This is a genomic window from Nonomuraea sp. B12E4 (genome assembly GCF_039871825.1).
GTDB lineage: Bacteria > Actinomycetota > Actinomycetes > Streptosporangiales > Streptosporangiaceae > Nonomuraea.
Genome location: NZ_JBDPME010000001.1, coordinates 737,961 through 792,812, shown reverse-complemented (window position 1 = coordinate 792,812; position 54,852 = coordinate 737,961). Strand labels below are relative to the sequence as shown.

Below are 54,852 nucleotides of genomic sequence, written 5' to 3'. Positions count from 1 at the left end.
GGCCGTTCTTCTTGGGCGCGGGCGCCTGACTCGGCGTCTCGAGCACAGAGGTTGACATTTCAGGACAGTCCTTCTGCGATGGGGCCGAGCGCGAGCGCCGGGAGGAAGGTCAGCGCTACCAGGATGATCGTCACGCCGACGACCATGCCGACGAACTGCGGCCGGTGCGTCGGCAGCGTGCCGATCGACTCGGGCACCGGTGCCTGCCGGGCCAGCGATCCGGCCAGCGCCAGCACCAGGATGATCGGCAGGAACCGGCCGAACACCATGCACAGCCCGAGCGCCACGTCGTACCACGGGGTGTTGACCGTGATACCGGCGAAGGCGGAGCCGTTGTTGTTGGAGGCGCTGGTGAAGGCGTACAGCACCTCGGACAGGCCGTGCGGGCCGCCGTTGAGCATGCTCGCCCGCTGCTCCGAGGAGCCCATCGCGAACGCCGTGCCGACCAGCACCAGGATCGGGGTGATCAGGAAGTACGACGACGCCAGCTTGATCTCTCGCGGCCCGATCTTCTTGCCCAGGTATTCGGGGGTGCGGCCGACCATCAGCCCGGCCACGAACACCGTGATCACGGCGAGGATGAGCATGCCGTACAGGCCCGCGCCGACGCCGCCGGGGGCGACCTCACCGAGCATCATGTTGAACATCGTCATCATGCCGCCGAACGGCGTGTAGGAGTCGTGGAAGGAGTCCACTGCGCCGGTGCTGGTCAGAGTGGTGCTGGCGGCGAAGGTGGCGGAGTTGGATATGCCGAAGCGCACCTCCTTGCCCTCCATGGCCGCGCCCACCGCGTGCGGCACGGTGGCGTTCCCGCCCAGCTCGAAGACGTTGGTCAGCAGGATGCTGGCCAGCGCGAGGATGCCCATCACCGCGAGGATCGCGTAGCCCTGGCGGATCTGGCCGACCATCCGGCCGAAGGTGCGCGGCAGCGCGAACGGGATCACCAGGATCAGGAAGTTCTCGAACCAGTTGGTCCAACTGGTGGTGTTCTCGAAGGGGTGGGCGGAGTTGGCGTTGTAGAAACCGCCGCCGTTGGTCCCCAGCTCCTTGATCGCCTCCTGCGAGGCCACCGGCCCGCCGGTGATCGACTGGGTGCCGCCGGTCAGCGTGGCGACCTCGTGCACGCCGGAGAAGTTCTGAATCAGCCCCCCCGCGACCAGCACCAGCGCGCCGACGAACGCGATCGGCAGCAGGATGCGGACGCAGCCGCGGACCAGGTCCACCCAGAAGTTGCCGAGCGTGTCGGCCTTCTTGCGGGCGAACCCGCGCACCAGCGCGATGGCCACCGCCATGCCGACCGATGCCGAGACGAAGTTCTGCACCGCCAGGGCGGCCATCTGGGTCAGGTGGCCCATGGTGGACTCGCCGGAGTACGCCTGCCAGTTGGTGTTGGTGACGAAACTGATCGCGGTGTTCCATGCGATGTGGTCGGTCACCGGGGCCATGCCCACGCTCAGCGGCAGCTTGTCCTGCAGCCGCTGGATGCCGTACACGACCAGGATCGAGACCACCGAGAACGCCAGCAGGCTGCGGGCGTAGACGCCCCAGCTCTGCTCGGCGTCGGGCCGCACCCCGAGAAGGCGGTAGGTGACGCGCTCGACGACGTTGTGCCGGGCGGAGGTGTAGACGCGGTACATGTAGTCGCCGAGCGGCTTGTGCACCAACGCCAGAGCAAGAATCAGGGACGCGATGAAGAGCATCCCCGCGGCAGTGGTACTCATCAGAACCGCTCCGGGAACAGCAGGGCCACGACCATGAAAATCACTAAGGCCACCGCGACCACCAGGCCAGTGGCGTTGATAGCGCTCACGAGCGCTCCACCGCCCTGACAACAAGCCCGAAGACCGCGAAGACCGCGATCGTCAGGGCGACGAAGATGACGTCAGCCATCCCCACTCCTCAGCTTCGGAACACATTGCCGGCCGCCCGGTCGAGCGGCACCAGACAAGGAAAGCCCCGAAATGACCTGGATTTTCCGTTCTTGACGGGTTACCTACGGCCGGCGGGTGATTCTTGACGTGATCCGTACACCGCGTGGCGGATTGGTAATCCGATCGCCGCGTACTGGTCATCCAACGTGGACGCGCGGCCTGCGTTCCGGATCCGGCTCGGCCTGGCGCAGCACCTCCCTGCTCAGCGGCGGCACGTCGCCGCCGCCGAAGACCAGGTACCGCAGCATCGCCACGACCGGGTTGCCCTCGGCCCAGTGGAAGTAGATGTGCGGCACGGAGCCGGTCCGGTCGCGCAGGTAGAGCAGGAGGGCGGCCAGCGAGTTCGGCACGGCCGAGCTCTCGATGGCCAGGATCCGGTGGCCATAGCGTTCCTCGCCCCTGACGTGCAGCTTCGTCTCGAACTCGGAGGCGTCCGGCACCGACACCTCCACGAACATGACCGGCTCGGAGGTGCGCAGCCGGTGGTTGACCCACTGCTCGCGCAGCTTGTCGGTGTACTCGGCCTGGTCCCGCGCGTGCGGCTCGTTGGCGATCAGGTGGAGGTCGCCGCACGTCTCGTTGACGAACCGCTCGGCCAGCGGGTCGAGGCGTACCTCGGTGACCCGCAGTTCGGTGGAGCGGGTGGCGCGGGAGATCAGCGAGGTGACGACGATCGCCGCGATGAAGAACGAGGCGATCTTGACGCCGTCCGGCCGCTCGATCACGTTGTCCACCAGCGTGTACGCCAGCACGGCCGTGATGACGGCGAACCCGGCGAACGCCCCGTGCCGGCCCTTCTTCCTGGCCGACAACGTCACCGCGACGGCGGCGGAGAGCATGAGCACCAGGACGCCGGTGGCGTACGCGCCGCCCTGGGCCTCCACGTCGGCGTCGAAGATGACCGTGATGGCGAACGCGATGGCCGAGAACACCAGCACCAGCGGCCGCACCGCGCCGGTCCACTCCGGCGCCATGCCGTACCGGGGCAGGTAGCGCGGCACCAGGTTGATCAGCCCGGCCATCGCCGAGGCGCCGGCGAACCACAGGATCGCGATCGTCGAGACGTCGTACGCGGTGCCGAACCAGTCCCCCAGGTACCCGTGCGCGAGATACGCCAGCGCCCGCCCGCTCGCGCTGCCGCCCTCCTCGAACTCCTCGTGCGGGATCAGCACGGTGGTGGCGAAGCTGGAGAAGACCAGGAACCCGCTCATGATGAGCGCGGCGGTGGTGAGCAGCCGCCGGGTGCCCTTGATCCGCCCCTGGATGTCGCCCCGGACCACCGGCATCACCGCGACACCCGTCTCGAACCCGGACATGCCCAGCGCCAGCTTCGGCATGACCAGCAGCGACAGGCCGACCATGGCGAGCGGGCCGCCGAAGTCCGGGCTCAGCGCGCGCTGCCAGTCCACGACCACCTGCGGCGCGCCGATGACGTGCGCGACGGCGGTCGCCACGACCACCGCGTTCATGCCCAGGTAGACGAGGACCAGCAGGACGGCGATGCCGATGGCCTCGGTGAAGCCCATCAGGAACACGCCGCCGAGCAGCGCCAGCAGCACCAGCGTGACCAGGACCCGCTGCCCGTGCAGGAAGCCGGGCACGAACGGGTTCTCCAGGATGTGCGCGGTCGCGTCCGCCGCCGACAGTGTCATCGTGATCACGAAGTCGGTGGCCGCGAAGCCGAGCAGGGCCAGCACGAACAGCTTGCCCCACCACTGCGGCGCCAGCTTCTCCAGCATCGCGATCGAGCCCTGTCCGTAGGGGCTCTCCGCGGCCACCCGCCGGTAGACCGGCAGCGCCCCCAGCAGCGTGAGCCCCACCAGGAACACGGTGGCCAGCGGGGCGAGCAGCCCGGCCGCCAGGGCCGCGATGCCGGGCTGGTAGCCGAGGGTGGAGAAGTAGTCCACCCCGGTCAGGCACATCACCCGCCACCACGAGTGCTTGACGTGGGGACCGTGCTCGATCTGCTCGCGGTCGGTCTGCAGCCCCTGCAGCAGCCAGGAACGCACCGTCCCCGCCGTAGCGGCCGGCCGTTTCGCCAGCACCATCCGGTGATCCCCCCGTCAAAAACGCATCAAGACGCATCGCACCTTACTGAGGGTCTGGTGGTGTTTGGCATGGTTAGGGCATCAAGAAGGCGTATATATGCGTATGGCGGGTTACCGGCCTTCCGGGGACCGCGGCGTGCCCTCTGCGGGGCTTGGGCGATCCCGGCCTCGCCGGGCCGGTGGCGGCTGGGGTCCGGCCGGGAGAATTCGCCAAATCATCCGATGTCTTGACTTGACCTGAAGTCCGGGGAACCCTACGGTTCGGCCGTATGGAACACGGTGATCCTTCCCCGGACCGCCAGGTCGAGGTGACCTGCACGGTGAACGGTACGGCCCGGCGGCTCCGCGTGGACCCGCGGACGACACTGCTCGACACCCTGCGCGAACGGCTGGAGCTGACCGGCACGAAGAAGGGCTGCGACCGCGGCCAGTGCGGGGCCTGCACCGTGCACGTGGACGGCCGGCGGGTGCTGTCCTGCCTGACCATGGTGGCCACGCTGGACGGCCGGGAGGTCACCACGGTCGAGGGCCTGGCCGAGGGCGACCGGCTGCATCCGGTGCAGCGGGCCTTCATCGACCACGACGGGTTCCAGTGCGGTTTCTGCACGTCGGGACAGATCATGTCGGCGGTGGCCGTGCTGCGTGAGGGGCACGCGATGACCGACGCGGAGATCCGCGAGGCCATGTCGGGCAACATCTGCCGCTGCGGCGCCTACCCGAACATCGTCGAGGCCGTGAAGCAGGCGAGGTCCTGATGCGCGCCTTCGGCTTCGCCGCCCCAAGCGACCTCTCCGACGCCGTCGGCCTGGCCGGGGACGAGTCGGCGTTCCTGGCCGGCGGCACCACGCTGGTCGACCTGATGAAGCTCGAGGTGCTCGCCCCCGAGCAGGTCATCGACATCAACCGCCTCCCGCTGCGCGGGATCCAGGCCGGACCCGACGGCCTGCGGATCGGCGCCCTGGAGCGGATGGAGGACGTGGCCCGCCATCCCGCCGTCGCCGGGCCGTACCCGGTCATCGCGCAGGCGCTGCTCCTCAGCGCCTCGCCGCAGCTCCGCAACATGGCCAGCATCGGCGGCAACCTCCTGCAGCGGACCCGCTGCGGCTATTTCCGCGACGTGGCCACGCCCTGCAACAAGCGCTCGCCCGGCACCGGCTGCCCGGCGCAGAGCGGCGACAACCGGGGCCACGCCATCCTGGGCACGAGCTCCTCGTGCGCCGCCACGCACGCCAGCGACCTCGCGGTGACGCTGGTCGCGCTGGAGGCGTCCGTACGGCTGCGCGGCGCCGACGGCGAGCGCACGATGCCGCTGGCGGACTTCTATCTCCCGCCCGGCGACACCCCGCACCTGGAGAACCGGCTCCGGCCCGGCGAACTGGTCACCGAGGTGATCGTGCCGCCGCTGCCGTGGGCCGGGACCTCCGTCTACGTCAAGGTCCGCGACCGCCAGTCGTACGAGTTCGCGCTGGCCTCGGCCGCCGTCGCGGTGGATCTCCACGACGGCCTGGTGCGCGACGCCCGGGTCGCGGTCGGCGGCGTGGGGACCGTGCCCTGGCGGCTGCCCGCCGTCGAGGCGGCCCTGCGCGCGGGACGGAGCCACGAGGACGCGGCGGCGCTGGCCGCGGCGGGCGCGCGCCCGCTGGCCGGCAACGCTTTCAAGGTGACACTGGTGCAGCGCGCGGTCCTGCGCGCCCTGAAGGAACTGGCGGGCCCGCGATGAGGTCGGTGAACAGGGAAGACGGGCCGGTCAAGGTCACCGGCGCGGCACGCTACGCGGCCGACCACCACCCGGCGGGACTCGTCTACGGCTACGTGCTCACCAGCACGGTCGCCCGCGGCACCATCGCCGGCATGGACACCGGCCCGGCGGAGCGGGCGCCCGGGGTGGTCGCGGTCTACACCCCGTTCAACTCGCTCGAGCTCCGCCCCGACGTCAGGGATGACACCGCCGAACCCTTCGCGCCGCTGCAGGACACCCGCGTGCGCTACTACGGCCAGGTCATCGGGCTGGTCGTGGCGGAGACGTTCGAGCAGGCCAGGGACGCCGCGGCGCTGGTGACCACGCGCTACGACGCCGAGCGCCCCCGGGCCTCCTTCGCCGCCGGGCTGCCGGCCGCCGTCCCGCCGCCCGGCGGCACGCCCGAGACGGACGTGCTGGCCCCCGGCGTCGCCTCGATCGACGAGGCGCTGGCGGCGAGCGACGTCACCGTCACCGCGACCTACACCACCCCGGCCGAGACCCACGTCGCGATGGAGCCCCACGCCACCGTGGCGTCCTGGAGCGGCGACCGGCTCACGATCTACACCGCGTCCCAGGGGGTGCGGCTGGCCGTGGAGCGGCTGACGGAGTCGCTCGGCATCGACGCCGCGCAGATCCACGTGATCAACCCGTACGTGGGCGGCGGATTCGGCAACAAGTGGGGCACCTGGGCGCACACTCCGCTGACCGCGGCGGCGGCCCGCGCCCTCGACCGGCCGGTCAAGACCGTCCTCACCCGCGAGCAGGTGTTCACCGTGATCGGGCACCGGCCGATCACCAGCCAGACCGTCTCGCTCGGCGCCGCCGTGGACGGCACGCTCCTCGCCGTCAAGAACGACGGCATCTCCAGCAAGTCCGCCGCGAACGCCTTCTACGAGCCGGTCGCCGATCTCTCCCTGGCCCTCTACGGCTCGGCCAACCTGCACGTGAGCAGGAAGATCGTCACGATGGACGTCCCGGCCACGACCATCATGCGCGCGCCCGCCGAGTCCAACGGCTCCTTCGCGCTGGAGAGCGCCATGGACGAGCTGGCCGACGCGCTCGGCATGGACCCCCTCGACCTGCGCCTGAAGAACGACTCCCCGATCCACCCGGTCAGCGGGCTGCCCTGGTCCAGCAAGCACCTGGAGGAGTGCTACCGGCTGGGCGCCGAGCGGTTCGGCTGGTCTCGCCGGAACCCGCGGCCCGGTGCCGTCCTCGACGGGGACTGGCTGGTCGGCCTGGGCATGGCGACGGCCACCTTCGGCGCCTCGCGGAGCCAGGCCTCGATCGAGGTACGGCTGCGCGACGACGGCCGGGCGGTGGTGTCGGGCGCCGCGGCCGACCTCGGCACCGGGCAGTCCACCGTGTTCGCCCTCCTCGCCGCCGACGTCCTGGGCATCCCGGTGGACCGGATCACGCCCGTGCTCGGCGACTCGGCCACGCCGCCGGCGGCCAACGCGGGCGGCTCCGGCTCGACCTCCGCCAACGGGCCCGCCGTCCGGCTCGCCGCCCAGGCCGCCAAGGAGGCCGTGGTCAAGCTGGCGGCCGAGCACGAGAAGTCGCCGTTCCGGGGCGAGGCGGTCACGTACGCGGACGGGGAGGTCCGGGGCGGCGACGACGCGATGCCGTTCGGCGAGCTGCTGGCCCTGCTGGGGGTGCCCGAGGTCGAGGTCACCGCGACCTCGCCCCGCCATCCCCGGCGCGAGCACGCGTTCAGGTCGTTCGGCGCGCACTTCTGCGAGGTGCGGGTCAACCGGTGGACCGGCGAGCCGCGCGTCTCACGGTGGCTGTGCGTGGTGGACGCGGGCACGATCGTCAACGTCAAGACGGCCCGCAGCCAGATCGCCGGCGGCGTCATCATGGGGATCGGGCAGGCGCTGCTGGAGGACCTGCGGATCGAGCCGGAGACGGGCCGGTTCGGGAACGCCACGATGGCCGACTATCTGGTCCCCGTCAACACCGACATTCCGCCGATTGACGTGGATTTCCTGAATTATCCGGACACGCTGCTGAGCGAGCTCGGTGCCCGCGGCATCGGCGAGCTCAGCATCGTCGGAGCGGCGGGGGCCGTGGCGAACGCCATCCACAACGCCACCGGCAGGCGCGTCCGCGACCTCCCGATCACCCTGGACAAACTCCTCTGACCGCGCCGCGGCCCCGCGGCCCCGGGACGGGTCCGCCCTGATCAGCCTTCCGGGATGCGTACCAGCAGCATCGTGCCGCCGCCCGCCGGGCTGGAGATGTCGAGCGTGCCGCCGAGCGCCTCGACCCGGTCCGTGAGGCCGATGAGCCCCGTCCCGCGGCTCGGATCGGCGCCGCCCACCCCGTCGTCGCGGATGGACAGCCGCAGCGCCCCCTTCTCCTCCGTGACGCAGACCCGCACGAAGGTGGCGTGCGCGTGCTTGGCGATGTTCGTCAGGGCCTCGGACACCACGTAATAGGTGGTCACCTCGACCCGCTCGGCCAGCCGGCGGCCGACGTGCAGATCGAGCTCGACCGGCAGGGGCGAGCGGCGGGCCAGCGCCTTCAGCGCGGGCTCCAGGCCGCCGCTGGACAGGATGGCCGGATGCAGGCCGCGGGACACCTCCTGCAACTCCTCGACCACGCTCTTGAGGGTCCGCACGGCACGCGCCAACTGCGTCTTGGACTCCGTGCACTCGGGCGGCAGCCCGACCTGGGCGGCGCGCAGTTCGAGCCCGAGGGAGATCAGGCGCTGCTGCGTGCCGTCGTGCAGGTCGCGCTCGATGCGGCGACGGGTGTCGTCGGCGGCCGCCACGACCCGGGCGCGGGACTCGGCGAGCTGCGCGTGCGCCTGGGCGTTCCCGATCGCCGTGCCGAGCAGCTCGGTGAACTCCAGCATCCGCTTCTCCACGCCCTCGGGCAGCACCTCCGCGTCGGAGGAGACGGCGATCATCACGCCCCACATGCGCCCCTCGACGACGATGGGACAGCCGACGGCGCAGGCCACGTCCCGCTCGCGGGCCCACTCGGCGATCTCGCCGGTGACGGCGTCGTATCCGGTCATGCGGGCGGGCTGCCCGGTCTCCCATACCAGCGCGCCCACGCTCGGCTCGTGGACCGGCCACCGCGACCCCACGGGCATGCGGAACCCGGCTCCCCGCGCGCTCCAGGACCCGACGTAGACCATCGTGAGGTCCGGGTCGTAGCGCACGATCGCCGTGGTCTCCACCTTCAGGATGCGGCCCATCTCGCTCGCGACCGCGCTGAACAGCTCTGACGGCGAGACCCCGCGGGCGACCAGCGTGGCCACCCGCCGCAGGGCGCCCTGCTCCTCGATCATCTGCCGCAGCTCGTCGCGGCTCCGGCCCAGCGCGTGCGAGATGGCCGCGCGGTCGGCGGACGCGCGCAGCAGGCTCACGAGGGAGGGCCGCAGCCGCTCGATCGAGGGCCTCAGGCCCGCCTCGGCCGTGACGGGGACGACCAGCGTCCCGAACCGCGATCCGCCCTCCTCGATCGGGACGGCCACGCAGCCCTCCGGGGCGCGCACCGCACCGAGCTCGATCGTGAGGTCAGCCGTGCCCAGCGACTCGCTCAGCAGGCGCGAGGCGGCCGACAGGGCCGGGCGCAGGTCCTTCGCGCCGAGCACGAGCCGGGTCATCCGGGCGGAGAGGTCGGCGGCGCGGCGGCGCTCGTCGATCTCGCTGACCAGCGGGCGCACCAGCGCCGCGAGCAGGCAGACCATGAGCGCCACGACGAGGAAGACCACCAGCTCCAACCACTCCCTGGGGCTCAGGAGGCTGAAGGACACCACAGGGTCCAGAAAGAAGTAGGAGAAGGCGACGCCGCTGGCCGCCACGGTCGCCACGCCCAGCCACAGGCCCCACACCAGCGACACCAGCAGGATCCCGGGCACGTAGACCTCGGCCACGCCGCGCGCCGGCGTCAGCTCCATCAGGGCACCGGCCAGCAGGGTCTCCGCCGCGACGCACAGCAGGCCGACCGCGACCCCCAGGGCGAACGGCGGACGTCTCGGGCGAAGCAACGACGGCAGCAACCCCTCGCTCATAATAGGTAACTATACGCTCATATTCGCAGGTGGCAGCCTGGGTAGCAGTTCAGGTGGCGACTCCGCGGAAGCCTCGTCGGCGCCGCCGGCCCCGGCGCGGGGCATCAGAACGATCTTTCAGGACGGGACATGACCGGAAGCCCGACACGAGTGGCGCTGGCGGACGACGACGTCCTGCTCCGTGAGGGCCTCGCCACACTGCTCGAACGCAACGGGTTCGAGATCGCCGGCCAGGCCGGTAACGTCCCGGAGCTGCTCACCGTGATCCGCGACCGGAACCCGGACCTGGTCGTCATCGACATCCGGATGCCCCCGAGCCACACGACGGAGGGCCTCGACGCGGCCCACGAGATCCGCGCCGGGTGGCCGGACACGGGGATCCTGCTGCTGTCCGCGCACGTCGAGGCCGAACGGGCGATGGAGCTGCTGGCCACCGGGCACCGGGTGGGCTACCTGCTCAAGAACCGGGTGATCGACGTGGCGGACTTCGTGGGCACGCTGCGGCACATCGCGGAGGGGGGCACGGTCGTGGATCCCAGCCTGGTCCGGGAGCTCATCGCCGCCCGCCGCCGGGACGACCCCCTGGAGCAACTGACGCCGCGTGAGCGGGAGGTGCTCGCCCTGATGGCGGAGGGACGCTCGAACGCCGGCATCGCCCGCCAGCTCTGGATCACCGAGGGCACGGTGGAGAAGCACGTACGCAGCATCATGACCAGGCTGCGGCTACCCGAGACAGAGGACGTCCACCGTCGCATCCTCGCGGTGCTGACCTTCCTCGATTCCCGCTAACCGCGGTCGCGAGTCGCCCTCTTGGTGAGGATGTCCCGGATCGCCTCGGCGGACAGATCGGACTTCGACAGGAACCCGATGGAGGGGTACCGCACGAGGATGTCCGCGAAGTCGCTCTCCGGGTAGGCCGAGATGAGGATGACCTCCGATGTCCCTTTCGCCCTGCCGACCAGCCGCCGGGCCACATCGAGCCCGCACTCCTCGCCGAGCTGGACGTCGACCAGGGTGACGTCGGGCCGGCACTCGTCGAAGCGTACCAGCGCCTCGGCGCCGGTCGAGGGGATGCCGACCACGGCCATCCCCTGGCGCTCCAGCAGCCGCCGGGCCGCCCGGAGGAAGTGATCGTTGTCATCGACGATGAGGCAATGCAGTGGCACGGTTCCAGGATCTCAACAGCGGTCCCGCCATCACATTGAAGCTAGCTGGAATCCGGGCGACCCGACTGCCTGCTATCCCAAGTTGGGGGCTGGCATCGAAGACATCGGATACCCGCGCCGCGATCCTTGAGGGGATAAAGCAGCTCAGCAGGGAAGAGCAACCATCCGATGAGAGCAACATACCTGGTCAACGCGATCCCGATGGACATGGCACGGGCTATCGTACGACATGTCGTCGGCGGCTGGGTCCACCGGAGGATCGCACTGAATCACGCAGACGTGTTCCGCTGGCCCGGCTCGTTCGTCCGCCGGTTCCGCAGGTTCACCCGACGCGAGCGGCCGTCCCCGGACCACAGGGCCACCTGGATCCTGCCGGACGACCTGTCCTCGGTGCCGGCCGGACGGCGGCTGATCCACGCCCAGCTCGCCGAGTGGCATTTCCAGGGCGAGACCGACGTCGCGGAGCTCCTCGTGGACGAGCTGGTCACCAACGCGTTGCGGCACGCCTGGGGGCAGCCGGTGCTCAGCCTGTGCATCTCGGAGGGCGTGCTCCACTGCGCGGTGGAGGACGAGACGTCGGTGCTCCCGCACGCCCAGGCGCCCGGCGGCTGCGAGGAGGGCGGCCGCGGGCTGCAGATGGTCGACATGCTCTCCCAGCGCTGGGGCGTCGAGCTCACGCGTGCGGGGAAGGCTGTCTGGTTCGAGATCCGCGCGGATTGACGCCCCCGGGATCGCCCGCCGGAAGCCCCGCTCGGACGGCCCGATAGGCGAATCCCGGGCGTCAGCGGCCTCGCGGTGCCCGGCGCGCTGCGAACGGCGTCGTGGGGCGGCCAGAGAGCGCTAAGCCCGGAACCCGTGGTGCCTGTGTGGCCGGCGGGGTCCGGCCGGAGAAGGGGGCCGGATCCGGCCGGCGCGCGGGGTTCTCGACCGCATCGGCGCTGGTTAGACTCCGATCCGGGGCCCAGCCGTCCCGACCGCACCGCGCCCGGCCTGCACATCATGGCGGGTATGACGCCGACCCCCGAGTCGCCGCTCGAAGGGCCGCCCGGCAACCTCTACCAGGTCATCTCGGGCACCTCGATGTCGGCGCCGCACGTCACGGGCTCGGCCGCGCTGCTGTTCGCGCTGCACCCGGACTGGACGCCGGGACAGGTCAAGTCGGCCCTGGAGACCACGGCCAAGACCACGGTCACCAAGCAGGACCGGACCACCCCGGCCGACCCGTTCGACATGGGCGGCGGGCGCATCGACCTGACCAAGGCCGGTGACCCGGGCCTGACCCTGGACGAGAGCGCGGCCAACTTCCTCGCCTCGGCCACCGACCCGCGGGGCCGCATCGACCTCAACCTGCCCTCGATCAACGCCCCGACCATGCCGGGCATCATCACCGCCAAGCGTACGGTCACCAACACCACCGGCAGGCGGCTCACCTTCACCGCCACCGGCAAGACCGTCAGCGGCGCGAACATCACCGTGCTGCCCCCGCTGCTGTCCGTCGCGCCGGGCAAGAGCGCCACGTTCAGCGTGGTCATCACCGCTCCCGAACTGCCCGGCGGGCAGTACTTCGGCCAGGTGGACCTCAAGCAGGTCGGCGGCTCCCGCGCGCTGCACCTGCCGGTCGCGTTCTTCCGCCAGGAAGGCGTGGTGCCGGTGGACCAGACGTGCGCGCCGTCCACCATCCCGAGGAACACCGGCGAGTCCACCTGTACGGTCACCGTACGCAACGAGACGCTGGAGGACACGGAGGTGACCGTGCTCAGCACCCTGGACGGCCGCCTGCGCCTCAACAGCGTCACGGGAGCCACCAAGGTCGGCGGCCAGATCGCGACCGCCAAGGCCACGCTGCCCGGTGGCCGGCCCGCCAGCCCGACGATCGCCCCGGGCACCGGACCCTCCGGCTACCTCCCGCTGGACCTCTTCGGCGTCACCCCCATCCCGATCGGCGACGAGCAGGGGCTGAACTTCACCCTGCCCCCGTTCGTCTTCGCGGGCGCCAACCACACCAGGCTCGGCGTCACCTCCAACGGCTACAGCATCGCGGGCGGTGTCGCCGCCGACGACATCCAGGCCGTCCCGCAGACGCTGCCCGACCCGGCACAGCCGAACGGCGTGCTCGCCTCCTACTGGACCAACCTCGACGGCACCGGCGCGCCGGGCATCCTGGCCACGATCCTGACCGACGGCGTCAACGACTGGGTGGTGGTGGAGTGGCGGCTGAACGTAGCCGGCACCAACACCCTCAAGGTGTTCCAGCAGTGGATCGGGATCAACGGCGTCGAGGACATCACCTACGTCTACGACCCGGCCAACCCGCCCGGCGCCCCGCCGGCGGGCGCGGCGCTGACCGTCGGTGCCGAGAACCAGGACGGCACGGGGGGCGCCCAGATCAGCGGGCCGCCCACCGAGGACCTGGTGGTCCGCAGCACCCCCGCGGCTCCACGGGCACCATGCCGGTCTCGTGGGTCCCGGCGGCGCGGGCGGCAGGCCCGGGAGCGAGCCGGAACCGCGGGCGCTGGAAACCGCCGATGGCAGCGCGATTCCAGCTTGCGGAATTCGACTGACGAGGGATTGCGCATAGTGGAAGCCCTACATAGGTTCCCCTTAACCAGGCGGTAACACGAGCCCCAGGTTAGGAAGGAGGCGGCCGTGGCGTCCCTCGCCCGCGTGTCTGCCGGACGCGGCCCGGATCTCGGCCTCAAGGTGGCGGGCATCGCGGTGGCGCTGCTGCTGGTGGAGCTGTTCACGCGCAGCGGGCTGCTGCCGGAGCGGTGGTTCCCGCCGGCCGGCGAGATCTACGCCGAGTTCTTCCGGCTGGCCGGCGGACGGCCGCTGTGGGTGGAGATCGGCCGGACCCTGCTCGGCTGGGCCACCGGGCTCGGCCTGGGCGCGGTGCTCGCCGTGCCCGTCGGCATGGTGCTCGGTTCCAGCCGCACGGCCTTCCGGCTGGCCCGCGTCGTCATCGAGTTCTGCCGCCCGGTGCCACCGGTGGCGCTGATCCCGCTGACCGTCCTGGTCTACGGCACGGGCCTGACGACGAAGGTCTTCCTCGTCGCCTTCGCCGTCTTCTGGCCGATGCTGTTCCAGACCATCTACGGCGTCCAGGACGTGGACCCGGTGGCCACCGACACCGCCCGCGCTTACGGGCTGGGGACGTTCGCCCGGTTCCGCACGGTGGTGCTCCCCAGCGCCACCCCCTACATCGCGACCGGCCTGCGCATCTCGTCGTCCATCGCGCTCATCCTGACGATCACCGAGGAACTGGTCGTCGGCACGCCGGGCCTCGGCCGGGCCATCATCGTCGCCCAGTCCGCGGGCGGCACCACCCGCATGTACGCGCTGATCATCGCGACCGGCCTGCTCGGCTGGGTCCTCAACGCGGCGTTCGGCGCCCTGGAACGACGGGTGCTGTCCTGGCATCCCGCGCAACGGCAGGAGGTGGCCCGATGACGCGTACCGCGATCGACGCGGCGGCCGGCGGGCGGACCCGCCCGGCGTCCCGCGCGAACCGCCGGGTGGGACGCGCGCTGCGGCTGCTCGGGCTGTCGCTCGTCGTCCCGGCCGTCCTGCTGGCGGGCGTCTGGTGGTGGACGGGCCAGGCGGGCAACTTCTACTTCCCGCCGGCCTCCGAGGTCGCCCGGTATTTCGCCGATCTGTGGCTCTTCGATCGGGTGAGCGGGGACGTGCTGCCCAGCCTCGGCCGGATGTTCGCCGGATACGCGATCGCGGTGGTCGCCGGGGTGGTGCTCGGCACGGCGCTCGGGCTGTTCCGGCCGCTGCGCACCGCGGCCGACCCGGTGGTCCAGTTCCTGCGGGCGCTGCCGCCGCCGGCGCTGATCCCGTTCGCGCTGCTGCTGTTCGGCGCCGGCGACTGGTCGAAGGTCTTCATCATCGCGCTGGGCACGGTGTGGCCCATCCTGCTCAACACCATCGACGGCGTCCGCGGCGTCGAGGCGCAGCAACTGGAGGCGGCGCGCTCGTTCCAGATCCCGGCCTGGGCCCGGCTGACGCGGATCGTCCTCCCCGCGGCCACCCCGCGGATCTTCGCGGGCATGCGGACCAGCCTGTCCATCGCGATCATCCTGATGGTGGTCTCGGAGATGGTCGCCAGCGACAACGGGATCGGCTACTTCGTGCTGGAGTCGCAGCGGTCCTTCGCCATCCCGGAGATGTGGACCGGGATCGTGCTGCTCGGTGTGCTCGGCTTCGTCCTCAACTGGCTCTTCGTGGTAATGGAGGCTCGCGTCTTGTTCTGGCACCGCGGTCTGAAGGGGAACTCCGATGCTTGAGGTCGCCCAGCTCAGCAAGGTCTACGGGCCGGACCCGACCGCCCGGCCCGCCGTCGCCGACCTGACCTTCGACGTCGCCGCGCGCGAGTTCGTCTGCATCCTGGGGTCGTCCGGGTGCGGGAAGACCACGATGCTGCGCTGCCTGGCGGGGCTGGAGCCGGCCACCTCCGGCCAGGTGCGGCTGCGGGACGAGGTGGTGGCCGGGCCGCCCAGGGAGATGGCCTTCGTCTTCCAGGACTACAGCAGGTCGCTGTACCCGTGGATGACGGTGGAGCGCAACGTCGCCTTCCCGCTGCGCTACAAGGGGGTCTCGAAGCAGGAGGCGCGGGCCACCACCCACGAGGCGCTGGAGGCCGTCGGCCTCGGCGGGCGTGGCCGGTCCTACCCGTGGCAGCTCTCCGGCGGCATGCAGCAGCGCGTGGCCATCGCCCGGGCGCTGGCCTACCGGCCGCAGATCCTGCTGATGGACGAGCCGTTCGCCTCGGTCGACGCGCAGACCCGGGCGGGCCTGGAGGACCTGCTGCTCGACGTCTGGCGCCAGTACGAGATCACCGTGCTGTTCGTCACGCACGACATCGACGAGGCGGTCTATCTGGCCGACCGCGTCCTGGTCCTGCGGGCGCCCGCGCACGTGGCGCTCACCGTCAAGGTGGACCTCCCCCGGCCGCGCGACCAGCTCACCACCAAGGGCCATCCGGACTTCGGCCGGCTGCGCAGCGAGCTGCTCGGCGCGCTCAGCCCGGCGGGGACACCGCAATGACGAGGCCCGGCGGGATCGCGGCGGCGATGACGCGCCGGCGGACCGACGCGATCACGAGGACCGGCCGGCTGCCCGGGATCGGCGCCCTGCTGGTGGCCTTGTTCCTGGTCACGGCGTGCAGCGACTATCCCGGTGACCTGTCCGGCGGCGGAGCCGGGACCGCCGGTGGCGGCGCCGGACTGACCCAGATCAAGGTGTCCGACACGGCCGGCATGCCCGCGGCCTTCCTGACCTACGGGGTGCAGCGCGGCTTCTTCAAGGAGGAGGGCCTGGACGTCCAGATGCAGACCTCGGCGGGCGGCGCCGCGGTGATCCCGGCGCTGCTCAACGGCGGGCTGGACGTGGCCGGCTCCAACGTCGTCTCCGCGGTGATCGCGATGAACCGGGGCCTGCCGCTCACCATGGTCGGCTCGGGCACCAGCACGGCCGACGACCCGGAGCAGGACTTCTCCGGGATCGCCGTCCCGGCGAACAGCGCGATCACCGGCGCGGCGGGGGTGAACGGCAAGCGGATCGCCGTCAACACGCTGCGCAACATCAACGACGTCGTGATCGACGCCGCCATCCGCAAGGCGGGGGCCACGCCGGCCGGCGTCAAGTACGTCGAGATGGGCTTCCCCGAGATGCTGCCCGCCCTGGAGCGCGGCGACGTGGACGCGGCGATGCTGATCGAGCCGTTCCTGACCATGGCGCGGTCGGCCGGGATGCGGGTGGTCGCAGACCCGTACTCCGACGCCCGGCGCGGCCTGCAGATCGGCACCTACCTCATGGCGGCCCAGAAGGCGCGGCAGAACCCGCGGCTGGTGTCCTCCTTCCAGGCGGGCGTGCGCCGGACGGCGGAGTCGATCCGGCGGGACCCGGCCACGTTCCGCACGGCGCTGCCGAAGATCGCGGGGCTCAAGCCCGACCTGGCCGGGAAGATCCACCTGCCGCAGTGGAAGGGGACCACCGACCGTGCCTCGGTGGACCTCATCGCGGCCTCCATGAGGCGCCTGGGCCTCACCGACCGTGCCTTCGACCACGACAGGTACGTCCTCAAATAGCGGGCCGGCGCCCGCTCTAGGTCATCAGGAGCAGGCCGCGGGCGCTCAGGCCGTCGAGCACGTGCCGGGGCAGCGCGGGACACTGCGACACGTACACCTCCTTGATCGAGGGCAGGCCGGCGAGCGGGCGCAGGTCCGTCAGCTTGGGGCAGCTCGCCACGTGCAACTGCTCCAGGTGGAGCACCCCGGCGAACGGGGTGAAATCCGCCAGGTCCAGGCCCTGGACGGTCAGGTGGCGCAGGGCGGGCATAGCGGCGATGCCGTCGAGGCTGGTCAGCCGCGCGCAGTGCATGTGCAGCTCGGTGACGGCACCGAGGCCGTGCAGTCCTTGCAGTGTTGTGATCTTGGTTCGGCTCACGTCCAGCTCGATCAGGTCGCCCAGAGCCGGAGGAGACGGTCGGACTCGGGGAGAGCGGCTGACCTCATGCCACGGCACCCTGGGGGGAAGGCGGGAACGGTTCGGGCCGAGCAGGTCGGCGCGGCACACGTTCCGGGGTGTCAGAGGTCGGGGCGCGCCGGGTCAGGGGTTGGCGCGCAGCAGGCGCTGGACGGCCGCGGCGGCCCGGTCGAGCAGCGGTACGAAGTCGCGGCGGGCGTCGGCCTGGCCGATCCGGGCCGCGGGCAGCAGCACGGCCAGCGCCGCCAGCGGGGCGTTGGCCAGGTCGCGCACCGCCACCGCGACCGCGCACACGCCCTCCTCGCCCTCCTGCTCGTTGAGCGCGTACCCGTGCCGCCGCACCAGCGCCAGCTCCTTCTCCAGCCGTTCCCAGGTGGAGATGGAGTTCGGGGTGCGGGTGACCAGGGTCCGGTCCTGGAAACGGCGGTCCAGCTCCGTCTCGGACAGCCCGGCCAGGAGCGCCTTGCCCGCGGCCGTGCAGTGCGCGGGCATGACGATGCCGGTGCGGTCGCCGACGCGCACCGTGCGCGGGCTCTCGACGCAGTCCAGGAAGCGGACGTTGCGGCCCTCGATCAGGCTGAGGCTGACGGTCTCCCGGGTCCGCTCGCTGAGCTCCTCCAGCACCGGCCGGGCGACCGAGCGGATGTCGATCCGCCCGATGGCGGCCAGCCCGATCTCGTGCAGCACCGGGCCGGGCCGGTAGACCCCGTTGGGCTTGTCCTGGAGCACGAAACCGTGCCTGCGCAGCGCGCTGAGCAGGCGGTGCGCCGTCGAGCGCGCCACGCCGAGCCGGTCGGCGGCCTCGGAGACGCGGATGGCGCGCTGCTCGCCGATCAGGGCGAGCAGGCTCAGCGCGTTGTCCACCGATGTGGGCACGGATTCGAGCCCCGGAGCAGAATTCGACATGAAGGAACTCTATCGCCATGCCTTTCGCATCTCCGGAATAGCTGATTACGTCGGAGGCATGACCCAGCGCACTGATCTCCCGGTGATCGTCGTCGGGGCGGGGCCGGTCGGCATGACGGCGGCGGCACGGCTGGCCGCGGACGGCCTGCCCGTGGTGGTGGTGGAGGCCGAGCCCGTGCCGAAGACGGACTGGCGGGCCTCGACCTTCCACGCGGCCACGCTGGAGCTGCTGCAGGGTGTCGGTGTGACGGACCAGATGACCGCCGAGGGCCTGGTCGCGCCGATCTACCACTTCCGCGACCGCAGGGACGGCCTGGTGGCCGCGTTCGACTTCGGGTTACTGGCCGGCGAGACGGCCTTCCCGTACCGGCTCCAGCTCAACCAGCAGCACCTGGTACGGATGCTGCACGACCGGCTGCGCGCCGACGACCGCGTGGAGCTGCTGTTCGGCTGCCGGGCCACCGGCGTGGCCAGCTCCGCGGACGGCGTCACCGCCACCGTCCAGACCCCGGACGGCCCGCGCGAGCTGCGCGGCAGCCACCTGATCGGCGCGGACGGCCCGGCCAGTACGGTACGCCGGTCCCTGGGCATCGAGTTCGCCGGCTACACCTACCCCGAGCGCTTCCTCATCGTCAGCACCACCGTCGACCTGAGCGCGCTCATCCCCGGCCTGGCCCACGTCAACTACATCGCCGATCCGGCCCAGTGGCTGTTCCTGCTGCGCACGCCCGAGTCGTGGCGGGCGGTCTATCCGGTGCCGCCGGACGAGCCCACGGCGACGGCGACCGCGCCGGACCGGATGCAGGAGCAGCTCCAGGCGGTGGCACCCTACGCGGGCGGCTATCCGATCGTCGACTTCCAGGTCTACAACGTGCACCAGCGGGTCGCCGCCACGTTCCGGGCCGGGAACATCGTGCTGGCCGGCGACGCGGCGCACATCAACAGCCCGCTCGGCGGTGTCGGCCTCAACAGCGGCATCCACGACGTGATGGACGCGGCCGCCCGCATCGCGCGGATCCGGACCGGCCAGGGCGATCCCGACGCGGAACTGGGTATGTACGCTGCTGTGCGGCGCCAGGTCGCCACCGAGTACATCCCGCTGTTGAGGCCGACACGCAGCGCAACACCGAACGTCTCAAGGAGACCGACGAGACGCGCCGGCGGGCCAACCAGGAGGAGATGCGGGCGATCGCGGCGGATCCGGCGCGGGCCCGCGCCTACATGCGGCGGGTCTCGCTGCTGGAGAGCGTGCGGCGCTTCGGCATCGGCCTGCCACCCGGACACACCATGGAGGTGCCGTCATGACGACGACGACCGACGAACTGGAGGGCCTGTACGCGCGCCTGTCGGCGGCGGGCCTGCGGCCCCTGTGGACCATCACCGAGCAGTTGCTCACCCCCACCCCTCAGCCCAGGTCGGTGCCCTGGCTCTGGCCGGGACGGGTGCTGCGCCCGCTGGCCGAGGAGGCCATCCGGCTGGTGCCGGTGGAGCGTGGCGGCGAGCGCCGGGTGCTGTCCCTGGCCAACCCCGGGCTGGACGGCAAGCCGTACGCGGCCGGCACGTTGTGGGGCGCCCTCCAGGCCCTGGGCCCGGGCGAGTCGGCCCCCGCCCACCGGCACTCCCCCGGCGCCATCCGGTTCGTCCTGTCCGGACAGGGCGTCTGGACCACGGTGAACGGCGAGTCCTGCGCGATGGCCCCGGGCGACCTGATCCTCACGCCCTCGTGGGCCTGGCACGACCACACCAACGGCGGCGACGAGCCGATGTTCTGGTTCGACGGCCTCGACCTGCCGATGATCGATGCCCTGGACGGCATCTTCTTCGAGCCGCATCCCGAGGACCGCCAGGCGGTGCGGGGCCCGCACGACCCCGCGGGGCGCGGCCCTGCGTTCGTCCCCGGACAGGTCACCGTGGCCCTGGACCCGGCGCCGTCCCCGCTGCTGGTCTACCGGTGGGCCGACACCGACGCCGAGCTGACCCGGCTGGCGGAGGACACCGACGCGGGCGTGGTGAGCCTGGAGTTCACGAACCCGGTCTCGGGTGCCAGCGTCCTGCCCACGCTCGCCTGCGGGATGCACCGGATCGTCCCGGGACGTACCGCTTTGCCCGTCCGGCGCAGCGGCAACGTCGTCTACGTCGTCCTCCGGGGCGAGGGGCACTCGGTCATGGCGGGGCGCCGCTTCGACTGGGAGGCGGGTGACATGTTCGTGGCGCCGTCGTGGGTGCCGGTGGAGCATCACGCCGCCACGCCGGCGGATCTGTTCAGCCTCGGTGACGCCCCGGTGCACCGCGCGCTGGGGATCTACCGGGAGGAGACTCTCGGCGCCCCGCAGGCCGTCACGTCCACGTTCTTCCCTGAGGAGCCCGCATGAGACTGGCCCTGTTCGACGACCACCGGCTCGGGGTGGTGACCGGCGACGGCGTCGTCGACGTGACGGACGCGCTGCCCTGGCCCCACGATCCCGACCCGCTGAGCGCGGGCTGGTGGCGCCGGCTGTGCCGCGACTTCGCGGACGCGCGGGAGGCGCTGGAGAAGGCCGCCGCGCTGGGCCGCCCGGTACGGCCGGCGCGGCTGCTCGCCCCGGCCCTCAACCCCTCCAAGATCGTCGCCTCGGCCACGCGAGGGCGTCCAGGTCGCCGCCCATCGGCGCGGTGCCCTCGGTACGGGGCGTCCACCGAGCCCAGGATTCTTGTACTCGAAAGATCGTGCGCCGGCCTTCGGATGGCGCGGCCTTCGAGGGGCAACAGCCACCTCTGCCTGGGGAAACTTCCGGTGCTTCCATAGCGGCGGCTTATGAGCGCCATCCGGCGGGCTTCTGGGTGCCATCGGGCCCTGATGTCCTAGGATTTGCTGGGTCGTTATCCCACGAACAAGGAAAGCCCCGTGCCCGACGACACCCGCGCCACCGCCCTCACGGTCGACCAGTTCATCCCCGCGCCGCCGGCCAAGGTCTGGAGGTCCCTGACCGAGCCCGAGCTGCTCGCCCGCTGGTGGGCTCCCGGTGACATCCGTGCCGTCGTCGGCCACCGGTTCCACCTGCAGATGCCCGGCTGGGGCGCGGTGCCGTGCGAGGTGCTCGAGGTCGAGCCGCACGAGCGGCTCGTCTACACCTTCAACGGCACCTGGACACTGACCTGGCGCCTGGTCGCCGAGGGCAAGGGCACGCGGCTGCTGCTCGAGCATTCGGGCTTCGACCTGGACGACAAGCGGGACCGCGCCGCGTTCGACCGGATGGGGCGGGGATGGCGGAGCACGGTCCTGCCCCGGCTGGCCGGCCTCGCCGCCGCGCCCTGAATCCTGAAGTACGACACCGCGGACGGCAACGTGCGCTGGGAGCCGACCGCGGGGACCGGCGGACGGCCCGCGCGCGGGTCAGTACGGATGGGCCTCTTCGAGGGGCGCCCCGGCCAGGCGCGCCGCCACCACACTCCTGTGCGTCGGGCAGTCGAGCAGGTCGTCGTGCGGGCAGGCCAGGGCGTGGGCGATGGCGGTGCGCGCCGCCTGCGCCCGGGCGATCCGCCGGTCCAGCTCGCCGAGCGTCCACTGCTCGTCCATGTTGACTTCAAGCGTACTTGAAGTCGTTGACTTGGCCATCGTGACGACAACGACGGCCGCTCTGAAGCGGCGTGCGATCGGGACGATAGTGCGGCAGTTCGGCCACCCCCGCGGCCTCCCCGGCCGCGTGGCCGGGTGGATCATGGCCCATCGCGGCTCCAACGTGCGGCGCAACCGGTGGGCGGTCTCACTGCTGGACGTACGGCCCACGGACCGGGTGCTCGAGGTCGGCTTCGGCCCCGGCATCGCCATCGCCGAGCTCGCCGGCCGCGCCACCCGCGGCCGGGTGTACGGCGTGGACCACTCCGAGGTCATGGTCCGGCAGGCCGGCCGGCGCAACGCCGCCGCCGTCCGCGCCCGCCGGGTGGAGCTGATCCACGCCTCGGCGGACCGCCTGCCCGGCTTCGACGAACCGCTCGACGCCATCCTCTCCGTGAACTCCCTGGGGTTCTGGCCCGATGCGGTGGACCACCTTCGCCGGCTCCGCGGCCTGCTCCGACCCGGCGGGCGCATCGCGCTCACCACGCAGCCCCGCTCCCCCGGCGCCGACGCCGGGACCACGGCCCGGGCCGCCCGCGAGCTCCAGGACCTGCTGGCCCGGGCGGGCTTCACCGGGTTCCGGGTCGAGACCCTCGACCTCGACCCGCCGGCCGCCTGCGTCCTGGCCGAGAACCCGGCCGGCGGGCCCTCCTGAGGTCTCACCGGCCCTCGCGGTCGGCCTCGTCCTCCTCCATGACGGTGTCGTGCAGGAGCCGCAGCCGCTCTCGCCAGTAGGTCTCGTAAGGGTGCAGCCAGTTGGAGATCTCCCGCAGGGGCGCCTGGCACAGCGAGTAGTGGCGCTCCCTGCCGACCTTCCGCTCGGTCACCAAGCCGGAGTCGCGCAGCACCTTGAGGTGCTCCGACACGCTGGGGCGGGCCATGTCGAAGTGCGCGGCGAGGGTGTTGACGGACCGCGGTCCCTGAAGGAGGAGTTGCAGGATGCGGCGCCGGACGGGGTTGGCCAGCGCCGGGAACACATCGTCGAGCAGGGTGGGGGCCTCGTCCGGTGTCGCCGTCTTCCCGCTCCGCGGCATGGTTTCGCAGCCCTTGATCGCGCTCGCGCCGGCGCCCTGGCAACCGCCGACCTGGTCACACTACCAGTAGGTGCCCTCCTACCCGTCAACGCGCTCCGGGCGGGCTTCACCACCGGCGTCGCGCAGGGCGGCCACGGTCTCGCCGGTGTCCCTGGTCTCGAACATGACACCCCGCAGTTTGGGCGCGTCCGGCATCCGGTCGCAGAGGATCAGCGCCGTCCGCGCGCCCTTGGGCGCCACCTCGACCCACCGGGAGCTCTCGCCCATCGGCACCGGCGCGTCACCGCGGAGCTCGAAACCGAGCTTGTCGACGTAGAACGCCTTGGCGGCGTCCTGGCCGGTGACGGGGACGGGGGGCTTCTGCAGGTGCGTGATTTCCATGCGGAGCATCCTAGGTAGGCAAAATCCTACACGTGAAGCGTCGGCTAAATCCTACGCGTTTCATCGTCCCACGTCCGCGGCCCTCGTGGCAGCACGGTCGGAGAAGGCTCGGACCGGCCTGTCAGGCATCCTCAAGACATGCGCCCGACGAGGCGAGGGGCGCGTACTCGTGGCAGGCCGGGACCTCTCCGTCGGCGGAACAGCGCCGTGATCGTGCCGTCCCGGATGCCGTCATGCCGTTGCCTCTCGACCAGCATGAGGAGACGACATCGACCGGTGCCGGACATCCCGGGCTGGATGCCGGCGGCAGGTCCCCCCATCCTCCGGAACGAGTCATCGACGTCAGGAGCTCACATGCCCACCCGAACCACCGGATTACTGACGCGGCTCAATGAGCAGCACCACAGGACCGCCCTCGGGCTCTTCCTGGTGATCGTCGTGGCCCACTGGGCCGAGCACATCGCGCAGGCGATCCAGATCTACGCGCTCGGCTGGCCGCTCAAGGAGGCGCGCGGGGTGCTCGGGGTGCCGTTCCCGTGGCTCGTCACCTCCGAGTGGATGCACTACGGCTACGCCCTGATCATGCTGGCCGGCCTGATCCTGCTCCGGCGGGGCTTCACCGGCCGCTCCCGTACCTGGTGGAACATCGCGCTCGGTATCCAGTTCTGGCACCACATCGAGCACCTGCTGCTGCTGCTCCAGTCCATGACCGGCACGTATCTGGCCGGCCGGGCCGTTCCGACCAGCGTCATCCAGCTCCTGGTCCCCCGCGTCGAGCTGCACCTGTTCTACAACGCCGTGGTCTTCGCGCCGATGGTGGTCGCGATGCTGCTGCACCGCAGGCCGAGCCCGGCCGAGCACGCCACCATGCGCTGTGGCTGCGCGGTCGCGCCCGCGCCCGCCCCGGCCCCGGCATGAGGCGACGACCGCTGCCCCTGCCGCTGGCCGCGGTCCTGCTGCTCGTCGCCGGGCTCCTGGTGTCCTGCACGGCACCGGCGATCGGCCCGGCGCTGCGGCTGGCCCGCGGCGACGGCCTGCCCGGGACGTTCACCGCGCGGCACCTGGAGTGCGTCCAGCACCCCGGCCACGAAAGCTGCACGTGGATCGGCGAGTTCCGGTCCCGCGACGGCGCCGCCCAGCGCGCGGGGGTCGCCCTCGCCGGCAGCGACCGGGGCACCCACCACCCGGGTCTGCGGACCGAGGCGATGGACGTCGGGCTGGTCGGCCGGGTCTACGGGCCGGCCGGATCGTCCGAGTGGATCGTCACCGCGCTCCTGTTCCTGGCCGCGCCGGCGCTCCTGGCCTTCGTTCTCCCCCCGATCGCCCGAGCGATCCGCCGCGGACCGGCGTCCGGCCGGAAAGGAGACGAACATGATCGTGGCGATCACGGACAGCGCCTGGCGGGCGACGCGCACGTCGCTGGCGAGCACGGGTGATCGCTTCACCGACCTGGTCCGCGCCGCGGCCGACCCGTCCGCCCCGGCGACCAGGCACTGGTCGGTGGCCGCGCACGCGGGGCTCGGCGGGCTCGGCGGGCTCGGCGAGGGCGGCGCGGCGCCGGCCTTCGCGGCGGCGCTGCTCGCCTCCGGGCTGTCGTCGTCCGGCGTGGGCACCTCCGCCGGGCGGGTGGTCACGCGGGGCTTCGTCCGCCGCGGGATCCCGCTGATCACCGCGCTGAACGTGTACCCGCTCCACGTCACATTCCTCGCCTGACGTGCCGGAGCCCGCGGGCCCCGGCACGCCGTCCGCTAGTCCACCTCGGCGGCGGCCTGGGCGAACTGGGCCGAGTACAGCCGGGCGTAGGCGCCGTCCGCGGCCAGCAGCGACTCGTGCGTGCCCTGCTCGACGATCCGCCCTTCCTCCATGACCAGGATGAGGCCGGCGTCGCGGATCGTGGACAGCCGGTGGGCGATCACGAAGCTGGTACGGCCCGCGCGCAGCGAGCTCATCGCCCGCTGGATGAGCACCTCGGTCCGGGTGTCGACCGAGCTGGTCGCCTCGTCCAGGATGAGGATCGCCGGCTCGGACAGGAACGCGCGGGCGATCGTGATCAGCTGCTTCTCGCCCGCGCTGACCGTCCCGCCCTCGTCGTCGATCACCGTGTCGTAGCCGTCGGGCAGCGTGTGCGCGATGCGGTCCACGTGGGCGGCCCGCGCGGCGGCCTCGATCCGCTCGCGGGTGGCGCCCTCCGCGCCGTAGCCGATGTTCTCCGCGATCGTGCCGCCGAACAGCCAGGTGTCCTGCAGCACCATGCCGATGTTGGCGCGCAGCTCCTCCCTGGACATCTCGGCGATGTCCACGCCGTCGAGCGTGATCCGGCCGCCGGTCACCTCGTAGAAGCGCATGATGAGGTTGACCAGCGTCGTCTTGCCCGCCCCCGTGGGGCCGACGATGGCGACGGTCTGGCCGGGCTGCACGGTCAGCGACAGGTCCTCGATCAGCGGCCGGTCCGGCGTGTAGCGGAAGGACACGTTCTCGAACGCCACCCGGCCCCTGACCTGGTCGGGCCGCGCCGGCTTGGCGGGCTCCGCGGACTGCTCGCCGGCGTCCAGCAGCTCGAAGACCCGCTCGGCCGAGGCGATGCCCGACTGCACCAGGTTCGCCATGCCGGCCACCTGCGTCAGCGGCTGGCTGAACTGCCGCGAGTACTGGATGAATGCCTGGACGTCGCCCAGCGAGATGGAGCCCGAGGCCACCTTGAGCCCGCCCACCACGGCGACCAGCACGTAGTTGAGGTTGCCGATGAACATCATCGCCGGCTGGATCAGCCCGGAGATGAACTGGGCGCGGAAGCTGGAGTCGAACAGGGCCTGGTTGTGCTCGGCGAAGGTGTCGGCGGCCTCCTTCTGCCCGCCGAACACCTTGACCAGTGTGTGCCCGCCGTACATCTCCTCGATGTGGCCGTTGAGCTTGCCCGTCGAGGACCACTGCTTGATGAACTGCGGCTGCGACCGCTTGCCGATGACGGTGGTGATGTAGATCGACACCGGCACGGTGACGAGCGCGATGAGCGCCAGGACCGGTGAGATCCAGAACATCATCACCAGCACCGCCACGACCGTCAGCACCGACGTGATGAGCTGGCTCATCGTCTGCTGCAGCGTCTGGGCGACGTTGTCGGTGTCGTTGGTGGCGCGGCTGAGGATCTCGCCGCGCGGCTGGTCGTCGAAGTAGCTCAGCGGCAGCCGCCCCAGCTTGGCCTCGATCTGCTCGCGCAGCCGGGACGCCGCCCGCTGCACGACGACCGTGGTCAGCCGGAACTGCCCGATCCCGAGCACCGCCGCCAGCAGGTAGATCGCCAGCACCCAGCTCAGCACCTGGGCCAGCGCGGTGAAGTCGATGCCGTGGCCGGGCACCACGCTCATCGACGACACCATGTCGGCGAACGTGTCCTGGCCCTGGGCGCGCAACCCCGCCACGGCCTGCTCCTTGGTGGTCCCCGCGGGTAGCCGGGCACCGATGATGCCGGAGAAGATCAGGTCCGTGGCGTGGCCGAGGATCTTGGGTCCGGTCACGGTCAGCGCGACGCTGACCACGCCGAGGGCCAGGATGACGGCCAGCAGCGTGCGCTCGGGACGCAGCAACCGCAGCAGGCGGCGGAACGATCCGCCGAAGTCCAGCGCCTTCTCGGCGGGCCCGGCCATCATCCGGCCGGGCCCGAAGGCGGGCTGGGGGCGGCGCGCGGGCGTCTGCGTCGTCATGCCGCGGCCTCCTGTTCGGTGAGCTGGGAGAGCACGATCTCCCGGTACGTCGGGCAGGTGGACATGAGTTCGGCGTGATCGCCGCTGCCGACCACGCGCCCCTCGTCGAGCACGAGGATGCGATCGGCGTCGCGGATGGTGTTCACCCGCTGGGCCACGATGATCATCGTGGCGTCCGCGATCTCCTCGGCCAGCGCGGCGCGCAGCCGGGCGTCGGTGGCGTAGTCGAGGGCGGAGAAGGAGTCGTCGAACATGTAGATCTCCGGCCGGTGCACCAGGGCCCTGGCGATGGCCAGGCGCTGGCGCTGGCCGCCGGAGACGTTCGTGCCGCCCTGGGAGATCGGCTCGTCCAGGCCGCCGGGCATCGCCTCGACGAAGTCCCGGGCCTGGGCCACCTCCAGGGCCCGCCACAGCTCGTCGTCGGTGGCGTCGGGCCGGCCGTACCTGAGGTTGGAGGCGACGGTGCCGGAGAAGAGGTAGGGCTGCTGCGGGACCAGGCCGACCGCGCCGGAGAGCGCCGCCGGGTCGAGGTCGCGCACGTTGACGCCGTCGACCAGCACGTCGCCGGCGGTCGCGTCGAACAGGCGCGGGATGAGGTTGAGCAGCGTCGTCTTCCCGCTGCCGGTGCTGCCGATGATCGCGGTGGTCCGGCCCGGCCGCGCCGTGAAGGTCACGCCGCACAGCACCGGCTCCTCGGCGCCCGGGTAACGGAAGTCCACGGACCGCAGCTCCAGCTCGCCGAGGTGCCGTTCAGGGGTGACGGGCGCCGCCGGCGGGTGCACGGTCGGCTCGGTGTCGAGCACCTCCTGGATGCGCTCGGCGCAGACCTCGGCCCGCGGGATCATCATGAACATGAACATCGCCATCATGATCGACATGAGGATCTGCATCAGGTAGGAGATGACCGCGGTCAGCGCGCCCACCTCCATGGAGCCGTCGGCGATGCGGTGACCGCCGAACCACACCACGGCGACGCTGGACACGTTCACCACCAGCATGACGGTGGGGAACATCAGCGCCATCAGCCGCCCGACCCGCAGCGACACGTCGGTCAGCTCGTCGTTGGCCACGCCGAAGCGCTCGCGCTCGTGCCGGTCGCGGACGAAGGCCCTGATGACCCGGATGCCGGTGATCTGCTCGCGCAACACCTGGTTGATCCGGTCGATGCGCTCCTGCATCGTGCGGAAGAGCGGGCGCATCCGCATGACGATCAGAGCCACAATGATGATCATCACGGGTAGCACGACGAGCAGCAGCGACGACAGCGCCACGTCCTGGTTCAGGGCCAGCACGATGCCGCCGACGCACATGATCGGCGCGGTCACCATCAGCGTGAACGTCATCAGCACGAGCAACTGGACCTGCTGCACGTCGTTGGTGGTCCGGGTGATCAGGGACGGCGGTCCGAACGCGTTGACCTCCTGGACGGAGAAGTCCTGCACCCGGTGGAAGATCGCGGCCCGCAGGTCCCTGCCGAGCGCCATCGAGGTCCGGGAGCCGTAGTAGACGGCCACGGCCGAACAGACGATCTGGACTAACGTCACGCCGAGCATCACCAGCCCGATGCGCATGATGTAACCGGTGTCACCCTTGACCACGCCGTCGTCGATGATGTCGGCGTTGAGGGTGGGGAGATAGAGGGTGGCCAGCGTCTGCACGAACTGGAAGAGGACGACGAGCGTGATCTCTTTCCGGTACGGCCTGAGCTGGACCCGTAGCAGGCGGAACAGCATCAAGAGAAGCTTTCTGTCGATGGGGTGGGGAAGGACCGCACGAGCAGCCCGTCGAGCAGGACGGAGACGATCTCCTCGTCGTCCATGTCGCCGAACTCACCGCCCTGGCCGAAGCCGCGGTGCACGCTCACGGCGATCAGCATGAGCAGCAGTTGTGCCGTGGCCTGGGGAGAGCGGCGCAGCCGGTCGCGGTCGGGCCCGACCAGGGCGGCGAGCCCGGCTATGATCCGATACCGGTCGTTCATCAACTGCTCGCGGAACTCGACGCCGTCGGCCAGCAGCTCCCTGGGCGCGGCCATGAGGTTGGCGTTGGCCTCCATCCCGGCCCGGAGCATGGTGACCGCCTCACGCAGCCGCGCGCGCAGCTCAAGCCGCAGGTCGATGGCCGCCAGCGCGTCCACCGCCGGCTGCGAGTCGAACGCCCTCATCAGCGCCGCCCGCAGCAGCGAGGCCTTGTCGGGGAACACCCCGAAGATCGTGCCCTCGGCCACGCCCGCGGCCTCGGCGATCTGGCGGGTGCTCACGGCGGTGCCGTGCGCGCGCAGCAGGGGAACCGTGGCGGCGATGAGAGCGGCCCGGCGGTCTTCTGGCGCCATGGCCGGCACCCTTCGCCTTCTGTTCACGCGAGGAGTCTAATGAGCGAGTACTCACTCGTTCAACCCATTAAACGGTGGTACGCCCCCTGAGGCCAGGATGGTGGTTTTGTGGCCGTCACAACGGTCCGCCAGGACGGCCGGTGCCGCGGCCGTGACGGCCCTGACCCTGAACGGCGGCAGCCGCGAAGGGCCGGCGCGGCGGTTCCCCTGCTCGGTCTCCTTCGGCGGCGCGATCGCGCCGGTCGCCATCCGCTGGTTCGTCAACGGCGGTCACGTGCCGGCGTTCTTGCCGGTCCGGCAACCCGTGACGCGTGCGCCCGGGACCGCGCGTCACCCTTCACCGTCCCGCCGGTTACTCGTGGCGCCGCCAGCCGAGACAGCCTCCGTCGAGGGTGCGGGCGGCGTACCCGTGCTCGGCCAGGACGCGGACGGCCTCCGCGGACACCACGCAGTACGGCCCGCCGCAGTAGGCGATGACCTCCGCCTCCCTGGGCAGCTCGTCCAGCCGGTCGCGCAGCTCGGCCAGCGGCAGCGAGATCGCCCCCGGCACGTGGCCGGCGGCGTAGTCGTCGGGCGAGCGCACGTCCACGACCAGCGTCCCCGAGCCGGCCAGGCGGGCGGCCAGCTCGCCCGCGGTCACGCCGCGCCGGCCACGGCCGGGTGGCCCTCGGGAAGAGCGATCATGATGGGCTCGGTGCCCAGGAGGCGGCGGTCGACGCCGGGCGGCGGCTCCTCGGGGATGAGGTTGTAGGTGAAGGTGATCGCGAGGTCGCAACCGCCGGCGCGGAGGGTGTCGGTCGCCTCGCGGGGTTCGAGCTCGTAAAGGATCACGTGCAGGTCCGGGTGGCGGGTCCGGGCCAGCGCGATGGCGGGCAGCAGGCGGTGGACCGCGGCCGTGGCGAAGCAGGCCACCCGCAGGGGTCCCCGCGCGGTGGAGGCGGAGCGGAGGTCCTCTTCCGCGGCGTCCAGGGCGTTCAGCACGATGTACGCGTGCCGCAGGAGACGCTCCCCTTCGGCGGTGAGGCGGACGCGGCGCCCGGCGCGTTCGAACAGCCGGACGCCGGCCTCGCGTTCCAGCGTGGCCAGTTGCTGCGAGACGGCGGAGGACGTCATCCCGCGGGACTCGCCCGCAGCGGTCATCGTGCCGCGCTCGGCGAACTCGCGCAGCAGGAGGAGCCTGGCCGGATCCAGCATCAAGTAATCCTTACAGGTCAGAGTGGAAATGCTAAGTGGACATTGGCAATTGCAACACGCGACACTGGCAGCCGGCCACCCGCGAGCCCGAGAAACGGAGAACGGCATGGTCACCGTCGTCGAGGTACCCCAGTGGCGGGGGTCGTTGTCGCCCACCGCTCCCAGGCTCGTCGAAGGGGCCGCCCGGGTGGCGGCCATGGTGCCGCGGGCGCGGCACGTCCGGGTGGAGACCGGCGCCACCCTGCGCGAGACCGCCGACCGGGTCCGGCGGGCGCTGCCGGACGACGGCTTCACCGTCACCGCCGGCGGGGACTGCGGCGTGGAGCTGGAGCCGATCGCGGCCGCGCTGCGCAGGTACGGTGACCGGCTGGCCGTGGTGTGGTTCGACGCGCACGGCGACCTGAACAGCCCGGCCACCTCCCCGTCGGGTGCCTTCCACGGCATGATCCTGCGCACGCTGCTGGGCGAGGGCCCGCCGGACCTGGTGCCCGCGCCCGCGCTGCGCCCCGGCCAGGTGGCCATGGTGGGCACCCGTTGCCTGGACCCGGGCGAGGAGGAATACATCCGCGGCAAAGGCATCGGCGGCGCGGAGACGATCGACGCGGACGCGGTCCTCTACATCCACGTGGACCTCGACGTCCTGGACGGCATCACCTCGGTCGGCTACCCGGAGCCGGGCGGCCTGTCCCCCGAGGCGCTGTCCGCCGCCGTCGCCGACCTGACCACCCGGCACGAGGTCGTCGGGCTGGGGATCACCGAATACGCACCCGCCGATCCCAAGGACGAGCACATGCTCAGGTTGCTGGTCCCCGACCTGGTCGGCCTGTGCACCGCCACCGGCGCCCGGTAGATCGAGACGGCCCGATCCCCCCGCCATTCCGGCCAGAAGATGACCGCTATTGCCGACACTCTGGAACTCGACAACCGGACGGAACCACGGAAGGCCGAGTCATGACCGTCAACGAGCCGAGCACCAGCGAGCGCGCCGACCTGCTGGCGACGCTCACCAAACACCGGCACTTCCTTCGCCTGACCATTCGCGACCTCACCGACGAGCAGGCGGGGCTGCGGACCACGGCCAGCGAGCTGTGCCTGGGCGGCCTGATCAAGCACGTCACCGAGGCCGAACGGTCCTGGGTGGACTTCATCCTGGCCGGCCCGTCGGCGAAGGGCGACTTCTCCGCCATGACCGAGGCCGACTTGGCCGAGTGGGCCGACCAGTTCCGCATGCTGCCCGGCGAGACCCTGGCCGGGGTACTGGCCGACTACGCCGAGGTGGCCCGCAGGACCGACGAACTGATCACCACCCTGCCCGACCTGGACGCCGCCCAGCCGCTGCCGGAGGCCCCGTGGTACGAGCCCGGCGCCAAGTGGTCGGCCCGCCGGGTCTTCATGCACCTCATCGCCGAAACCGCCCAGCACGCCGGCCACGCCGACATCATCCGCGAGTCCCTGGACGGCGCCAAGAGCATGGGCTGACCACGACGCCCACCCCGGACGCCCACCCCGGACGCCCGCTCTCCAGGCGCTGACGACCGCTCCCGGGCCGCGCCGCCGATCGGCGCGGCCCCCTGGCCCACCTGCCGTGAGAGCGCCGCAGACCTGCTGATGGCATAGGTCGTCCGGTCCTGCCGCTGGCCGCTAACCTAGGTCGGGTGGAGACAGAGCGGCTCATCCTTCGCAGATGGCGCGAAGAAGACAAGCTTCCCTTCGCTGCGCTGAACGCCGACCCCGAGGTGATGCGGCACTTCCCCTCCGTCATGACCAGAGGGGAGAGCGACGAACTGGTCGACCGGATCGAGCGGGCCTTCGACAAGCACGGCTACGGGCTGTGGGCTCTCGAAGTACGCGGCACCGGCGAGTTCATCGGGTTCACCGGCCTGATCCTGCAGACGTTCGAGGCGCACTTCACCCCCGCCGTCGAGATCGGCTGGCGGCTGGCCAGGCCGGCCTGGGGGCACGGCTACGCCATCGAGGCCGCGAGGAAGGCCCTCGCGTACGGCTTCGAGGAGGTCGGGCTCGACGAGATCGTCTCCATGACCGCCGTCGGCAACACGCGCTCCCGCTCGGTCATGGAACGCCTGGGCATGACCCGCGACCCGGCCGACGACTTCGAGCACGTACGCGTACCGCTGGACAGCCCGCAACGCTCGCACGTTCTCTACCGGATCAGGCCCGGTCAGGCACTCAGCTCGTAGCGGGAGGCCGCCGGCTCTCGCGCCGGCTCACCCCCGCGTGTCCGCTGCGCCACGCCTCACCGAACGAGGTGCTGCTTTTCCGGGCGTTCGCCCTCGTCAAGCTTTCGCTGAAGATCTCCCTGCTCGGCCTATGCGGACGCGACAGGGTCTTCAGGCCGGTGTTCCCGAGCCAGGCCGACCAGTGATCAACGATAGGTCAGCGCGCCGGGCCGTGTATCAAGTTTCGCCTTGGCCCAAGCTGGTCAGCCATCCCCCGGGGTAGGCACTGTGCTGGACTTGCGCCCTCAACCGATGCGGGTGTCGGTATATCGGGCGTTGTGGATGACAAGGTGACCGCTGTTGTGTTCCCGCGGTCGTCGGGGGGTGTGCGTGCCGGTCGATCCGGAATACCTGCTGCAGGCGCGGCAGATGCAGGCGGTCTCGCTCGCCGTGCACATTCCCTTGGTATGTTTCGGGATCGCGTTCCCTGCGATGGTGTTGTTGTGTGAATGGCGCTACCTGCGGACCGGGGTTCCGCTGTTTCGCACGCTGGCCCGGCGCTGGTCGAAGGTGATGCCGGCGCTGTTCGCGGTTGGTGTGGTGACCGGGACGATTCTCAGCTTCGAGCTGGGGTTGTTGTGGCCGGAGTTCATGGCGCGGTTCGGCAACGTGTTCGGGCTCGGGTTCACCCTGGAGGGTTTCTCGTTCTTTGTCAAGGCGATCACCGGCCCTGATCCGACCCGGTTCCTTCAGTACGGTCGGCCGCCGCATGGCGCGCTCACCGGCCGCGCACGGCATCGGGACGCGCGATTCCCGATCGTGGTTCGGCATTTGCTGCGGAAGGCGCCGCGAATGTGGAACGCCTTGCCTGGAGAGTTTGTGTGACGCCTGTGGGTAGGTGCCAGGGAGCGGGTTCTGGCCCTGTGAGGGGCTCGATTCTGCGGATCGACCGACTCCCAGCCGGGGCGCCGCACGCGGCCGACGCGACGGAAGCGGCCCAGGGAGACCGGGGGCCGTCAAGGTTCCCGGGGTGGTCCACCGATCAGGAACATCGTCAACGCCGGCATCGGTGATGGACGAACCGGGGGTGATCCATGGCAACCGACAGACCCATGCCGGTCGGCTTGATCGGGCTCGGGCGGATGGGCGCGGACCTCGCGTGCGGGCTCAGCCGGGACGGCCTGCTCGACGGCTGCACGGTCATCGAGGGGGCGGCCCTGTCCGCGATACGCGGAGAGTTCGGCGGGCACGCGGAGAGGCCGGAGTGAGCGCGCGCGTGGGTACATCGGCGCTCGGCCTGCCTGGCCGGGTCCGCGGGTGCCTGTTCGACATGGACGGCGTCCTCACGCGCACCGCGACGGTGCACGCCAGGGCGTGGAAGTCGATGTTCGACGAGTTCCTGCGGGGGCGGGCCGCCCGGACGGGGAGCCCGTTCGTGCCGTTCGACGCGGCCGCCGACTACGACCGCTACGTCGACGGGAAGGAGCGGCTGGACGGGACGCGGAGCTTCCTGCGGTCGCGTGGGATCGACCTGCCCGAGGGGTCGCCTGATGACCCTCGGGAGGCGCTGACCGTGCACGCGCTGAGCAACCGGAAGAACGCCCTCGTCCAGGCGATCATCGACAGGGACGGCGTGGACACGTTTCCCGGCTCCGTCCGGTACCTGCGCGCCATTCGGGACGCGGGGTTGCGCAGGGCCGTCGTGTCATCGAGCGCCAACACCGCGAAGGTCCTGTCAGCCGCCGGGCTCACCGAGTGTTTCGAGGCCCGGATCGACGGTGTGACGGCTCAGGAGCGGCACCTGGAGGGCAAGCCGGCCCCGGACATGTATCTCGCGGGCGCGCAGGCGCTCGGGCTCAAGCCTTCGGAGGCGGCCGTGTTCGAGGACGCGCTGGCGGGGGTGGCGGCCGGCCGCGCGGGGGGCTTCGCCTTCGTCGTCGGCGTCGATCGTGCCGGTCAGGCGGACGCACTGCGCGAGCACGGCGCCGACATCGTGGTCACCGACCTGTCCGAGCTGCTGGAGGCGCGATGAACGGGCATGTGGAGGGCGAGGTGGCACGGTGATCACGCATCCGGCGTTCGCGGTCGAGCCATGGTCGTTGCGGGAATGCCGACTGGACATAGACGTGCTGGCGCAGACCGAGTCGGTGTTCTCGTTGTCCAACGGGCACATCGGCCTGCGCGGCACCCTCGAGGAGGGCGAGCCGTGCGGGGAGCCGGGCACCTACCTCAACGGGTTCTACGAGCTCAGGCCGCTGCCGTACAGCGAGGTGGGCTACGGGTATCCGGAGTCGGGGCAGACGGTGGTGAACGTCACCAACGGCAAGCTGATCCGGCTGCTGGTCGACGACGAGCCGTTCGACGTGCGATACGGCACGCTGCACGAGCACGAGCGGGTCCTCGACCTGCGGGCCGGGACCCTCACCCGAAAGGTCGACTGGAGCTCTCCGACCGGTGGCCGGGTGCGGCTGACGACCACGCGGCTGGTGTCCTTCACCCACCGCGCGGTGGCCGCGATCCGGTACGAGGTCGAAGCCGTCGACGAGCCGCGGCACGTGGTCGTGCAGTCGGAGCTGGTCGCCAACGAAACCCAGCAGTACGTGGTCGGCGACCCGCGTGTGGCCGCCCCCCTGGAGTCGCCGCTGGTCCTGGAGGAGAGCGTTCCGGCGCGGGAGGGTGTGGCGATCATGGTTCACCACACTCGGGCGAGCGACCTGCGGGTGGCCGCCGCCATGTGCCACGACATCGACGGGCCGGACGGCACCCGGATCGAAGCGCAGGCCGCCGGTGACGTCAGCCGGGTGACCGTCGCCACGCGCCTTTCACCTGACCGGCGGCTGCGGCTGGTCAAGTACTTCTCCTACGGGTGGTCGGCCAGGCGGTCCCGGCCCGCCCTGCACGATCAGGTCGTCGCGGCGCTGGCGGCCGCCCGGCTGGCCGGCTGGGAGGGTCTGTGCGCCGACCAGCGGCGGTTCCTCGACGAGTTCTGGCAGGGCGCGGACGTGGAGGTCGTGGGCGACCCCGCGGTGCAGCAGGCCGTCCGGTTCGGGATGTTCCACCTGCTGCAGGCGGCCGCCCGCCTGGAGGACCGCCCCATTCCCGGCAAGGGGCTGACCGGCTCGGGATATGACGGACATGCCTTCTGGGACTCTGAGATCTTCGTGCTGCCGGTGCTCACCCACACCTACCCGCGGGCCGCCGCCGATGCGCTGTCGTGGCGGAAGTCGACGCTGCCGTCGGCGCAGGCACGTGCCACGCAACTCGGGCTGTCCGGGTCCGCCTTCCCCTGGCGGACGATCAACGGCGAGGAGGGCTCCGGCTACTGGCCCGCCGGAACCGCGGCATTCCACATCAACGCCGACATCGCCTACGCGGTCACCCAGTATGTCGACGCCACCGAGGACACGGCGTTCGAGCGCGACGTCGGCCTGCCGCTGTTGCTCCAGACGGCTCGGTTGTGGCGCGCGCTGGGCCATCACGACGCCCACGGGAGCTACCGCATCGATGGCGTGACCGGACCCGACGAGTACAGCGCCGTCGCCGACAACAACCTGTACACCAACCTGATGGCCCAGCAGAACTTGCGTGCGGCCGCCGAGGTCGCCGACCGCCATCCCGATCGGGCGGCGCGGCTCGGGGTCACCACGGAGGAGACCACGAGGTGGCGCGAGGCTGCGGCCGCGATGGCCGTGCCCTACGACGAGCGGCTGGGCGTGCATCCCCAGAGCGAGGGCTTCACCCAGCATGAGATCTGGGATTTCGCCGCCACCCAGCCGGAACAGTACCCGCTGCTGCGACATTTCCACTATTTCGACCTCTACCGTCGGCAGGTGGTCAAGCAAGCCGACCTCGTGCTGGCGATGCACCTGCGCGGCGACGCTTTCACGCCCGAGCAGAAAGCCCGCAACTTCGCCTACTACGAGGCGCTGACGGTTCGCGATTCGTCGTTGTCGGCCTGCACCCAGGCGGTGATCGCCGCCGAGGTGGGGCAGATCGAGCTCGCATACCGCTACCTCGGCGAGGCGGCGATGATGGATCTGGCGGACCTGGAGCAGAACACCGTGGACGGGATCCACATGGCCTCGCTGGCCGGGGTGTGGATCTCCCTGGTCGCCGGATTCGGCGGGATGCGCGCCGGAGAGGGCCGGATGCGCTTCGCCCCGCTCCTGCCGCCGGGCCTCACCCGGCTCGCCTTCCGCCTGCGCTACCGCGGCAGTCTCGTACACGTGAGCGTGACCACGGACGCGACGACCTACCGGCTCCTTGAGGGCCCGCCGATCACAGTGGCCCACCACGGCGAGCCGTTCCCACTGCGGACCGAGCCGGTCAGACTGCCGAACCCCTCAACACCGGAGCCCGAGCGGCGGATCCACCAGCCGGCCGGCCGCGCGCCCCTTCCTCGCCACCCGGAGGGGTGAGGAGTGGAATCCAAGGAGCGGCCGCAAGCGCACCTCGCCCGGCCGGTCCCGGAACACCGTGCGTCCCGCTCCGTCCGCCCGCCGCCGCGCCGGCCTGGCGGAGATCGCCTGCTCCGTCGTCGCCGGCGAGGGGATCGGCAGTTCGAAGCCCTGAAGGCCGATTACCAGCGTGGAGATGTGAAGCTGGTGCCAGGCTTGGCATCACGTGAGGCGATCGTCGTGACGGACGCTGACACCATGATGGCGACGGGCTCACAAAGCGGGGCCGCAGCTCGGCCGGGGTGGCCCGCCAGCACACGGGCACCGCGGGCGCGGTGGTCAATTGCCAGATCGGGGTGATGGAGGCCTGGGCCACCGCAGCCGGGCAAGCCATGATCGACCGCGTTCTGCCTGATCTGCCGCCCGGCCGGGTGTGGGTGGCCGCCGATGAGGTCTACGGCCGTGACGGTGCCTTCCGCGCCTACCTGGAAGAGCGCGGCCTGCCCTACGCGGTGACCATCCAGCGCAGCTCGGCCCCGGAAACGGACGACAAAAAGCCGACCAGGTGCGCTCAGCCTGACATGCCGGAGGAGGTGTAACCCTCCACGAAGCGGCGTTGCAGGGAGAGAAACAGCACGAGCGGCGGCAGAACCATGATCAGACCGGCCGCGCTGACGAGTGCCCAGTTGGGGGAGAAGCCCTGCTGGAAGGAGTAGAGCGACAGCGAGACCGGCAGGCTGTCGCTGTCCTGGATGAACGTCACGGCCAGCAGGAACTCGTTGTACGCCTGCAGCCCCGCGATCAGACCCGCCGTGAGCACGCCCGGCCAGATCAACGGGAAGACGATACGGGTGAACAGCCGCAGCTCTCCCGCGCCGTCGAGACGCGCCGCGGCTTCGTACTCCTTGGGCAGCGCGAGCAGGAACGAGCGGATCAGCAGCGTGGCGAACGGACTGTAGATGGCCCAGTAGATGACGACCAGACCGAACCTGCTGTCGTACAGCCCGAGCTTCGTCCACAGCGACAGCAGCGGCACGAGGAACAGCTGGATGGGCAGGGAGCTGGCGATCAGCAGGTAGAGGATGAACAGCCCGGGTTTGGGCAGGTCGAGCCGGGTGAGCGCGTAGGCCGCGCAGCCCGAGATGACGCAGACCCCGGCCGCGGTCGCGGCCACGATGACCGCGCTGTTGACCAGCCCGGTGCCCATGTTCGCGTCGGTCCAGGCCGTCACGAAGTTCTGCCAGCGGAACTCGCCGGGCAGGCCGAAGGGATTCTCGCTGATCTCGCTCGGAGTCTTCAGCGAGGCCAGGACGAAGACCAGCATCGGGCCGAGCGCGTAGACGGCCAGGACGGTCAGGATCAGGTAGGCGAACGGGCGCCGGGTCATATCTCCCACCTCAGGCGGCGGCGCAGGTAGAGGTAGCCACCGACGGTGACCGCGCTGATCAGGGCCAGAATGACCCCGATCGCCGAGGCGTAGCCGGCCTGCTGTTCGCTGAACGCGGCGCGGTACATCACGGTGCTGAGCACGTCGGTCGCGCCGGCGGGACCCCCCTGGGTCAGGATGTAGATGTAGTCGAAGACCAGGAACGACCAGATGACGGTCATCAGCGAGAGGAACATGAAGGTCGGGCGGATCGACGGCAGGGTGATGTTCCAGAACTCCCGCCAGCTGCCCGCTCCGTCCATCCGGGCGGCCTCGTAGAGCGACGGCTCGACCGACTGCATGGCCGCCAGGAAGATCACGACGAGGAAGCCCCACCACTGCCAGTTGTTGATGAAGGCCACCGTGCCGAGGGCGAGCCGGCCGTCACCGAGGAAGTTCACGTCCTGGAGCCACGGGAGGCCGAGGCCGGCCAGGGCGGGCGCGATGCCGCTGGTCGGGCTGAGGATCTGCCGCCAGATCACGGCCGACACGACGGTCGCGATCACGTACGGGATGAAGAAGAGCAGCCGGAACAGCATCTGGCCGCGCCGGATCCTGGACAGCAGGAAGGCGCCGAGCAGCCCCATCGACATCGGCACGACGAGGAAGAAGGCCGTCCAGAGCAGGTTGTGCACCAGGGCCTGGCGGAAGTCGGGGCTGCCGAACAGCGCCAGGTAGTTGGCGAGCCCGACGAAGTGCGCCTCGTCGAGGCCGTCCCAGTCGGTGAAGGAGTAATAGACCGACATCAGGCCGGGGCCGGCGACCACGAGCAGGTTCACGAGCAGCAGAGGAGCGATGAACAGCCAGGCCGTCAGCCGGGCGCGGGCACGGGATCCGCTCACGATTCGGGGGCGAACGGCTTGGCCACGGCGCCCGCCGCGAGCTCGGCGGCGAAGTTCTGCTGCAGTCCGGCACAGAAGTCGGCCGGTGACATCGCACCCGTGACGACCTTGTCGAACTCGGTGTAGAGATAGGTGTCCGTCTTCGGGGGGACGAAGCTCCAGCTCGCGTAGCCCAGGTTCGTCGTGTCCGGGATGGCCTTGTACAGCCGCGCGACCCGCTCGTCCATGCCGGCCGGGTAGGCGTCGGCGGAGACCTTGAGCGGCGGGGGGTTGGTGCCGGTCGCGGCGAGGAAGCCGAGCATGCGCTGGGGATCGGCGATGAGGTAGTCGATGAACTCGGCAGCTCCCGCCGGGTTCTCCGAACGCGCGTTGATCGACAGCGTGGTGCCGATCGCCAGCGGGAAGACCCCCGGCGGCACGCCGTCAGCGAGTGAGGGCAGCGGCGCCCAGTCCCACTTCTTGCCGCCGGTGAAGAACGTGCCGGCCGAGTCGAAGCTCCACGTCCCCGTCATGTACATCGCGACCTTGCCGTTGGCCAGACCGGTGAACATGTCGGTGTCGGTGTTGGTGAAGTAGCGGTCGGCGCCGCCGCCCCACCAGCCCTTGTCGATCTGCGCCTTGAACAGGGTGATGGCGTCGACGAAGACCTTGTCGTCCCACCTCCGTGCCCCGGTGAGGGCCTCGTAAAGGGCCTTCGGGCCGACGGCGGCGTTGAGCACGCAGGTCAGGTACCACTCGCTCTGCGCCTGGTAGCCGCTGTTGCCCGCACCCACGGGGATCAGGCCCGCGCTCTTGGCGGCGGTGCACACGGTCTCGAATTCGGCCAGGGTGGTCGGCACCTTCCAGCCGTGCTGGGCGAAGGTGTCGGGGTTGTAGTAGAGCACCATCGAGCCGTAGCCGGCGGGCACGGAGTGGAGCTTGCCGTCGATCTTGCTGGCTTCGTAGGCCCAGGGCAGCAGTTTGTCCTGCCAGCCGTACTTCTCGGCGTATTCGTCGAGCGCCACCGTCTTGGAGCTCTTGGCGAAGGAGAGAGCTGCCGAGGGGCCGTCGGCGTAGACGACGTCCGGGCCCTTGCCCGCCGCCATCGCGGTGTTGGTCAGGTTGGCCAGCGTCGTGAGCTGCTTGACGTCCATCTTGACGCGGACGTCCTTGGCGCTCTTGTTGAAGGCGTCGACGAGGTGCTGGCGGAAGTACTTCTCGCCGTCGGGCGTGGCGAAGGCGGCCCAGTAGACGACGTCCTTGGCGCTGGAGGAAGACGAGCTGCCGCACGCGGCGAGCACCCAACCGGCGGCCACCGTGGCGCCGCTCAGCTTGAGAAAGTCACGGCGGGCGAGATTGACGGACATGAGGATCTCCTTACGAACGGCTAGGACGAGTCGCGGACGATGAGCCGGTGAGCGAGGACGATCTCGCGTGCCGTGTCGTCGTACTCGCCGGCCAGCCGGTCGAGCAGAAGACGTCCACAGGTCCTGCCGATCTCGCGGGCCGGGTTGAGCACTGTGGTCAGTGCGGGGGTGATGAGAGAGGCGGCCTCGATGTCGTCATAGCCGGTGATGGCCACGTCACCGGGGACGGACAGACCGAGCTGCCTGGTCACGTCGAGCGCTCCGACGGCGATCAGGTCGTTGCCGCAGACCAGGGCGTCGGGGCGGGGCGAGCGGGAGAGCAGGGCTCTGGCTCCTTCCGCGCCGCCCGCCCGGGTGAACGTGCCCGAGTGGATCAGGCCGGGCAGGATCGGCCGGCCGGCCTCGCGTAGCGCCCGCTCGTAACCCTCGAGCCTGATCTGGCTCGGGTGGGCGTGGGGCTCGCCGTTGAGGAACGCGATGCGCTGGTATCCCCGGTCGATGAGGTGGCTGACCACGTCGTGCACGCCGCTGGTGTCGTCGGCCCTGACGATGTCGCCGAACTCGGCGCGGAACCGGCCGCCCAGCCGTACGAGCTTGGTGCCCGACTCCCCGATCGTGTCGATGTCGCTGTCGGTGGCGCCGTACGAGGCCAGCACGATGCCGTCGACCCTGCGGGCCAGCACGTGCCGTACGACCTCGGGCAGGCCCCGGCTGGGGAGCGCCGCGTCGGTGACGGACAGCAGGTAGCCGCTCGACATCAGCACGTCCTGCAGCCCCGCGGCGACCAGCGGGTAGAACGGGTTGGTCAGGTCGGGGACGATCAGCGCGATCGACTCGCTGCGGTGCGTGCGCAGGCTGCGGGCCGACGGGTTCGGCCGGTAGCCGAGCTCCTCGATGACCGCCTCCACCTTGGCCCTGGTGCGGGCGCTGACCGGTCGGCGCCCGCTCAGCACGTGGGACACGGTCGTGACGCTGACCCCGGCGGCCGCGGCGACGGCCGCGATGTCAGGGCGCCCGCCTGATTCCCTCATCCCACCCCCCGAATACAAAACGTTTTGTGTCGTAGCATGCGGTGCGCTGCGTTCTCCGGTCAAGGGGCCGGTGTAACGATCCGGTTTCCGGGGTTGTCGCAGGAAGATCCCTGTTTGGGAGCCAGCGTGCCGCTGCTAGCGTGTGGAGCATAATGCAAAACGATGCGACTTTTGGAGCGTGAGTGACCCCCTTGGACCGGTGCCGAGGCGCGCTCCTCGGCCTCGCGGTCGGCGATGCCCTCGGCGCGCCCACCGAAGGCATGACACCCGCCGAGATCCGAGCGCGCTACGGCAGGGTCACCGATTTCCTCACCGAGGACGCAGCCGGCACCGACGACACCGAGTACGCGGTCCTCTGCGCCCGGGGCCTGCTCGCCCACGGCAGAGGCATCACCCCAGATGACGTGGCCGGGGTCTGGCTGGACACGGTCGCGGCGCAGCAGGGCGGCTTCCACGGCGCGGGCTTCAGCGAGATGGTCGCCATCGCCAACCTGCGTTCGGGGCTGCGCCCGCCGCAGAGCGGGAGCGACAGCTACGAGATGTGGAGCGACGGCGCCGCGATGCGGGTCGCCCCGGTCGGCATCCTCTGCATGGGCGACCCCGACGAGGCCGCCAGGATCGCGGCTGTCGACGCGTCGGTCAGCCACGCCCGCGACGGCGTCTTCTGCGCCCAGGCGGTCGCCGCCGCCGTCGCCGCCGCCATCACCGCGGGCGACCACCGCGACGCGATCGACGCGGGCGTGCGCGCGCTGCCGCCCGACTCGTGGTCGGCGCGGCTGGTGGGCCGGGCCCTCGACGTGACCGCGGCGGCGAACTCGCCCGCCGCGGCGGAGGAAGCGCTGTACGCGCAGATCCCGCTGTTCCACTACCCCTGGGCCGACGCCGCCCCCGAGGCGGTCGCGCTGGCCTTCGGCCTGTTCGCCGCCCACCAGGGCGACTTCACCCGGGTGGTACTGGCGGGGGTCAACATCGGCCGCGACTCCGACACCATCGCCGCCATCGCCGGCGCCATGGCGGGCGCTCTGAACGGCGCCCCGGCCATCCCAGAACGGTGGCGGGCCCAGGTGACCCGCGTGAGCGGGCGGTGCATCACCGCCACCGCGGGCACGGACCTCGTCGAACTGGCCGACCGGCTGCACGACGCCGGCCGGCGGACTTCTGCCCCCGGAGAGGCGACCGTCAATGGGCTCTGACGAACTTGGACGTACCGGCCACGCCCGGGACGCGCGGCACGAGCGTGCGGCCGGCGCCCTGCTCGGGCTGGCCGCGGGCGACGCCGCGGGACTCCCCGCCCAGTTCCACCGCAGAGCCAGATCGGAGTGGGCCCGTGCCGCAGGGTGGAGGCTGTCGGCCGCGCTGGACGAACAGCGGGTCTCGCGCCCATTGCTGCCGTTCACGCTCGGCATCGGTGACGACATGCCCCTGTCTCCCACGGACGATGCCGAGACCGCGGCCGTGGCCGCGCTCGTGCTCCTCGAGCAGCCGCGCCACGATCCGGCCGCGCTCTTCGCCGGATGGCGCAGGCGCATGTCGGGCGACGTCTGGACCGGGGTGGCCGAACGCTCCGCGATCATCAACAGCGCCAGAGGTCTCACGCCGCCCGCCACCGGCAACGACAATCCCGTCCACTACTCCGACAGCGCCGTACCCGCCGCCGTGTCGATCGGCCTCTACTACGCCGGTGACCCGGCCGGCGCCGCCGAGGTCGCGCGGCGCTACGCCGAGATCACCCACGCCGAGGACGGGGTCTGGGCCGCTCAGGCCATGGCTGTGGCCATCGCGTCGCTGGTCGGCGGCGCCGGCCTCGGCGACGCGCTGCGCGCGGCGGCCGGCGCGATCCCCGAGGAGAGCTGGACCGCCCGCAACCTCGCCAAGGCGGACCGCGTCCGCGAGTCGGCGCTCTCGTGCTTCGACGCCGTCCCCGGCCTGGTCGAGCAGCTCAGCCCGGCCACGTACAGCCACGGGGGAGTGGCCGCCGAGACGCTGCCCACGGCCTTCGTCCTGGCCGAACTGGCCGACGGCGACCTGGCCACGGCCCTCGGCTCGGCCGCGCTGGTCTCCCGGCAGTCCGACAGCATGCCCGCCATGGTGGGCGCGCTGTGCGGCGCGGCGTCCGGAGCTGCCGCCGTGCCCGACACGTGGCGCCGGCACGTCGACACGATCGCGGGCGTCCTGGTCCCCGATCTGAAAGGGCTCAGCCTCACCGCGCTCGCGGGCCGCCTCCTGGACGCGGCCGACGCCGACTCCTATCGTGACCCGGGCGCGGATCCGGTGGGGCGGCCGATTTCCTGACCCCCGGTGTGGTCGTCCTCATGACGATCACACCGGCACGGGGCCGCCACCTCGACATGGCGCGCCCCGTCCAGCCTCGGCGGCCCTCATCGCGGGCTGCAATCGGCTCGAACGAGAGGCCCGCTCATGGTTCCTCGGGAATCTCGTCGAGCGTGTTGGTCATCTCGTCGGCTGCCTGTTGTGCCTCGGGCGTGCCGATCTCATCGGCCGCGTCCAGGATCGCATTGATCGTTGGGTCCCGGCTCGAAGGGATCGGGATCTCTCGCAGCCATCTGAGCGATCGGCCCCGAGACCTGCCGTCAGGGCTACGTCCGGCGTGAGGTCCGCGCCTCCGACCTGGTCTGCGCCACGCCCGCGACCCGCACCCAGGTGCGCGCGGACAAACGGTCAAGCAGCGCGCCGAGGCCAAGGCGGACAACAACGCCAGTTCAGGACGCAAGGTGCTGGCCAAGCTGTGGATCACGAAGTACACGGTGGGCCCCGAAGGACAACGGCGACGGTACCGCCAAGTCCAACGGCGGACACCCGGGCGGCAGCTTCGGCCACCGCACCGGCAAATCCCTCTGCTCCGGCAAGGCGAACGCCTACGCCTACGACACGCGGTCGGGCCGCTACTCGGCCCGGGTCCCCGTCTCGGTCGGCTGCGCCGTCCGCTGAACACCGACCAGACCAGCAGGGCCGTTCCGAGGGGGGACGGCCCTGCTCTTGTCGGCGGGCTTGCCCGAACCCGCGACGGGTCACGACCAGCGGACCTCCGGGGTGCGTTCCACGAACCGCGCATATTTCTCGAATGCCCGCTCGACCTCCGCCCGGCCGCCGGGCGACGGGCGTAGCAGCAGGCTGGACATCCGCATGCCGAGCGCCTGTCGGGCGGTGAGTTGCACAGTTGATCGCCTCCTGTTCCGCCACCGTAGCCTTTGCCACCGACAATCCCGCCGAGATGACGGGCCGCCGCTGGCCGGGGCTGCTGACGAAAGGCTCAGCGTAACGAGGCGAGGCCGGCCGATGATCAGCCGCTGGATCTCCGACGTTCCCTCAAATATGGTGCAGATCTTGGCGTCGCGGTGGAAGCGCTCCACCGGGTGCTCTCGCGTGTAGCCGGCTCCCCCCAGTACCTGGATCGCCTGCTCCGTCACCCACACCGCCGTCTCGCCCGCCACCAGCTTGGACATCGATCCCTCCGCCTGCTCGAACGGGCGGCCGTCGCGGGCCATCCAGGCGGCTCGCCAGGTCAGGAGGCGGGCCATGTCGACGCGGGTGGCCATTTCGGCCGGCAGGAAGGCGATCGCCTGGTTCTCGCCGATCTTGCGGCCGCCGGGCGAACACGCCAGGGAACGCCGGGCGAACACGATCGGCGGACGGCCGGGGGCTAGGCGGCTATGGTGATCATGGGAGGGCGTTCCCCGATGCCGATGTCCCGGACCGTCACCTGGTGCCCGTCCCATCTTTTCCTGAACTGCGCCAGCCGGGGCGACGGCACGTGCCGCGACTCGATCTTGCCCTGGCGTTCCAGGCGCGACCACGCGGCCAGCATGATCTGCGACGCCATCCCGCCGAGCGCCTCCGTCGACTGCGGCGCGTGCTCGCGCGTGCCCAGGTCCACCTGCGCGAACGCGTCCAGCCCGGCGAGTTCGAGCAGGTCGATCAGCAGGCCGAGCTCCACGCCGTACCCGGTCAGGAACGGCACCCGTTCCAGGGCCGAGCGGCGGCCGGCGTACTCGCCGGCCAGCGGCTGCACGAAGCCCGCCAGCAGCGGCCAGTGCAGGTTGATCAGCGGGCGGGCCACCAGCTCGGTCACCCGGCCGCCGCCGGTCGGAGCGCCGTTCAGCGGGCGGTCGTAGCACCCCTTGGCGTACACGACCGAAGGGTCCGCGAGGAGCGGCCCAAGCAGCCCAAAGATCAGCGAAGAACGAAATTTCCGGATATCGGCGTCGGCGAACACCAGCACGTCACCCGAGGTGACGGCCAGCGACTTCCACAGCGCCTCCCCCTTGCCGTCGAGCGGCTTGAGCTGCGGCAGGATCGCGTCCTGCGCGTGCACCGCGGCCCCTGCCCGCGCGGCCACCAGCGCGGTGTCGTCGGCGGAACGCGAGTCGATGACCACGATCTCGTCCACGAGCCCGCTCAGCTCCCGCCGGATGACCCCGACGATCTCCCCCACGGTGTCCCGCTCGTCACGCGCGGGGAGCACCACGCTCACCGTGGTCCGCCCCTTGGCGGCCATCAGCTCGCGGATCGGCCAGTCCGCGGCGGACGAAGTACGGCGCCGCAACCATCCACACACTTCAGGCAGCATGGCAACCCCTCCCCCCGAATCCCCACATTTCAGGTTAGGTAGTGGTGGCGTGTCGCTCCAGGAACGTGTAGACATCCGCTTCGTCCACCCCCGGGAACGACCCCGGCGGTAGCGCGGCCAAGACGTGGGAGTTGGCACGGGCGGACGGCCAGGCGTATCCCTCCCAGCGCTCGGCCAGTTCGGCGGGCGGGCGGCGGCAGCAGTCTCCGCTCGGGCAGTTGGATTTGGTACGGTTGGTCGTCTCGCGCCCGCGGAACCATCGCGATTCCTTGTAAGGTACCCCGAGGGTGATCGCGAAATCCCTCTCCCGCGAGGGATCGACGTGAGCCACGCAGAAATAGGTGCCCGTCGGCGAATCCGAATACTGGTAGAAGACCGAGAAGCGATCCGGCGAGGCGAACACCTGCCTCCCCGACCACTGCAGGCACATCCGTTGCCCCTCGATGGCCCCCTGCTCGTCGGCCGGGAAGACGATGCCGTCGTTCTCGTACGCCTTGTAGATGGTGCCGCCGGCGTCGTTGCGCACGAAGTGGCAGACGAGACCCAGGTGGTGGGTGGCCAGGTTGGTGAAGCGGTGCGCGGCCATCTCGTACGACACCGCGAACACGTCCCGCAGGTCCTCCACCGACAGCGCCCGGTCGGACTTGGCCTCCTGGAGGTAGAGCGTGGCGGCCTTCTCGGGGACGAGCACGGCGGCGGCGAAGTAGTTCGCCTCGGTGCGCTGGCGCAGGAAGTCGGCGAAGTCGCGGGGCTTGTCGTGGCCGAGCGCGAGGTGCCCGAGGGTCTGCAGCAGGATCGTGCGCGGGGTGTGCATGCCGAGCTGCTCGTGCTTGACGTAGATGCGGCGGTTGCGGAGGTCAGTGATGGAACGTACGGATCGGGGCAGATCCTGGGCGGTGTGCACGGTGTAGCCGAAGTGCGTGACCAGGCTCTGGATCATGCTCTGCGACAGGGCGCCCGTGCGGTATCCGACCGCCTCCAGGGCGCCGGCGGCGGCCTTCTCGATCTCGGGGAAATAGTTGCCCTGCTCCCGCTGCCTGCGGCGGAGCTCGGCGTTGGCGACCCTGGCCTCCTCCGGCGTGGCGGTGCCGCGGGCCTGGCGGGAGCGCAGCTCACCGTACAGGCCGAGCAGGTGTTCGAGCACGTCGTTGGGCACCCGGGCGGAGACCTTGAGCCGCGGCAGGCCGAGGCCGGCGTAGATGGGGTCGCGCTGCGCCTCCTCCAGCGCGATCTCGAGCTGGGCGCGGCGGTTGGGCGGCTGGCGGCGCAGCAGCTCCTCGATGGGCACGTTGAGGGCGGTCGCCAGCGACTTCAGCAGGGAGAGCTTGGGCTCGCGCTTGCCGTTCTCGAGCAGGGACAGCTGGCTGGGCGCCCTGCTGACACGCGATCCCAGGTCGGACAGGGTGAGGCCGCGCTGTTTGCGCAGGTGACGAAGGCGCTGCCCAAACGCGATCAGATCCAGCTCTTGCGTCAAAGACAGCGGTTCTTCGCCTAGCAAGGACGCCATGGCCGAATCATAGACAGAAAATCCGCCCATTTTCTAGCCTCACCAGCGCATTCTCCGGCACCCGGCCCTGGAACGCCGCGCCCGCCTTCTCTCGACGCGATTGGTCTAGGCCAACGGGAAAAATCACGATTTGTTCGCCCATGAATCCCCATCCACAATGACCAAAAAGGGAAATTTCATGTTTCTTCTCTTCGATTCTGCCTATTGGCGGCCCTCCCTCGGGCAGAGACTCGGCGTGAGCCCCAGGGGACGACCCAAGGAGTGAACCGATGAACGATCGCCTCAAGGGAGCTGCGGAGCAGCTGCGCGAAGAGTGGGACGACGACCCCCGCTGGGAGGGGATCGAGCGCACGTACGACGCGGAAGACGTGGTCAGACTGCGCGGCAGCGTCCAGGAGGAGCACACGCTGGCCCGGCTCGGCGCCGAGCGGCTCTGGGCCCTGCTGCACACCGAGGACTACGTCGGCGCCCTCGGCGCGCTGACCGGCAACCAGGCGGTCCAGCAGGTGCGGGCCGGGCTGAAGGCGATCTACCTGTCCGGCTGGCAGGTGGCCGCCGACGCCAACCTGAGCGGGCAGACGTACCCGGACCAGAGCCTTTACCCGGCCGACTCCGTGCCGGCCGTCGTGCGCCGGATCAACAACGCGCTGCTGCGCGCCGACCAGATCACCTGGTCGGAGGAGGCCACCGGCGCGCCGCACTGGCTGGCGCCGATCGTGGCCGACGCGGAGGCCGGGTTCGGCGGCGTGCTCAACGCGTTCGAGCTGATGAAGGCCATGATCGCGGCCGGCGCCGCGGGCGTGCACTGGGAGGACCAGCTCGCCTCCGAGAAGAAGTGCGGCCACCTGGGCGGCAAGGTGCTGATCCCGACCGGCCAGCACGTCAAGACCCTGAACGCCGCCCGCCTCGCCGCGGACGTCGCCGGAGTCCCCACCCTGATCATCGCGCGGACCGACGCCCAGGCCGCGACGCTGCTGACCAGTGACGTGGACCCGCGCGACCAGGAGTTCATCACCGGCGAGCGCAGCGCGGAGGGCTTCTACCGGGTCAGGAACGGCCTGGCGGCGTGCGTGGCCCGCGGGCTGGCGTACGCGCCCTACTCCGATCTGCTCTGGATGGAGACGAGCACGCCCGACCTGGACGTGGCCCGCGAGTTCGCCGAGGCGATCAAGGCCGAGTACCCGGAGCAGATGCTGGCCTACAACTGCTCGCCGTCGTTCAACTGGAAGCAGCACCTGGACGACTCCACGATCGCCAAGTTCCAGCGGGAGCTGGGGCACATGGGGTACAAGTTCCAGTTCATCACCCTGGCCGGGTTCCACTCGCTGAACCACTCGATGTTCGATCTGGCCAGCGGGTACGCCACCGACGGCATGCCGGCCTACGTCGAGCTCCAGGAGGCCGAGTTCGCCGCCGAGGCGCGCGGTTACACCGCCACCCGGCACCAGCGCGAGGTCGGCACCGGCTACTTCGACCTGGTCAGCACGGCCGTGGCGCCGGACTCCTCGACCACCGCCTACAAGGGCTCGACGGAGGAGGAGCAGTTCAGGAGCTGACCCCCTGATCTCGCCGGCACTCCTTTGCGGCGTCGCCTGCCGGGCTCCGTTGTGCCGTCGCCCGCCAAGCGGCAAGGGCATGCGAAGGTTCCCCGGCGAACGGCCGCGCCAGTCTCCCCCAGCTCCGGCGCGGCCCTCTTCTCAGTGCCGCGCCGGGCCGGGGATGTACTCGGTGACCAGGTGGGGGCGATCCCCGTCGGTGCCGTCCTCCACGACCGCCGCCGTGCAGAAAGGGTGCCGGGGTCAGACGGTCTGATGCGGCCGGCGTGCCGCGTGAGGGCGGTCAGGAGGCGAGGGCCGCCTGCTCCTCGGCCTCGACGCGGCGGTTCCAGTCGGGCTTGACCGCACGCCATCCCTCGTCATCCACCCCGGTCCGCCAATATCCGGAGATGGACAGCCGGTCCATCCCGATCCCCCGCTCCAGGCGCAGGTAGCGGCGAAGCTCCTTCACGAAGCCCGCCTCCCCGTGCACGAACGCGTGCACGTCACCCTCCGGGAACTCCAGCTCCCGCACCGCCCGTACGAGTGCCTCGCCCACCGGGCGGTCGCGCCGGTGGATCCAGGTGATCCGCGCGTCGCAGGCCGTAACGAGCTTCTGCTCGTCCTCCGGCCCGTCCACCTCCAGCAGGACGTGGGCCAGCGCCCCCGCGCCGAGCGCCTCCAGGGAGGCCGCGATGGCAGGCAGCGCGCTCTCGTCGCCCACCAGCAGGTGCCAGCCCGCCTCGGGGTCGGGCGCGTAGTTGCCGCCGGGGCCCAGCATGAGCACCTCGTCACCGGGCTCGGCGCGGGCGGCCCACGGCCCGGCCAGGCCGCTGTCGCCGTGGACCACGAAGTCGAGGGTCAGCTCGCGGGTGTCGGGATCCCACGCGCGCACGGTGTAGGTCCGCAACCGTGGCCACAGCTCGCGGGGCATGGTCTCGCGGCAGGTCCGCACGTTGAACGGCTCGGGGTAGTCGACGCCTTCGCAGGGGAAGACGAGCTTGACGTAGTGGTCGCTCATGCCGCCGGTGGCGAAGCCGGCCAGGCCGTCGCCGCCTATCACGAGGCGGACCATGTTCCGGGAGATCCACTCCGACCGCAGCACGACACCCCGATGCTCGTTCACCGGCTTTTCGGCCATCAAACCGCCCCCTGCCGCCAAGTTAGGTATACCTAACCTTATACTTCCGGACCTCGCCAGCGTACGCCCAATCGCGAGGCGACTGCTGTGACGCACGTCACGCCGCGGCCGGATCCCTCGCGGACGCGTGCCTGCCGGCCACCGCGCCGACGAACTGCTTCATGTGCCGGAACGCCAGCTGCGCCTCGGGCAGCACGTCCGCCAGGATCGGGAAGACGTGCGGCATCCGCGGCCACTCCTCGTAGCGGACCGGCACCCCGGCATGGCGCGCCCGCTCGGCCACCCGCCTGGCCTCGTCCCGCAGCACCTCGGTGGAGCCGGTCACGATCATCAGCGGCGGCAGCCCGGTGAAGTCCCCGAGCACCGGCGAGACGAGCGGATCCCGCGGGTCCAGCCCAGAGGTCCACCGGCGCGCCAGCCAGCGCACCCGCCCGGCGGAGAGCATGGGGTCCTGCCACCGGTTGGCGCGGCGCGGGAAGTCGGTCAGGTCGGCCCACGGCGACAGGCAGATCGCCGCCCCCGGCAGCGGCAGCCCCGCGTCACGCAGCGCCAGCAGGGTGACCAGGGTCAGGTGGCCGCCGGCCGAGTCCCCCGCGAAGATGACGTCCCCGGGCGCGTGCCCGCGCCGCAGCAGGCAGTCGTAGGCGTCCTGCGCGTCCGCCAGGGAGTCGGCCAGCTTGAACACGGGCCCCTGGCGATAGTCGAGCGCCAGCACGGGCCGCCGGGCCGCCACCGACAGCCGCCACGTGATGGACCGGTGCGTACGCGGCGAGCAGGAGAAATATCCCCCACCGTGGAAGTAGAGGACCGCCTTCCGCTCGTCCAGCCCCGGACCACCCCGGATCCACTCCCCTCCGCATGAGGAGAACTCCTCGGGCGCGACCAGGACGTGCGGCGGCTGAGGCATCTGGACCAGCCGTGCGAGGTCGCCGAGCCGGTTGGCGCAGAAGAGCGCGAGCGGATGCCGCATCAGCAAGCTGGAGAAAGGCTTCAGCGTGCCGTACATGACACCGGTGAGTGCGCGGGCCTGCCAGCTCAAGGGGTAGTCAGGCACCAGGTCCCGATTAATCCGCATATCGGCCCTCCAAAGGGATTCTTCCCGCGCGACCCCGCCCTACCGGCCGGTAAGAGTCTCATCTTTTACAGGGATATTTCGCCAATGTTTCACGCGACCGGCCCGATGATCCGCGAACCTCGGCAAACCCGGCGCCAAGCCGGGCCACGGAAGACGACCGCCGGCCGCGGAACCGCCGCAGGGCCACTTCCCGCCGGTTTTGCCCACATTTAAACGCGTTGCGAGCGCCCGACCCGGCGATGCATAATTCCATGCTTTCCCAACGGCACCCGTGCGCGGGCACGGACACGGCCTGTCACCGTGTCCTCACACCCTGGAGGTGCAAAACCATACCCCTCTATGCCCTGCTCGTCCGGTACGGATTCCGCAAGCACGCCACCTACGTCGGCGCCGCCCTGGCCGGCGCGTTCACCAACAGCGTCTTCGGCATTTTGCGCGCCTACATCCTCATCGCGTTGTGGCAGGCCCGCCCCGGGCTGGCCGGATACGACGTGGCCGACGCCGTCACCTTCTGTTTCATCACCCAGGCCTTCATCGGGCCGATGCAGCTCTTCGGCGGCGGGCTCGGCATCCCCGAGCGCATCCGCAGCGGCGACATCGCGCTCGACCTGGTCCGCCCGGCCTCCCTGCAACTGTGGACGCTGGCCGAGGACCTGGGCAGGGGCGCCTACCTGTTCCTGGTGCGGGGCATCCCGCCGATGCTGATCGGCGCGGCCCTGTTCGGCATCGTCTTCCCCACCGGCCCCGGCCGGTGGCTGACCTTCCTGGCCGGCTTCGCCATCGCCCTGGTGATCAGCTTCGGCTGGCGCTACCTGGTGGCGCTGTCGGTCTGCTGGCTCCTCGACGACCGCGGCGTGGCCGTGCTGTCGATGGTCCTGACCACGTTCTTCAGCGGCATGATGCTGCCCCTGCACATCTTCCCCGGCTGGCTCGGCGACCTGGCCAAGGCGCTGCCGTGGGCGGCCATGGTCCAGTTGCCCACCGACCTCTACCTCGGCAAGGCCCCGGTCCTGGACACGCTCGCCTTCCAGGCGTTCTGGGCCGTGGTCCTGCTCGGGCTCGGCACGCTCGGTACCCGGGCGATCCGCCACAAGGTGGTGATCCAGGGTGGTTAGGACGTATTTCCTGCTGCTGTGGACCTGGACCAGGGCCGCCGCCGCGTACCCGGCCTCGTTCGCGCTGATGACCCTGCTGGGCTTCGTCACGGCCGGGATCGACGTCGCGGTGATCCTGATCGTCTTCGCCAACACCACCACCCTGGCCGGGTTCTCCCGCGAGGAGGTGCTGTTCCTGTACGGCGCCGCCAGCCTGTCCTTCACCATCTGCGACACGTTCGTCAGCAACATCGACCGGATCAGCCAGCACATCAAGGCGGGCACCCTGGACACCTTCCTGATCAGGCCCGTCGGCGCCTGGATCCAGCTCACCGCCGACCGCTTCAACGCCAACCGGGTCGGGCGGATCATCCAGTCGGCCCTCGTGCTCGGGTACGCCATCGCCGCGCTCGACCTCGACTGGCGGCGGGCCTGGATGATCCCCGTCATGGTGGTCACCGGGGTGGTCATCTTCGCGGCGCTCTGGACGTTCGGCGGTGCGATGCAGTTCGTGCTGACCGACGCGCCCGAGGTGGCCAACGCCTTCACCTACGGCACCCAGCAGCTCAGCCAGTACCCGTTCAGCATCTACGCCCGCGACCTGGTCAAGGGCGTGACGTACGTGCTCCCGCTGGCCTTCATCAACTGGCAGCCCGGCCTGTACGCGCTGAGCCGGGACGACCCGTTCGGCACTCCGGAGTTCATGCGCTTCCTCGGACCGGCCGCCGCGCTGGTCCTCGCCCTGCTGGCCGCGCTGGCCTGGCGGCAGGGCATCAGGCACTACCGATCCACGGGGAGTTGACGATGATCGAGCTCGATCGGGTGGGACGTTCGTTCAAGGTGAAGCGGAACGTCGTCCACGCCGTACAGGACCTGTCGTTCACGGTGTCGGCGGGAGAGTTCGTCGGCTACCTCGGACCCAACGGCGCGGGCAAGTCCACCACGATCAAGATGTTGTGCGGCATCCTCACGCCCACCTCCGGCAAGGTGCGGGTGGCCGGGCTGGATCCCTCGCGCCGGCGCACGGCGCTCGCGCGGCGCATCGGGGTGGTGTTCGGGCAGCGCACGACGCTGTGGTGGGATCTGCCGCTGACCGACAGCTTCCAGCTCATCAGGCATCTCTACCGGGTGGACCGGGCGAGCTTCCGGACCCGGCTCGACGAGTTGGCCGAGACGCTCGACCTGGGCGGGTTCCTGCGCACGCCCGTGCGGCAGCTCAGCCTGGGCCAGCGCATGCGCGGCGACCTCGCCGCGGCGCTGCTGCACGCGCCCGAGGTGCTGGTGCTCGACGAGCCGACGATCGGGCTGGACGTGGTCAGCAAGGCCGGCATCCGGGCCTTCCTGCGGCGGGTGAACACCGAGCAGGGCACGACCGTGCTGCTGACCACGCACGACCTCGGCGACATCGAACGCCTGTGCCGCCGGGTCATGGTGATCGACCACGGGCGGCTGGGGTTCGACGGCACCCTCGACGACCTGATGGCCACGGCGCCGGGCCGGTCCAGCCTTGAGGACGTGGTGACCCACCTCTACACAGGGACCACGTCGTAGGCGGCCGGACGACTCAGTAGTAGCTGCCCTCCGGCGTGGACTCGTAGTCCTCGTCCAGGTCGTCGTCCCGGCGCGCCCAGCGCGAGGGCATCAGGACGGGAACGAACAGCGCCACGCCGAGCAGGGCGAACACCCCCGTCGTCAGCATCGTCCGGACGCCGAAGCCGGCGTCCCGGATGATCTGGTTGACGGAGGCCTCGGTCGGGATGAGGGACAGCGCCCTGTTGACGTCGAGCGCGTACACGACCGTCCAGGCCAGCAGCACCATGGACGGCAGGAACGTCGCCACCGGCGAGACCCGGCCCGCCACCACGAGCCCGAAGACCAGTCCGACGGCCGCCATCGCCCCCAGGGCGATCCACATCCGCTGGTCGTCCGGCGGGGTCGCCGCCGCACCGCCGACTGCCTGCTGGACAGCCCATCCTCCGCCGCCCAGGATGGCCGCCGTCACGACAAGTCCGATGAGCAATCCCGCCAAGTGCCGCAACGTTCTCACCTCTGTATCAACGTGCTCGGCACGACCCTAGCGACAAAAGGCGCATTCGGCCCAGCCATTGCGTCGCCTTGAATGTCGGGGTCTCCAAACGGCCTGCCCCGTGAGAG

58 protein-coding genes and 2 pseudogenes (1 of these 60 cut by a window edge) are annotated in these 54,852 nt (G+C 70.8%); 32 read left to right on the top strand and 28 right to left on the bottom strand.

Annotated features, from left to right (window positions below):
• The 4 genes from kdpB to ABGB18_RS03635 all read right to left on the bottom strand — a co-directional run.
• Positions 1–58: the start of a potassium-transporting ATPase subunit KdpB gene (gene kdpB / locus ABGB18_RS03650; RefSeq protein WP_347693861.1), read on the bottom strand. Its footprint begins 2,057 nt before the window's first position; the window shows 58 of its 2,115 coding nt (coding positions 1–58); its start codon is at positions 56–58; its stop codon lies beyond the left edge, outside the window.
• 1 nt (position 59) lies between these two features.
• Positions 60–1,721 (bottom strand): potassium-transporting ATPase subunit KdpA, encoded by a 1,662-nt coding sequence (gene kdpA, locus ABGB18_RS03645; RefSeq protein WP_347693860.1) that lies wholly within the window; start codon positions 1,719–1,721, stop codon positions 60–62.
• The gene (gene kdpF / locus ABGB18_RS03640) at positions 1,721–1,810 is read right to left on the bottom strand and encodes a K(+)-transporting ATPase subunit F (RefSeq protein ID WP_347693859.1); all 90 of its coding nucleotides are present in this window, start codon (positions 1,808–1,810) and stop codon (positions 1,721–1,723) included. The genes kdpA and kdpF overlap by 1 nt, the downstream gene beginning before the upstream one ends.
• Before the next feature lie 258 nt (positions 1,811–2,068).
• A complete protein-coding gene (locus ABGB18_RS03635; RefSeq protein WP_347693858.1) occupies positions 2,069–3,940 on the bottom strand; it encodes an amino acid transporter in 1,872 nt (623 codons plus the stop codon).
• 308 nt (positions 3,941–4,248) lie between these two features.
• Here ABGB18_RS03635 and ABGB18_RS03630 point away from each other — a divergent pair, with 308 nt between their 5' ends.
• From ABGB18_RS03630 to ABGB18_RS03620, 3 genes are read left to right on the top strand one after another with little or no spacing between them, the layout of a single operon-like run.
• The gene (locus tag ABGB18_RS03630; protein ID WP_347693857.1) at positions 4,249–4,734 is read left to right on the top strand and encodes a (2Fe-2S)-binding protein; all 486 of its coding nucleotides are present in this window, start codon (positions 4,249–4,251) and stop codon (positions 4,732–4,734) included.
• Positions 4,734–5,699 carry a xanthine dehydrogenase family protein subunit M gene (locus ABGB18_RS03625; protein ID WP_347693856.1) on the top strand — a complete coding sequence of 322 codons (966 nt, stop codon included), beginning with the start codon at positions 4,734–4,736 and terminating at the stop codon, positions 5,697–5,699. Before ABGB18_RS03630 ends, ABGB18_RS03625 begins: the two co-directional genes overlap by 1 nt.
• Entirely contained in the window at positions 5,696–7,864 is a 2,169-nt protein-coding gene (locus ABGB18_RS03620; protein WP_347693855.1) for a xanthine dehydrogenase family protein molybdopterin-binding subunit, read from the top strand. Before ABGB18_RS03625 ends, ABGB18_RS03620 begins: the two co-directional genes overlap by 4 nt.
• Before the next feature lie 41 nt (positions 7,865–7,905).
• Here the strand turns inward: ABGB18_RS03620 and ABGB18_RS03615 are convergent, their stop codons facing one another.
• On the bottom strand, positions 7,906–9,747 hold the full coding sequence (locus ABGB18_RS03615; protein WP_347693854.1) for a DUF4118 domain-containing protein: 1,842 nt from the start codon (positions 9,745–9,747) through the stop codon (positions 7,906–7,908).
• 129 nt (positions 9,748–9,876) lie between these two features.
• Here ABGB18_RS03615 and ABGB18_RS03610 point away from each other — a divergent pair, with 129 nt between their 5' ends.
• Complete coding sequence (locus tag ABGB18_RS03610) at positions 9,877–10,536, top strand: response regulator transcription factor (protein ID WP_347693853.1); 660 nt, start codon at positions 9,877–9,879, stop codon at positions 10,534–10,536.
• On the opposite strand, the gene ABGB18_RS03605 is transcribed toward ABGB18_RS03610, so the two are convergent.
• A complete protein-coding gene (locus ABGB18_RS03605; protein WP_347693852.1) occupies positions 10,533–10,913 on the bottom strand; it encodes a response regulator in 381 nt (126 codons plus the stop codon). The two genes, ABGB18_RS03610 and ABGB18_RS03605, sit on opposite strands and share 4 nt — an antisense overlap.
• Positions 10,914–11,192: 279 nt before the next feature.
• Between ABGB18_RS03605 and ABGB18_RS03600 the strand changes: the two genes are divergently transcribed.
• The 6 genes from ABGB18_RS03600 to ABGB18_RS03575 all read left to right on the top strand — a co-directional run bounded on the left by ABGB18_RS03600 (position 11,193) and on the right by ABGB18_RS03575 (position 17,002).
• A complete protein-coding gene (locus ABGB18_RS03600) occupies positions 11,193–11,633 on the top strand; it encodes an ATP-binding protein (RefSeq protein ID WP_347693851.1) in 441 nt (146 codons plus the stop codon).
• A 75-nt stretch (positions 11,634–11,708) separates the two neighbouring features.
• Positions 11,709–13,529 (top strand): S8 family serine peptidase, encoded by a 1,821-nt coding sequence (locus tag ABGB18_RS03595; RefSeq protein ID WP_347693850.1) that lies wholly within the window; start codon positions 11,709–11,711, stop codon positions 13,527–13,529.
• A 30-nt stretch (positions 13,530–13,559) separates the two neighbouring features.
• The gene (locus ABGB18_RS03590; protein WP_347693849.1) at positions 13,560–14,360 is read left to right on the top strand and encodes an ABC transporter permease; all 801 of its coding nucleotides are present in this window, start codon (positions 13,560–13,562) and stop codon (positions 14,358–14,360) included.
• A complete protein-coding gene (locus tag ABGB18_RS03585) occupies positions 14,357–15,199 on the top strand; it encodes an ABC transporter permease (RefSeq protein WP_347693847.1) in 843 nt (280 codons plus the stop codon). Before ABGB18_RS03590 ends, ABGB18_RS03585 begins: the two co-directional genes overlap by 4 nt.
• Positions 15,192–15,959: an ABC transporter ATP-binding protein gene (locus tag ABGB18_RS03580; RefSeq protein WP_347693846.1), complete on the top strand. Its 768-nt coding sequence runs from the start codon at positions 15,192–15,194 to the stop codon at positions 15,957–15,959. Before ABGB18_RS03585 ends, ABGB18_RS03580 begins: the two co-directional genes overlap by 8 nt.
• Entirely contained in the window at positions 15,956–17,002 is a 1,047-nt protein-coding gene (locus tag ABGB18_RS03575) for an ABC transporter substrate-binding protein (RefSeq protein WP_347693845.1), read from the top strand. Before ABGB18_RS03580 ends, ABGB18_RS03575 begins: the two co-directional genes overlap by 4 nt.
• Positions 17,003–17,018: 16 nt before the next feature.
• Here the strand turns inward: ABGB18_RS03575 and ABGB18_RS03570 are convergent, their stop codons facing one another.
• From ABGB18_RS03570 to ABGB18_RS03555, 4 genes are all read right to left on the bottom strand, one after another.
• On the bottom strand, positions 17,019–17,360 hold the full coding sequence (locus tag ABGB18_RS03570) for a hypothetical protein (RefSeq protein WP_347693844.1): 342 nt from the start codon (positions 17,358–17,360) through the stop codon (positions 17,019–17,021).
• Between the two features lie 162 nt (positions 17,361–17,522).
• On the bottom strand, positions 17,523–18,305 hold the full coding sequence (locus ABGB18_RS03565) for an IclR family transcriptional regulator (protein WP_347693843.1): 783 nt from the start codon (positions 18,303–18,305) through the stop codon (positions 17,523–17,525).
• A 45-nt stretch (positions 18,306–18,350) separates the two neighbouring features.
• A complete protein-coding gene (locus ABGB18_RS03560) occupies positions 18,351–18,524 on the bottom strand; it encodes a hypothetical protein (RefSeq protein ID WP_347693842.1) in 174 nt (57 codons plus the stop codon).
• A gap of 118 nt (positions 18,525–18,642) precedes the next feature.
• Entirely contained in the window at positions 18,643–19,287 is a 645-nt protein-coding gene (locus ABGB18_RS03555; RefSeq protein ID WP_347693841.1) for a hypothetical protein, read from the bottom strand.
• 197 nt (positions 19,288–19,484) lie between these two features.
• Here ABGB18_RS03555 and ABGB18_RS03550 point away from each other — a divergent pair, with 197 nt between their 5' ends.
• The 4 genes from ABGB18_RS03550 (at position 19,485) to ABGB18_RS03535 (ending at position 21,600) form a co-directional block, all read left to right on the top strand.
• The gene (locus tag ABGB18_RS03550; protein WP_347693840.1) at positions 19,485–19,610 is read left to right on the top strand and encodes a hypothetical protein; all 126 of its coding nucleotides are present in this window, start codon (positions 19,485–19,487) and stop codon (positions 19,608–19,610) included.
• Positions 19,607–20,677: a cupin domain-containing protein gene (locus tag ABGB18_RS03545; RefSeq protein WP_347693839.1), complete on the top strand. Its 1,071-nt coding sequence runs from the start codon at positions 19,607–19,609 to the stop codon at positions 20,675–20,677. Before ABGB18_RS03550 ends, ABGB18_RS03545 begins: the two co-directional genes overlap by 4 nt.
• On the top strand, positions 20,674–21,090 hold the full coding sequence (locus tag ABGB18_RS03540; protein WP_347693838.1) for a hypothetical protein: 417 nt from the start codon (positions 20,674–20,676) through the stop codon (positions 21,088–21,090). The genes ABGB18_RS03545 and ABGB18_RS03540 overlap by 4 nt, the downstream gene beginning before the upstream one ends.
• 99 nt (positions 21,091–21,189) lie before the next feature.
• The gene (locus ABGB18_RS03535; protein ID WP_347693837.1) at positions 21,190–21,600 is read left to right on the top strand and encodes an SRPBCC domain-containing protein; all 411 of its coding nucleotides are present in this window, start codon (positions 21,190–21,192) and stop codon (positions 21,598–21,600) included.
• A 78-nt stretch (positions 21,601–21,678) separates the two neighbouring features.
• On the opposite strand, the gene ABGB18_RS03530 is transcribed toward ABGB18_RS03535, so the two are convergent.
• A complete protein-coding gene (locus ABGB18_RS03530; RefSeq protein ID WP_347693836.1) occupies positions 21,679–21,861 on the bottom strand; it encodes a hypothetical protein in 183 nt (60 codons plus the stop codon).
• 40 nt (positions 21,862–21,901) lie between these two features.
• Here ABGB18_RS03530 and ABGB18_RS03525 point away from each other — a divergent pair, with 40 nt between their 5' ends.
• The gene (locus ABGB18_RS03525) at positions 21,902–22,555 is read left to right on the top strand and encodes a class I SAM-dependent methyltransferase (RefSeq protein ID WP_347693835.1); all 654 of its coding nucleotides are present in this window, start codon (positions 21,902–21,904) and stop codon (positions 22,553–22,555) included.
• A gap of 4 nt (positions 22,556–22,559) precedes the next feature.
• On the opposite strand, the gene ABGB18_RS03520 is transcribed toward ABGB18_RS03525, so the two are convergent.
• Together ABGB18_RS03520 and ABGB18_RS03515 are read right to left on the bottom strand one after the other, a co-directional pair.
• Positions 22,560–22,934 carry a metalloregulator ArsR/SmtB family transcription factor gene (locus tag ABGB18_RS03520; protein WP_347693834.1) on the bottom strand — a complete coding sequence of 125 codons (375 nt, stop codon included), beginning with the start codon at positions 22,932–22,934 and terminating at the stop codon, positions 22,560–22,562.
• A 78-nt stretch (positions 22,935–23,012) separates the two neighbouring features.
• Positions 23,013–23,315, bottom strand: a complete 303-nt coding sequence (locus tag ABGB18_RS03515; RefSeq protein WP_347693833.1) for a VOC family protein — start codon at positions 23,313–23,315, stop codon at positions 23,013–23,015.
• Between the two features lie 354 nt (positions 23,316–23,669).
• Between ABGB18_RS03515 and ABGB18_RS03510 the strand changes: the two genes are divergently transcribed.
• Genes ABGB18_RS03510 through ABGB18_RS03500 form a run of 3 tightly spaced genes read left to right on the top strand, consistent with a single transcriptional unit; the run spans position 23,670 to position 25,028 of the window.
• On the top strand, positions 23,670–24,233 hold the full coding sequence (locus ABGB18_RS03510; RefSeq protein ID WP_347693832.1) for a hypothetical protein: 564 nt from the start codon (positions 23,670–23,672) through the stop codon (positions 24,231–24,233).
• The gene (locus ABGB18_RS03505; RefSeq protein ID WP_347693831.1) at positions 24,230–24,751 is read left to right on the top strand and encodes a hypothetical protein; all 522 of its coding nucleotides are present in this window, start codon (positions 24,230–24,232) and stop codon (positions 24,749–24,751) included. The genes ABGB18_RS03510 and ABGB18_RS03505 overlap by 4 nt, the downstream gene beginning before the upstream one ends.
• Positions 24,687–25,028, top strand: a complete 342-nt coding sequence (locus ABGB18_RS03500; protein ID WP_347693830.1) for a hypothetical protein — start codon at positions 24,687–24,689, stop codon at positions 25,026–25,028. Before ABGB18_RS03505 ends, ABGB18_RS03500 begins: the two co-directional genes overlap by 65 nt.
• A gap of 35 nt (positions 25,029–25,063) precedes the next feature.
• Here the strand turns inward: ABGB18_RS03500 and ABGB18_RS03495 are convergent, their stop codons facing one another.
• The 5 genes from ABGB18_RS03495 to ABGB18_RS03475 all read right to left on the bottom strand — a co-directional run bounded on the left by ABGB18_RS03495 (position 25,064) and on the right by ABGB18_RS03475 (position 30,539).
• Complete coding sequence (locus tag ABGB18_RS03495; protein WP_347693829.1) at positions 25,064–27,016, bottom strand: ABC transporter ATP-binding protein; 1,953 nt, start codon at positions 27,014–27,016, stop codon at positions 25,064–25,066.
• Positions 27,013–28,749, bottom strand: coding sequence for an ABC transporter ATP-binding protein (locus ABGB18_RS03490; protein ID WP_347693828.1), 1,737 nt, complete (start codon positions 28,747–28,749; stop codon positions 27,013–27,015). The genes ABGB18_RS03495 and ABGB18_RS03490 overlap by 4 nt, the downstream gene beginning before the upstream one ends.
• Positions 28,749–29,345 (bottom strand): helix-turn-helix domain-containing protein, encoded by a 597-nt coding sequence (locus ABGB18_RS03485; RefSeq protein WP_347693827.1) that lies wholly within the window; start codon positions 29,343–29,345, stop codon positions 28,749–28,751. The genes ABGB18_RS03490 and ABGB18_RS03485 overlap by 1 nt, the downstream gene beginning before the upstream one ends.
• A 352-nt stretch (positions 29,346–29,697) precedes the next feature.
• On the bottom strand, positions 29,698–29,985 hold the full coding sequence (locus ABGB18_RS03480) for a rhodanese-like domain-containing protein (RefSeq protein WP_347693826.1): 288 nt from the start codon (positions 29,983–29,985) through the stop codon (positions 29,698–29,700).
• The gene (locus ABGB18_RS03475) at positions 29,982–30,539 is read right to left on the bottom strand and encodes a LysR family transcriptional regulator (protein ID WP_347693825.1); all 558 of its coding nucleotides are present in this window, start codon (positions 30,537–30,539) and stop codon (positions 29,982–29,984) included. The genes ABGB18_RS03480 and ABGB18_RS03475 overlap by 4 nt, the downstream gene beginning before the upstream one ends.
• Before the next feature lie 106 nt (positions 30,540–30,645).
• Between ABGB18_RS03475 and ABGB18_RS03470 the strand changes: the two genes are divergently transcribed.
• The 8 genes and pseudogenes from ABGB18_RS03470 to ABGB18_RS03435 form a co-directional block, all read left to right on the top strand.
• Complete coding sequence (locus ABGB18_RS03470) at positions 30,646–31,389, top strand: arginase family protein (protein WP_347693824.1); 744 nt, start codon at positions 30,646–30,648, stop codon at positions 31,387–31,389.
• Positions 31,390–31,490: 101 nt separating this feature from the next.
• Positions 31,491–32,018, top strand: a complete 528-nt coding sequence (locus ABGB18_RS03465; protein WP_347693823.1) for a DinB family protein — start codon at positions 31,491–31,493, stop codon at positions 32,016–32,018.
• Positions 32,019–32,194: 176 nt separating this feature from the next.
• The gene (locus tag ABGB18_RS03460; RefSeq protein WP_347693822.1) at positions 32,195–32,737 is read left to right on the top strand and encodes a GNAT family N-acetyltransferase; all 543 of its coding nucleotides are present in this window, start codon (positions 32,195–32,197) and stop codon (positions 32,735–32,737) included.
• A 369-nt stretch (positions 32,738–33,106) separates the two neighbouring features.
• Positions 33,107–33,601: a cytochrome ubiquinol oxidase subunit I gene (locus ABGB18_RS03455; protein WP_347693821.1), complete on the top strand. Its 495-nt coding sequence runs from the start codon at positions 33,107–33,109 to the stop codon at positions 33,599–33,601.
• Positions 33,602–33,810: 209 nt separating this feature from the next.
• Complete coding sequence (locus tag ABGB18_RS03450; RefSeq protein WP_347693820.1) at positions 33,811–33,984, top strand: hypothetical protein; 174 nt, start codon at positions 33,811–33,813, stop codon at positions 33,982–33,984.
• A gap of 8 nt (positions 33,985–33,992) precedes the next feature.
• Positions 33,993–34,748, top strand: a complete 756-nt coding sequence (locus tag ABGB18_RS03445) for a beta-phosphoglucomutase family hydrolase (protein WP_347693819.1) — start codon at positions 33,993–33,995, stop codon at positions 34,746–34,748.
• Between the two features lie 28 nt (positions 34,749–34,776).
• Positions 34,777–37,134, top strand: a complete 2,358-nt coding sequence (locus tag ABGB18_RS03440) for a glycosyl hydrolase family 65 protein (protein WP_347693818.1) — start codon at positions 34,777–34,779, stop codon at positions 37,132–37,134.
• Between the two features lie 263 nt (positions 37,135–37,397).
• Positions 37,398–37,712, top strand: a pseudogene (locus ABGB18_RS03435) (hypothetical protein); the annotation flags it as partial.
• On the opposite strand, the gene ABGB18_RS03430 reads toward ABGB18_RS03435, so the two are convergent.
• Genes ABGB18_RS03430 through ABGB18_RS03415 form a run of 4 tightly spaced genes read right to left on the bottom strand, consistent with a single transcriptional unit; the run spans position 37,685 to position 41,758 of the window.
• Complete coding sequence (locus tag ABGB18_RS03430) at positions 37,685–38,500, bottom strand: carbohydrate ABC transporter permease (protein WP_347693817.1); 816 nt, start codon at positions 38,498–38,500, stop codon at positions 37,685–37,687. The pseudogene ABGB18_RS03435 and the gene ABGB18_RS03430 sit on opposite strands and share 28 nt — an antisense overlap.
• Positions 38,497–39,381 (bottom strand): sugar ABC transporter permease, encoded by an 885-nt coding sequence (locus ABGB18_RS03425; RefSeq protein WP_347693816.1) that lies wholly within the window; start codon positions 39,379–39,381, stop codon positions 38,497–38,499. Before ABGB18_RS03425 ends, ABGB18_RS03430 begins: the two co-directional genes overlap by 4 nt.
• On the bottom strand, positions 39,378–40,727 hold the full coding sequence (locus tag ABGB18_RS03420; protein WP_347693815.1) for an ABC transporter substrate-binding protein: 1,350 nt from the start codon (positions 40,725–40,727) through the stop codon (positions 39,378–39,380). The genes ABGB18_RS03425 and ABGB18_RS03420 overlap by 4 nt, the downstream gene beginning before the upstream one ends.
• A gap of 20 nt (positions 40,728–40,747) precedes the next feature.
• On the bottom strand, positions 40,748–41,758 hold the full coding sequence (locus tag ABGB18_RS03415; protein WP_347693814.1) for a LacI family DNA-binding transcriptional regulator: 1,011 nt from the start codon (positions 41,756–41,758) through the stop codon (positions 40,748–40,750).
• A gap of 182 nt (positions 41,759–41,940) precedes the next feature.
• Here ABGB18_RS03415 and ABGB18_RS03410 point away from each other — a divergent pair, with 182 nt between their 5' ends.
• Together ABGB18_RS03410 and ABGB18_RS03405 are read left to right on the top strand one after the other, a co-directional pair.
• Positions 41,941–42,951, top strand: a complete 1,011-nt coding sequence (locus tag ABGB18_RS03410) for an ADP-ribosylglycohydrolase family protein (protein WP_347693813.1) — start codon at positions 41,941–41,943, stop codon at positions 42,949–42,951.
• On the top strand, positions 42,941–44,050 hold the full coding sequence (locus ABGB18_RS03405; RefSeq protein WP_347693812.1) for an ADP-ribosylglycohydrolase family protein: 1,110 nt from the start codon (positions 42,941–42,943) through the stop codon (positions 44,048–44,050). Before ABGB18_RS03410 ends, ABGB18_RS03405 begins: the two co-directional genes overlap by 11 nt.
• Before the next feature lie 998 nt (positions 44,051–45,048).
• On the opposite strand, the pseudogene ABGB18_RS03400 reads toward ABGB18_RS03405, so the two are convergent.
• The 3 genes and pseudogenes from ABGB18_RS03400 to ABGB18_RS03390 all read right to left on the bottom strand — a co-directional run.
• A pseudogene (locus tag ABGB18_RS03400) lies at positions 45,049–45,363 on the bottom strand (acyl-CoA dehydrogenase family protein); the annotation flags it as partial.
• Positions 45,364–45,419: 56 nt separating this feature from the next.
• Complete coding sequence (locus tag ABGB18_RS03395) at positions 45,420–46,346, bottom strand: glucosyl-3-phosphoglycerate synthase (RefSeq protein WP_347693811.1); 927 nt, start codon at positions 46,344–46,346, stop codon at positions 45,420–45,422.
• Between the two features lie 34 nt (positions 46,347–46,380).
• Positions 46,381–47,820 carry a helix-turn-helix domain-containing protein gene (locus ABGB18_RS03390; protein WP_347694295.1) on the bottom strand — a complete coding sequence of 480 codons (1,440 nt, stop codon included), beginning with the start codon at positions 47,818–47,820 and terminating at the stop codon, positions 46,381–46,383.
• A gap of 302 nt (positions 47,821–48,122) precedes the next feature.
• Here ABGB18_RS03390 and aceA point away from each other — a divergent pair, with 302 nt between their 5' ends.
• Complete coding sequence (gene aceA / locus ABGB18_RS03385) at positions 48,123–49,409, top strand: isocitrate lyase (RefSeq protein WP_347693810.1); 1,287 nt, start codon at positions 48,123–48,125, stop codon at positions 49,407–49,409.
• Positions 49,410–49,692: 283 nt separating this feature from the next.
• Here the strand turns inward: aceA and ABGB18_RS03380 are convergent, their stop codons facing one another.
• Both ABGB18_RS03380 and ABGB18_RS03375 read right to left on the bottom strand, forming a co-directional pair.
• Positions 49,693–50,529: a siderophore-interacting protein gene (locus ABGB18_RS03380; protein WP_347693809.1), complete on the bottom strand. Its 837-nt coding sequence runs from the start codon at positions 50,527–50,529 to the stop codon at positions 49,693–49,695.
• A gap of 97 nt (positions 50,530–50,626) precedes the next feature.
• Positions 50,627–51,604 carry an alpha/beta hydrolase gene (locus ABGB18_RS03375; RefSeq protein ID WP_347693808.1) on the bottom strand — a complete coding sequence of 326 codons (978 nt, stop codon included), beginning with the start codon at positions 51,602–51,604 and terminating at the stop codon, positions 50,627–50,629.
• A gap of 251 nt (positions 51,605–51,855) precedes the next feature.
• On the opposite strand from ABGB18_RS03375, the gene ABGB18_RS03370 reads away from it, so the two are divergent.
• From ABGB18_RS03370 to ABGB18_RS03360, 3 genes are read left to right on the top strand one after another with little or no spacing between them, the layout of a single operon-like run.
• Positions 51,856–52,719 carry an ABC-2 family transporter protein gene (locus ABGB18_RS03370; protein ID WP_347693807.1) on the top strand — a complete coding sequence of 288 codons (864 nt, stop codon included), beginning with the start codon at positions 51,856–51,858 and terminating at the stop codon, positions 52,717–52,719.
• On the top strand, positions 52,712–53,500 hold the full coding sequence (locus tag ABGB18_RS03365; RefSeq protein WP_347693806.1) for an ABC-2 family transporter protein: 789 nt from the start codon (positions 52,712–52,714) through the stop codon (positions 53,498–53,500). The genes ABGB18_RS03370 and ABGB18_RS03365 overlap by 8 nt, the downstream gene beginning before the upstream one ends.
• A 2-nt stretch (positions 53,501–53,502) precedes the next feature.
• Complete coding sequence (locus ABGB18_RS03360; protein ID WP_347693805.1) at positions 53,503–54,249, top strand: ATP-binding cassette domain-containing protein; 747 nt, start codon at positions 53,503–53,505, stop codon at positions 54,247–54,249.
• A 13-nt stretch (positions 54,250–54,262) separates the two neighbouring features.
• Here the strand turns inward: ABGB18_RS03360 and ABGB18_RS03355 are convergent, their stop codons facing one another.
• The gene (locus ABGB18_RS03355) at positions 54,263–54,745 is read right to left on the bottom strand and encodes a hypothetical protein (protein ID WP_347693804.1); all 483 of its coding nucleotides are present in this window, start codon (positions 54,743–54,745) and stop codon (positions 54,263–54,265) included.
• Positions 54,746–54,852 lie beyond the last annotated feature (107 nt).

Excerpts from the sequence above, each read along its gene's own strand:
- ABGB18_RS03505 (WP_347693831.1), top strand. The coding sequence starts at position 24,230 with ATGAGGCGACGACCGCTGCCCCTGCCGCTGGCCGCGGTCCTGCTGCTC.
- ABGB18_RS03615 (WP_347693854.1), bottom strand. The coding sequence starts at position 9,747 with ATGAGCGAGGGGTTGCTGCCGTCGTTGCTTCGCCCGAGACGTCCGCCG.
- ABGB18_RS03450 (WP_347693820.1), top strand. The coding sequence starts at position 33,811 with ATGGCAACCGACAGACCCATGCCGGTCGGCTTGATCGGGCTCGGGCGG.
- ABGB18_RS03395 (WP_347693811.1), bottom strand. The coding sequence starts at position 46,346 with ATGCTGCCTGAAGTGTGTGGATGGTTGCGGCGCCGTACTTCGTCCGCC.
- aceA (WP_347693810.1), top strand. The coding sequence starts at position 48,123 with ATGAACGATCGCCTCAAGGGAGCTGCGGAGCAGCTGCGCGAAGAGTGG.
- ABGB18_RS03510 (WP_347693832.1), top strand. The coding sequence starts at position 23,670 with ATGCCCACCCGAACCACCGGATTACTGACGCGGCTCAATGAGCAGCAC.
- ABGB18_RS03430 (WP_347693817.1), bottom strand. The coding sequence starts at position 38,500 with ATGACCCGGCGCCCGTTCGCCTACCTGATCCTGACCGTCCTGGCCGTC.
- ABGB18_RS03360 (WP_347693805.1), top strand. The coding sequence starts at position 53,503 with ATGATCGAGCTCGATCGGGTGGGACGTTCGTTCAAGGTGAAGCGGAAC.
- ABGB18_RS03630 (WP_347693857.1), top strand. The coding sequence starts at position 4,249 with ATGGAACACGGTGATCCTTCCCCGGACCGCCAGGTCGAGGTGACCTGC.
- ABGB18_RS03530 (WP_347693836.1), bottom strand. The coding sequence starts at position 21,861 with ATGGACGAGCAGTGGACGCTCGGCGAGCTGGACCGGCGGATCGCCCGG.
- ABGB18_RS03580 (WP_347693846.1), top strand. The coding sequence starts at position 15,192 with ATGCTTGAGGTCGCCCAGCTCAGCAAGGTCTACGGGCCGGACCCGACC.
- ABGB18_RS03405 (WP_347693812.1), top strand. The coding sequence starts at position 42,941 with ATGGGCTCTGACGAACTTGGACGTACCGGCCACGCCCGGGACGCGCGG.
- ABGB18_RS03565 (WP_347693843.1), bottom strand. The coding sequence starts at position 18,305 with ATGTCGAATTCTGCTCCGGGGCTCGAATCCGTGCCCACATCGGTGGAC.
- ABGB18_RS03375 (WP_347693808.1), bottom strand. The coding sequence starts at position 51,604 with ATGCGGATTAATCGGGACCTGGTGCCTGACTACCCCTTGAGCTGGCAG.
- ABGB18_RS03545 (WP_347693839.1), top strand. The coding sequence starts at position 19,607 with ATGACGACGACGACCGACGAACTGGAGGGCCTGTACGCGCGCCTGTCG.
- ABGB18_RS03575 (WP_347693845.1), top strand. The coding sequence starts at position 15,956 with ATGACGAGGCCCGGCGGGATCGCGGCGGCGATGACGCGCCGGCGGACC.
- ABGB18_RS03550 (WP_347693840.1), top strand. The coding sequence starts at position 19,485 with ATGCGGGCGATCGCGGCGGATCCGGCGCGGGCCCGCGCCTACATGCGG.
- ABGB18_RS03500 (WP_347693830.1), top strand. The coding sequence starts at position 24,687 with ATGATCGTGGCGATCACGGACAGCGCCTGGCGGGCGACGCGCACGTCG.
- ABGB18_RS03495 (WP_347693829.1), bottom strand. The coding sequence starts at position 27,016 with ATGACGACGCAGACGCCCGCGCGCCGCCCCCAGCCCGCCTTCGGGCCC.
- ABGB18_RS03515 (WP_347693833.1), bottom strand. The coding sequence starts at position 23,315 with ATGGAAATCACGCACCTGCAGAAGCCCCCCGTCCCCGTCACCGGCCAG.
- ABGB18_RS03540 (WP_347693838.1), top strand. The coding sequence starts at position 20,674 with ATGAGACTGGCCCTGTTCGACGACCACCGGCTCGGGGTGGTGACCGGC.
- ABGB18_RS03370 (WP_347693807.1), top strand. The coding sequence starts at position 51,856 with ATGCTTTCCCAACGGCACCCGTGCGCGGGCACGGACACGGCCTGTCAC.
- ABGB18_RS03620 (WP_347693855.1), top strand. The coding sequence starts at position 5,696 with ATGAGGTCGGTGAACAGGGAAGACGGGCCGGTCAAGGTCACCGGCGCG.
- kdpA (WP_347693860.1), bottom strand. The coding sequence starts at position 1,721 with ATGAGTACCACTGCCGCGGGGATGCTCTTCATCGCGTCCCTGATTCTT.
- ABGB18_RS03625 (WP_347693856.1), top strand. The coding sequence starts at position 4,734 with ATGCGCGCCTTCGGCTTCGCCGCCCCAAGCGACCTCTCCGACGCCGTC.
- ABGB18_RS03380 (WP_347693809.1), bottom strand. The coding sequence starts at position 50,529 with ATGGCCGAAAAGCCGGTGAACGAGCATCGGGGTGTCGTGCTGCGGTCG.
- ABGB18_RS03520 (WP_347693834.1), bottom strand. The coding sequence starts at position 22,934 with ATGCCGCGGAGCGGGAAGACGGCGACACCGGACGAGGCCCCCACCCTG.
- ABGB18_RS03585 (WP_347693847.1), top strand. The coding sequence starts at position 14,357 with ATGACGCGTACCGCGATCGACGCGGCGGCCGGCGGGCGGACCCGCCCG.
- ABGB18_RS03475 (WP_347693825.1), bottom strand. The coding sequence starts at position 30,539 with ATGCTGGATCCGGCCAGGCTCCTCCTGCTGCGCGAGTTCGCCGAGCGC.
- ABGB18_RS03470 (WP_347693824.1), top strand. The coding sequence starts at position 30,646 with ATGGTCACCGTCGTCGAGGTACCCCAGTGGCGGGGGTCGTTGTCGCCC.
- ABGB18_RS03415 (WP_347693814.1), bottom strand. The coding sequence starts at position 41,758 with ATGAGGGAATCAGGCGGGCGCCCTGACATCGCGGCCGTCGCCGCGGCC.
- ABGB18_RS03465 (WP_347693823.1), top strand. The coding sequence starts at position 31,491 with ATGACCGTCAACGAGCCGAGCACCAGCGAGCGCGCCGACCTGCTGGCG.
- ABGB18_RS03485 (WP_347693827.1), bottom strand. The coding sequence starts at position 29,345 with ATGGCGCCAGAAGACCGCCGGGCCGCTCTCATCGCCGCCACGGTTCCC.
- ABGB18_RS03490 (WP_347693828.1), bottom strand. The coding sequence starts at position 28,749 with ATGCTGTTCCGCCTGCTACGGGTCCAGCTCAGGCCGTACCGGAAAGAG.
- ABGB18_RS03610 (WP_347693853.1), top strand. The coding sequence starts at position 9,877 with ATGACCGGAAGCCCGACACGAGTGGCGCTGGCGGACGACGACGTCCTG.
- ABGB18_RS03420 (WP_347693815.1), bottom strand. The coding sequence starts at position 40,727 with ATGTCCGTCAATCTCGCCCGCCGTGACTTTCTCAAGCTGAGCGGCGCC.